The sequence below is a fragment of the Rhizobium sp. Nf11,1 genome, assembly GCF_050587665.1.
In the GTDB taxonomy this organism is placed as follows: domain Bacteria; phylum Pseudomonadota; class Alphaproteobacteria; order Rhizobiales; family Rhizobiaceae; genus Rhizobium.
This window is the reverse complement of record NZ_JBOBHU010000002.1, coordinates 395706-453376: the sequence shown is the minus strand read 5'-3', so window position 1 is coordinate 453376 and position 57671 is coordinate 395706. Positions and strand designations below refer to the sequence as shown.

Annotated in this window: 53 protein-coding genes, 4 pseudogenes and 1 riboswitch (2 of these 58 cut by a window edge); of the genes and pseudogenes, 27 read left to right on the top strand and 30 right to left on the bottom strand. The window is 59.8% G+C overall.

The features are described from left to right. From ACQ7C1_RS05020 to ACQ7C1_RS04980, 9 genes are all read left to right on the top strand, one after another. Positions 1-1098, top strand: partial view of a CgeB family protein gene (locus ACQ7C1_RS05020; protein WP_430957539.1) — the 3' portion only. The gene continues 33 nt to the left of window position 1, outside the view; only the last 1098 of its 1131 coding nucleotides appear in the window; its start codon lies off the left edge, out of view; its stop codon occupies positions 1096-1098. Beyond that, the gene (locus tag ACQ7C1_RS05015) at positions 1095-2183 is read left to right on the top strand and encodes a CgeB family protein (RefSeq protein WP_430957538.1); all 1089 of its coding nucleotides are present in this window, start codon (positions 1095-1097) and stop codon (positions 2181-2183) included. The genes ACQ7C1_RS05020 and ACQ7C1_RS05015 overlap by 4 nt, the downstream gene beginning before the upstream one ends. Beyond that, positions 2180-3280, top strand: a complete 1101-nt coding sequence (locus tag ACQ7C1_RS05010; RefSeq protein ID WP_430957537.1) for a CgeB family protein — start codon at positions 2180-2182, stop codon at positions 3278-3280. Before ACQ7C1_RS05015 ends, ACQ7C1_RS05010 begins: the two co-directional genes overlap by 4 nt. Positions 3281-3292: 12 nt before the next feature. Next, the gene (locus tag ACQ7C1_RS05005) at positions 3293-4339 is read left to right on the top strand and encodes a UDP-glucuronic acid decarboxylase family protein (protein ID WP_430957536.1); all 1047 of its coding nucleotides are present in this window, start codon (positions 3293-3295) and stop codon (positions 4337-4339) included. Positions 4340-4359: 20 nt separating this feature from the next. After that, positions 4360-5094, top strand: coding sequence for a TIGR04290 family methyltransferase (locus tag ACQ7C1_RS05000; protein WP_430957535.1), 735 nt, complete (start codon positions 4360-4362; stop codon positions 5092-5094). A 121-nt stretch (positions 5095-5215) separates the two neighbouring features. After that, positions 5216-6130, top strand: coding sequence for a c-type cytochrome (locus ACQ7C1_RS04995; RefSeq protein ID WP_430957534.1), 915 nt, complete (start codon positions 5216-5218; stop codon positions 6128-6130). A 148-nt stretch (positions 6131-6278) separates the two neighbouring features. Next, a complete protein-coding gene (locus tag ACQ7C1_RS04990) occupies positions 6279-7451 on the top strand; it encodes a helix-turn-helix domain-containing protein (protein WP_430957533.1) in 1173 nt (390 codons plus the stop codon). Between the two features lie 294 nt (positions 7452-7745). Then, positions 7746-8768 carry a chemotaxis protein CheB gene (locus ACQ7C1_RS04985; RefSeq protein WP_430957609.1) on the top strand — a complete coding sequence of 341 codons (1023 nt, stop codon included), beginning with the start codon at positions 7746-7748 and terminating at the stop codon, positions 8766-8768. A gap of 65 nt (positions 8769-8833) precedes the next feature. Next, positions 8834-12805 (top strand): CheR family methyltransferase, encoded by a 3972-nt coding sequence (locus ACQ7C1_RS04980; protein ID WP_430957532.1) that lies wholly within the window; start codon positions 8834-8836, stop codon positions 12803-12805. 199 nt (positions 12806-13004) lie between these two features. Here ACQ7C1_RS04980 and ACQ7C1_RS04975 read toward each other — a convergent pair whose 3' ends face one another. The 17 genes and pseudogenes from ACQ7C1_RS04975 to ACQ7C1_RS04895 form a co-directional block, all read right to left on the bottom strand. Next, on the bottom strand, positions 13005-13256 hold the full coding sequence (locus ACQ7C1_RS04975) for a hypothetical protein (protein WP_430957531.1): 252 nt from the start codon (positions 13254-13256) through the stop codon (positions 13005-13007). A 203-nt stretch (positions 13257-13459) separates the two neighbouring features. Beyond that, positions 13460-13882 (bottom strand): c-type cytochrome, encoded by a 423-nt coding sequence (locus tag ACQ7C1_RS04970; RefSeq protein WP_430957530.1) that lies wholly within the window; start codon positions 13880-13882, stop codon positions 13460-13462. After that, the gene (locus ACQ7C1_RS04965; RefSeq protein ID WP_430957529.1) at positions 13857-14750 is read right to left on the bottom strand and encodes a cytochrome c oxidase assembly protein; all 894 of its coding nucleotides are present in this window, start codon (positions 14748-14750) and stop codon (positions 13857-13859) included. The genes ACQ7C1_RS04970 and ACQ7C1_RS04965 overlap by 26 nt, the downstream gene beginning before the upstream one ends. Continuing rightward, complete coding sequence (locus ACQ7C1_RS04960) at positions 14747-15349, bottom strand: cytochrome c oxidase subunit 3 (RefSeq protein ID WP_097599697.1); 603 nt, start codon at positions 15347-15349, stop codon at positions 14747-14749. The genes ACQ7C1_RS04965 and ACQ7C1_RS04960 overlap by 4 nt, the downstream gene beginning before the upstream one ends. Beyond that, positions 15346-17259: a cytochrome c oxidase subunit I gene (gene ctaD, locus ACQ7C1_RS04955; protein WP_221114000.1), complete on the bottom strand. Its 1914-nt coding sequence runs from the start codon at positions 17257-17259 to the stop codon at positions 15346-15348. Before ctaD ends, ACQ7C1_RS04960 begins: the two co-directional genes overlap by 4 nt. Further along, positions 17256-18239 carry a cytochrome c oxidase subunit II gene (gene coxB, locus ACQ7C1_RS04950; protein ID WP_430957528.1) on the bottom strand — a complete coding sequence of 328 codons (984 nt, stop codon included), beginning with the start codon at positions 18237-18239 and terminating at the stop codon, positions 17256-17258. Before coxB ends, ctaD begins: the two co-directional genes overlap by 4 nt. Next, positions 18236-18985, bottom strand: coding sequence for a c-type cytochrome (locus ACQ7C1_RS04945; protein WP_430957527.1), 750 nt, complete (start codon positions 18983-18985; stop codon positions 18236-18238). The genes coxB and ACQ7C1_RS04945 overlap by 4 nt, the downstream gene beginning before the upstream one ends. Positions 18986-18999: 14 nt before the next feature. Continuing rightward, positions 19000-21402, bottom strand: coding sequence for an FdhF/YdeP family oxidoreductase (locus ACQ7C1_RS04940; RefSeq protein ID WP_183704248.1), 2403 nt, complete (start codon positions 21400-21402; stop codon positions 19000-19002). A gap of 159 nt (positions 21403-21561) precedes the next feature. Further along, on the bottom strand, positions 21562-21813 hold the full coding sequence (locus ACQ7C1_RS04935; RefSeq protein ID WP_221157404.1) for a hypothetical protein: 252 nt from the start codon (positions 21811-21813) through the stop codon (positions 21562-21564). 590 nt (positions 21814-22403) lie between these two features. Beyond that, positions 22404-25424, bottom strand: coding sequence for a D-2-hydroxyglutarate dehydrogenase YdiJ (ydiJ, locus tag ACQ7C1_RS04930; RefSeq protein WP_430957526.1), 3021 nt, complete (start codon positions 25422-25424; stop codon positions 22404-22406). 67 nt (positions 25425-25491) lie between these two features. After that, positions 25492-26112 (bottom strand): thiamine phosphate synthase, encoded by a 621-nt coding sequence (locus ACQ7C1_RS04925; RefSeq protein ID WP_430957525.1) that lies wholly within the window; start codon positions 26110-26112, stop codon positions 25492-25494. A 91-nt stretch (positions 26113-26203) separates the two neighbouring features. Continuing rightward, positions 26204-26456: pseudogene (locus ACQ7C1_RS04920) on the bottom strand (GSU2403 family nucleotidyltransferase fold protein); the annotation flags it as partial. 30 nt (positions 26457-26486) lie between these two features. Further along, positions 26487-26774 (bottom strand): hypothetical protein, encoded by a 288-nt coding sequence (locus ACQ7C1_RS04915; protein WP_430957608.1) that lies wholly within the window; start codon positions 26772-26774, stop codon positions 26487-26489. A gap of 62 nt (positions 26775-26836) precedes the next feature. Further along, positions 26837-27901 carry a fatty acid desaturase gene (locus ACQ7C1_RS04910; protein WP_183706733.1) on the bottom strand — a complete coding sequence of 355 codons (1065 nt, stop codon included), beginning with the start codon at positions 27899-27901 and terminating at the stop codon, positions 26837-26839. A 65-nt stretch (positions 27902-27966) separates the two neighbouring features. After that, positions 27967-28338: a DUF6481 family protein gene (locus ACQ7C1_RS04905; RefSeq protein ID WP_430957524.1), complete on the bottom strand. Its 372-nt coding sequence runs from the start codon at positions 28336-28338 to the stop codon at positions 27967-27969. A gap of 168 nt (positions 28339-28506) precedes the next feature. Beyond that, positions 28507-28716 (bottom strand): cold-shock protein, encoded by a 210-nt coding sequence (locus tag ACQ7C1_RS04900; protein WP_430957523.1) that lies wholly within the window; start codon positions 28714-28716, stop codon positions 28507-28509. Between the two features lie 226 nt (positions 28717-28942). Next, on the bottom strand, positions 28943-29185 hold the full coding sequence (locus ACQ7C1_RS04895) for a hypothetical protein (protein WP_097599675.1): 243 nt from the start codon (positions 29183-29185) through the stop codon (positions 28943-28945). 45 nt (positions 29186-29230) lie between these two features. On the opposite strand from ACQ7C1_RS04895, the gene ACQ7C1_RS04890 reads away from it, so the two are divergent. The 5 genes from ACQ7C1_RS04890 (at position 29231) to ACQ7C1_RS04870 (ending at position 33808) form a co-directional block, all read left to right on the top strand. After that, positions 29231-29611: a hypothetical protein gene (locus ACQ7C1_RS04890; RefSeq protein ID WP_183706731.1), complete on the top strand. Its 381-nt coding sequence runs from the start codon at positions 29231-29233 to the stop codon at positions 29609-29611. Positions 29612-30099: 488 nt separating this feature from the next. Continuing rightward, on the top strand, positions 30100-30873 hold the full coding sequence (locus ACQ7C1_RS04885; RefSeq protein ID WP_221114870.1) for a hypothetical protein: 774 nt from the start codon (positions 30100-30102) through the stop codon (positions 30871-30873). 627 nt (positions 30874-31500) lie between these two features. Continuing rightward, complete coding sequence (locus ACQ7C1_RS04880) at positions 31501-31767, top strand: DUF1488 domain-containing protein (RefSeq protein ID WP_097599671.1); 267 nt, start codon at positions 31501-31503, stop codon at positions 31765-31767. A 39-nt stretch (positions 31768-31806) separates the two neighbouring features. Continuing rightward, positions 31807-32073, top strand: coding sequence for a BON domain-containing protein (locus ACQ7C1_RS04875; protein WP_430957522.1), 267 nt, complete (start codon positions 31807-31809; stop codon positions 32071-32073). Positions 32074-33565: 1492 nt separating this feature from the next. Further along, positions 33566-33808, top strand: a complete 243-nt coding sequence (locus ACQ7C1_RS04870) for a DUF982 domain-containing protein (RefSeq protein WP_430957521.1) — start codon at positions 33566-33568, stop codon at positions 33806-33808. A 215-nt stretch (positions 33809-34023) separates the two neighbouring features. On the opposite strand, the gene ACQ7C1_RS04865 is transcribed toward ACQ7C1_RS04870, so the two are convergent. Further along, complete coding sequence (locus ACQ7C1_RS04865) at positions 34024-34239, bottom strand: hypothetical protein (protein WP_097599683.1); 216 nt, start codon at positions 34237-34239, stop codon at positions 34024-34026. Positions 34240-34497: 258 nt separating this feature from the next. Between ACQ7C1_RS04865 and ACQ7C1_RS04860 the strand changes: the two genes are divergently transcribed. The 3 genes from ACQ7C1_RS04860 to ACQ7C1_RS04850 all read left to right on the top strand — a co-directional run bounded on the left by ACQ7C1_RS04860 (position 34498) and on the right by ACQ7C1_RS04850 (position 36337). Further along, positions 34498-34941 (top strand): hypothetical protein, encoded by a 444-nt coding sequence (locus ACQ7C1_RS04860; protein WP_246721663.1) that lies wholly within the window; start codon positions 34498-34500, stop codon positions 34939-34941. A 462-nt stretch (positions 34942-35403) separates the two neighbouring features. Next, positions 35404-35712 (top strand): hypothetical protein, encoded by a 309-nt coding sequence (locus ACQ7C1_RS04855; protein ID WP_430957520.1) that lies wholly within the window; start codon positions 35404-35406, stop codon positions 35710-35712. Positions 35713-36025: 313 nt separating this feature from the next. Then, positions 36026-36337, top strand: coding sequence for a hypothetical protein (locus tag ACQ7C1_RS04850; protein ID WP_183698236.1), 312 nt, complete (start codon positions 36026-36028; stop codon positions 36335-36337). Between the two features lie 161 nt (positions 36338-36498). Here ACQ7C1_RS04850 and ACQ7C1_RS04845 read toward each other — a convergent pair. The 6 genes and pseudogenes from ACQ7C1_RS04845 to thiC form a co-directional block, all read right to left on the bottom strand. Next, positions 36499-36687, bottom strand: a pseudogene (locus ACQ7C1_RS04845) (cold-shock protein); the annotation flags it as partial. 99 nt (positions 36688-36786) lie between these two features. Further along, positions 36787-37413: a thiamine phosphate synthase gene (locus ACQ7C1_RS04840; protein ID WP_221138209.1), complete on the bottom strand. Its 627-nt coding sequence runs from the start codon at positions 37411-37413 to the stop codon at positions 36787-36789. After that, a complete protein-coding gene (locus tag ACQ7C1_RS04835; protein ID WP_221112691.1) occupies positions 37410-38183 on the bottom strand; it encodes a thiazole synthase in 774 nt (257 codons plus the stop codon). The genes ACQ7C1_RS04840 and ACQ7C1_RS04835 overlap by 4 nt, the downstream gene beginning before the upstream one ends. Before the next feature lies 1 nt (position 38184). Further along, positions 38185-38382, bottom strand: a complete 198-nt coding sequence (gene thiS, locus ACQ7C1_RS04830; protein WP_430957519.1) for a sulfur carrier protein ThiS — start codon at positions 38380-38382, stop codon at positions 38185-38187. After that, a complete protein-coding gene (thiO, locus tag ACQ7C1_RS04825) occupies positions 38379-39365 on the bottom strand; it encodes a glycine oxidase ThiO (protein WP_430957518.1) in 987 nt (328 codons plus the stop codon). Before thiO ends, thiS begins: the two co-directional genes overlap by 4 nt. A gap of 2 nt (positions 39366-39367) precedes the next feature. After that, positions 39368-41200: a phosphomethylpyrimidine synthase ThiC gene (gene thiC, locus ACQ7C1_RS04820; protein WP_430957517.1), complete on the bottom strand. Its 1833-nt coding sequence runs from the start codon at positions 41198-41200 to the stop codon at positions 39368-39370. Between the two features lie 94 nt (positions 41201-41294). After that, a riboswitch (TPP riboswitch) is annotated at positions 41295-41426 on the bottom strand. Positions 41427-41691: 265 nt separating this feature from the next. Here thiC and ACQ7C1_RS04815 point away from each other — a divergent pair. Then, positions 41692-42960, top strand: a complete 1269-nt coding sequence (locus tag ACQ7C1_RS04815) for a metallophosphoesterase family protein (protein ID WP_430957516.1) — start codon at positions 41692-41694, stop codon at positions 42958-42960. Continuing rightward, a complete protein-coding gene (locus tag ACQ7C1_RS04810; RefSeq protein ID WP_430957515.1) occupies positions 42960-46433 on the top strand; it encodes an AAA family ATPase in 3474 nt (1157 codons plus the stop codon). The genes ACQ7C1_RS04815 and ACQ7C1_RS04810 overlap by 1 nt, the downstream gene beginning before the upstream one ends. Positions 46434-46479: 46 nt before the next feature. Here ACQ7C1_RS04810 and ACQ7C1_RS04805 read toward each other — a convergent pair whose 3' ends face one another. After that, positions 46480-46902: a type II toxin-antitoxin system VapC family toxin gene (locus tag ACQ7C1_RS04805; RefSeq protein WP_430957514.1), complete on the bottom strand. Its 423-nt coding sequence runs from the start codon at positions 46900-46902 to the stop codon at positions 46480-46482. Continuing rightward, a complete protein-coding gene (locus tag ACQ7C1_RS04800) occupies positions 46899-47153 on the bottom strand; it encodes a type II toxin-antitoxin system Phd/YefM family antitoxin (RefSeq protein WP_285192417.1) in 255 nt (84 codons plus the stop codon). Before ACQ7C1_RS04800 ends, ACQ7C1_RS04805 begins: the two co-directional genes overlap by 4 nt. A 234-nt stretch (positions 47154-47387) precedes the next feature. On the opposite strand from ACQ7C1_RS04800, the gene ACQ7C1_RS04795 reads away from it, so the two are divergent. Continuing rightward, positions 47388-48299 carry an acetamidase/formamidase family protein gene (locus ACQ7C1_RS04795; RefSeq protein WP_430957607.1) on the top strand — a complete coding sequence of 304 codons (912 nt, stop codon included), beginning with the start codon at positions 47388-47390 and terminating at the stop codon, positions 48297-48299. Between the two features lie 21 nt (positions 48300-48320). On the opposite strand, the pseudogene ACQ7C1_RS04790 reads toward ACQ7C1_RS04795, so the two are convergent. Then, a pseudogene (locus tag ACQ7C1_RS04790) lies at positions 48321-48459 on the bottom strand (proline iminopeptidase-family hydrolase); the annotation flags it as partial. A 123-nt stretch (positions 48460-48582) separates the two neighbouring features. Here ACQ7C1_RS04790 and ACQ7C1_RS04785 point away from each other — a divergent pair. The 6 genes and pseudogenes from ACQ7C1_RS04785 to ACQ7C1_RS04760 all read left to right on the top strand — a co-directional run bounded on the left by ACQ7C1_RS04785 (position 48583) and on the right by ACQ7C1_RS04760 (position 52835). Next, positions 48583-49260 (top strand): class I SAM-dependent methyltransferase, encoded by a 678-nt coding sequence (locus tag ACQ7C1_RS04785; protein ID WP_430957513.1) that lies wholly within the window; start codon positions 48583-48585, stop codon positions 49258-49260. A 448-nt stretch (positions 49261-49708) separates the two neighbouring features. After that, positions 49709-50155 (top strand): 3-hydroxyacyl-ACP dehydratase FabZ, encoded by a 447-nt coding sequence (gene fabZ / locus ACQ7C1_RS04780; RefSeq protein ID WP_430957606.1) that lies wholly within the window; start codon positions 49709-49711, stop codon positions 50153-50155. After that, positions 50155-50283 (top strand): annotated as a pseudogene (locus ACQ7C1_RS04775) (FAD-dependent oxidoreductase); the annotation flags it as partial. The gene fabZ and the pseudogene ACQ7C1_RS04775, both read left to right, overlap by 1 nt. 195 nt (positions 50284-50478) lie before the next feature. Then, the gene (locus tag ACQ7C1_RS04770) at positions 50479-51747 is read left to right on the top strand and encodes a GMC oxidoreductase (protein ID WP_430957605.1); all 1269 of its coding nucleotides are present in this window, start codon (positions 50479-50481) and stop codon (positions 51745-51747) included. Beyond that, positions 51719-52126: a hypothetical protein gene (locus ACQ7C1_RS04765; RefSeq protein WP_430957512.1), complete on the top strand. Its 408-nt coding sequence runs from the start codon at positions 51719-51721 to the stop codon at positions 52124-52126. The genes ACQ7C1_RS04770 and ACQ7C1_RS04765 overlap by 29 nt, the downstream gene beginning before the upstream one ends. Next, a complete protein-coding gene (locus tag ACQ7C1_RS04760) occupies positions 52110-52835 on the top strand; it encodes an SDR family NAD(P)-dependent oxidoreductase (protein WP_430957604.1) in 726 nt (241 codons plus the stop codon). Before ACQ7C1_RS04765 ends, ACQ7C1_RS04760 begins: the two co-directional genes overlap by 17 nt. A gap of 10 nt (positions 52836-52845) precedes the next feature. Here ACQ7C1_RS04760 and ACQ7C1_RS04755 read toward each other — a convergent pair whose 3' ends face one another. Next, positions 52846-54099, bottom strand: coding sequence for an acyl-CoA reductase (locus ACQ7C1_RS04755; RefSeq protein WP_430957511.1), 1254 nt, complete (start codon positions 54097-54099; stop codon positions 52846-52848). Next, positions 54083-55123, bottom strand: a complete 1041-nt coding sequence (locus tag ACQ7C1_RS04750; protein WP_430957510.1) for a long-chain fatty acid--CoA ligase — start codon at positions 55121-55123, stop codon at positions 54083-54085. Before ACQ7C1_RS04750 ends, ACQ7C1_RS04755 begins: the two co-directional genes overlap by 17 nt. 515 nt (positions 55124-55638) lie before the next feature. Here ACQ7C1_RS04750 and ACQ7C1_RS04745 point away from each other — a divergent pair. Further along, on the top strand, positions 55639-56523 hold the full coding sequence (locus ACQ7C1_RS04745; protein WP_430957509.1) for a glycosyltransferase family 2 protein: 885 nt from the start codon (positions 55639-55641) through the stop codon (positions 56521-56523). Between the two features lie 111 nt (positions 56524-56634). On the opposite strand, the gene ACQ7C1_RS04740 is transcribed toward ACQ7C1_RS04745, so the two are convergent. Next, on the bottom strand, positions 56635-57671 hold the 3' portion of the coding sequence (locus ACQ7C1_RS04740) for an AMP-binding protein (protein ID WP_430957508.1). 346 nt of this gene lie beyond the right edge of the window; the window shows 1037 of its 1383 coding nt (coding positions 347-1383); the start codon falls outside the window, past its right edge; its stop codon occupies positions 56635-56637.

The window sequence follows — 57671 nt, the reverse complement described above, 5'->3', positions numbered from 1 at the left end:
TCCGACTGGAATCACGGCAATGCTCATTTTCTTCGCGGCGTCATGCGCGATCTCCAGCGGCGCGGTCATGAGACGCTGGCGCTGGAGCCGCAGGATGCCTGGAGCCGGGCCAATCTGGTGCGAGACCAGGGGGCGGCTGCGGTCGAGGCATTTCACCGGGCATTTCCGCAGCACCGTTCGCAGACTTATGGTGTCGCGTTCGACCACGAAGCAGCGCTTGCCGACGCCGACGTCGTCATCGTTCACGAGTGGACGGAACCGCAATTGGTCGAGAGGCTCGGCCGCATCCGGCGCGATGGCGCGACCTTCACCCTGCTTTTTCACGATACGCATCACCGGGCTGTCTCCGCCGAAGGCGATATCGCGGGGCTGGCGCTTGACGACTATGATGGTGTGCTGGCCTTCGGGCAGACGCTGCGCGACCGTTATGTCAGAGCCGGCTGGGGAAAGTCGGTCTTTACCTGGCACGAGGCGGCCGACGACGCCCTGTTTCGGCCGCTGCCGGAGATCGAGAAAACGGGAGACCTCATCTGGATCGGCAACTGGGGCGACGATGAACGGTCGGCCGAAATCGGCGAATTCCTGATCCGTCCCGCGAGAGATCTCGGCTTGAACACGGTCGTTCGCGGCGTGCGCTATCCCGGCCATGCATTGGACGAGCTGCGCAAGGCCGGCATCGCCTATGGCGGCTGGATCGCCAATGCCGACGTTCCCGCGGCCTTCGCCCGCCATAGGGTCACCGTACACATTCCGCGCCGACCCTATGTCGAACATCTGCCGGGTATTCCGACCATCCGTGTCTTCGAGGCGCTCGCCTGCGGAATACCCCTGCTCTCGGCGCCCTGGAACGACGTCGAACATCTGTTCGAGACCGGCAGCGACTATCTTGTCGTTAGCAATGGTGAAGAGATGAAGAAACGCCTTCGCGATATTCTCTCCGACGCCGATTTGGCTACGAGCCTTGCCGCTGCCGGCCTCGAAACGATCAAGGCCCGTCACACCTGCCGCCACCGCGTCGACGAGCTTTTCGCCATCCTGGCGCGCTGCGGCACGCATAGGGTCACCGCAAACCTGCAATCCAGGGAGGCCGCCGAATGAAGATCGCCTTTTACGGATCGAGCCTCGTTTCCGCCTATTGGAACGGCGCCGCCACCTATTATCGCGGCTTGCTGCGAGCGCTGGCGGAGAAGGGTTACGACATCACCTTCTACGAGCCCGATGTCTATGATCGGCAGAAGAACCGCGACATGGATCCGCCGGACTGGTGCAGGGTCGTCGTCTACGAAGGGACGATCGATGCCCTCAAGGCCGTGACAAGCGAGGCGGCCGACGCTGATATTGTCATCAAGGCGAGCGGTGTCGGTTTCGAGGACGACCGATTGCTGGAAGAGGTGCTGGGCAACGCCCGACCCCATGCATTGAAGATCTTCTGGGACGTGGACGCGCCCGCGACGCTTGCCGAACTCAGGGCCGACCCAGATCATCCTTTGCGCCGGGCGCTCGCCGGGCTTGATCTCGTGCTGACCTATGGCGGCGGCGATCCTGTCGTGAGCGCATATCGTTCCGTCGGAGCCGCCGAATGCGTGCCTATCTACAATGCGCTGGACCCGCAAACGCATCATCCGGTGCCGCAGGACTACCGCTTCGCCGCCGACCTCGGTTTCCTTGGCAACCGCCTGCCGGATCGCGAGGCCAGGGTCGAGCATTTCTTCCTGGAACCGGCGTCGCGTCTGCCGAACCGGACATTCCTGCTTGGCGGATCCGGCTGGCAGGACAAGCCGATCCCTTCAAACGTCCGCTATATCGGCCATGTCCCGACGTGTGATCACAACGCTTTCAATGTGACGCCGATGGCGGTCCTCAACATATCGCGCGCCAGTATGGCGGAGAATGGTTTTTCCCCTGCGACGCGGGTCTTCGAGGCGGCTGGCGCCGGGGCTTGCCTTATTACCGACTACTGGGAAGGCATCGATGTCTTTCTGAAGTCCGGCGAGGAGGTCCTGGTCGCGCGCGACGGACAGGACGTGGCTGCCTTGCTCGGCGGCTTGTCCCGCGAAGCCGCACGGGAAATCGGAGAAAGGGCACGCCGGCGCGTTCTGGCCGAACATACCTATATCAATCGCGCCGAAACGGCGGACGAGATTTTTCGCGCCCGTCTTGGCGCGCGGGAGGCGGCCGAATGACGAGATCGCTCGACATCGTCTTCCTCGGCCTCTCTCTTTCCTCTTCCTGGGGAAATGGCCATGCCACGACCTATCGCGCCTTGATCAAAGGCCTTAGGCAGGCGGGCCATAGGGTCCTGTTCCTGGAGCGGGACGTGCCGTGGTATGCCAGCCACCGGGACCTGCCTTCGCCTGATTTCTGCGAGCTCGCCTATTATTCCGATATAGGAGCAATGGTCGAGCGTCATGGCAAAAGGCTCGGCAAGGCCGATGCCGTCATCGTCGGATCCTACGTTCCCGATGGTGTGCCGCTCATCGACGGGCTCGGGGCGCTGGAGCTGAAACGGCTCTGCTTCTATGACATTGACACGCCGGTCACCCTCGCCAAGCTCGATCGCGGTGATGAGGAGTATCTTGCGCTGCGCCAGATTCCTTTATTTGACACCTACTTCTCCTTCTCCGGGGGAAGGGTGTTGACGCGGCTCCAACAGAGATATGGCGCGCGCAGAGCCATCGCGCTCTATTGTTCGGTCGACGAGGACCGCTATGCCAATACCGGCGAGGCCGATTGCTGGGATCTCGGCTATCTCGGAACCTATAGCCCCGAGCGCCAACCGACACTGGAGCGGCTTCTGCTGGAGCCGGCGAGCCGGCTGCCGTCGATGCGCTTCGTTGTCGCCGGGCCGCAATATCCCGCCGAGATCAAATGGCCGGCCAACGTCGAGCGCATCGAGCATCTGCCGCCTGCCGATCACGCAAGCTTTTACAGCCGGCAGCGGTTCACGCTGAACGTGACCCGCGGCGATATGATTGCCGCCGGCTGGTCTCCCAGCGTGCGGCTGTTCGAGGCTGCCGCCTGCGGGGCGCCTATCATCAGCGACTTCTGGCAGGGTCTCGATGAGCTACTGCCGGACGGTAAGGCCTTGTTCATTGCCCGCGCGCCGGAGGATGTCGTGGCGCTGCTGACGGAGCTTCCCAACACCGACCGTCTGGCGGTCGCCGCCGCAGCGAGAAACCTGGTGATGAGCAGTCATACCGGTGCCGCACGCGCCGGTGAGCTCGTCCGGGCTCTTTCCGACCTGCCCGCCAATCCAGCTTTCGACCGTATCTCAGCGTGAAGGAGAGTATCGATGCTTCAAGTCAATCGTCGCGGAAAAGGCAAGACTGTTCTGGTGGCAGGAGGCGCCGGTTTTGTCGGCTCGCATCTCTGTGATGCTCTTCTCGGCCGTGGCGACAGCGTGATCTGCGTCGACAGCTATCTCACCGGCTCGCCCGACAATGTCCGACCGTTGATGAATCACCCGGGTTTCCGGCTGATTGAACAGGACATCTGCAAATTCCTCGAAATCGACGAACCGCTCGACCAGATCTATAATCTGGCCTGCGCCGCCTCGCCACCGCAGTACCAGGCGGATCCCGTTCACACGATGATGACGTGTGTCGCCGGCACGGGTAATCTGCTGGCGCTCGCCGAGCGGCACCGGGCCGCCTTTCTTCAGGCATCGACGAGCGAAGTCTATGGCGATCCGGCCGAGCATCCTCAGAAAGAGGACTATCGCGGCAATGTCAGCTGCACGGGACCGCGCGCCTGTTATGACGAGGGAAAGCGCGCCGCTGAGGCCCTTTGCTTCGACATGCTGCGTGGCGGCCGCGTCGACGTGCGGGTCGCCCGCATTTTCAACACCTATGGGCCGCGAATGCAGGCGAATGACGGGCGGATCGTCTCCAACCTGATCGTGCAGGCTCTCTCGGGCAAACCGCTGACCATTTATGGAAGCGGCCTGCAGACGCGGTCCTTCTGCTACGTCAGCGATCTTGTCGGTGGCCTCATGGCGCTGATGGACGTGCGGCCGAACCCTGGCGTGCCCGTCAATCTCGGCAACCCGGGCGAGTTCACCATCAACGACCTCGCGCAGATGATCCGCTCGATGGTGCCGGTGCGGACGGTGGTTGCCTATCGGCCTTTGCCGAAGGATGATCCTCAGCGCCGCCGCCCCGACATTTCCCGCGCCACGGAACTTCTCGACTGGCAGCCGACGGTGCGCCTCGCCGAGGGGCTAAGATATACGATCGATTGGTTTGCCGCCAATTTGGATGATCGCCCCCGAAAACGCGTCGCGGCGGCTCGTCGTCATCGGGGCGCGGTGGCCCCGCAGGCTGCTCCCTTGGACAACTAAGCGAGAAGCGGATTCAAGCGATGACGAACCTGGCTTTGAAGCAGCGTATCAACGAACTCGGCCCATGGTTTCAGAATATGCGGCTCGGGGAGTTCGAAACCGCACCGGATCACTTTCTCGGTGACTATCCGGCATTCAAGTGGGAAGGCTTCAAACATGTCGTGCCCAAGGACCTGGAAGGGCGGAGCGTTCTCGATATCGGCTGCAATGCAGGCTTTTATGCGCTCGAAATGAAGCGCCGCAACGCCGGTCGGGTGTTGGGCATCGACAGCGATCCACGTTATCTCGAGCAGGCCCGTTTCGCCGCCGATCATTTCGGCCTCGACGTCGAGTTCAGACAGATGTCGGTGTATGAGGTGTCGAAACTCGGTGAGAGGTTCGATCTTGTGATCTTCATGGGCGTGCTTTACCACCTGCGCCATCCGTTGCTGGCGCTGGATCTGCTCCACGAACATGTGGTTGCAGACCTCATGCTGTTCCAATGCCTGCAGCGTGGTGAAGAGCGTATTGCCACGCTGGAAGAGGATTACGACTTTTCGGAATGGAAGGTTTTTAACCGGCCGGATTTTCCGAAGCTGTTCTTTGTCGAAGAGCGCTATGCTGCCGATCCCACCAATTGGTTCATTCCCAACAAGGCGGCGGTCGAAGCGATGCTGCGCAGCTCGGGTTTTGTCATAGAGGCCAATCCCGAGCGAGAAGTTTATCTCTGCCGCCTGGGGCGGCGGCCATATATGGTCGAGCCGCCGCCTGGTTGAGGTGTTCATGCAGAGCGATTGAGCTTTCCATGAAAACGCGAAACCGCTCTGAGTTGTCGTTCGCAACTCCGGACGGAAAACTGTTTCACGGTTTTCCCGGGATTGCTCTAGCGGGTCCAGGATGGTGAAAGGTGCCCGATTGTTTTCGACCGCTGTCGCCGCGGTCCTCCTTGTCTGCCTCGCAACCTGGCTGCTGACGAGGCCGCATCCACGCTTCGCTGCCGGCGATCCCACGCTGACGCCGGGGGACGTCGAGCGCGGCAGAGTGGTCTTTGCTGCAGGCGGCTGCTCCTCCTGTCATGCTTCCCCCGGTCAGCCGGACCGCTTAAGGCTCGGAGGAGATCTTGCGCTGGCCTCGCCCTATGGGACCTTCAGAGTTCCCAATATCTCGCCCGACCCGGTTGCCGGTATCGGATCGTGGTCGGTTGCCGACCTTGCCAATGCGCTGATTTCAGGGGTCTCTCCCTCAGGGCAGCATTATTACCCGGTATTCCCCTATCCCAGCTACACGGGGATGACTCTCGGCGACGTCAGAGATCTCTACGCCTTTCTGCACTCGCTTTCGCCCGTGCCGGAGCGCCCGCAGCCACACGATATTTCCCCCTTGTTTCGCATTCGGCGGTTTGTCGGCTTCTGGAAACTCCTGTTCTTCCGCGAAGGCAGATCGGCAGCAACGCCGAGCGGCGATCCCGTGCATGATCGCGGTGCCTATCTCGTGGAGATCCTCGGTCATTGCGCCGAGTGCCACTCGTCCCGCAACATTTTCGGCGCCGTAAAACCCAAGACGCGGTTCGCCGGCGGAGTGAGTTCTGAAGGTGTCGGTTTGAACCCTAACATCACGCCGACAGGTATCGGCTCGTGGTCGGAGCAGGATGTCGCCGAAATGCTTCACAGCGGCAGGACGCCGGGTCACGGCTATGTCGGCTGGTCCATGGCGGATGTGGTCGAGAATACGGCGGAGCTCCCGGAGGCCGACCGGATGGCTATCGCCCGATACCTGAAGTCGCTGCCGCCGCGCCCGACGCCCCATCCTTGATGCGTATCGCCGATCGAGCGATATTGAAGAAGGCGAGAACGGGGGTGATTAAGCTATTATTGATGCAACGTCATCAGGTTGGGCGACGGAACAGTGCAATGGCGGCAACGTTTTGAGTGAACAGGTATAATGTGAGAGGCAGATCGTCATGAATACGGCTTTTGACGAACTCGCGCAAAAGGCTGTCTTGGTCGTTGAGGACGATTACGCTCTCGCCAGCCAACTCGCATCGAAGCTGACCGCAACTGGAATCAAGATAGTCGGGCCTGCACCGAGCGTCGAACGAGCGTTGCAATATATTGCAGATTCCCAAATTGAAGTGGCCATTTTGGACATCAATCTCGGTGGAACGATGGTGTTCCCTGTCGCCGATGCGCTGGCTAAGCGCAATATCCCGTTCTTCTTCGCAACCGGCTACAGCCGTGATGTCGTGCCTCCCCGCTTTGCGGATCGGATTTTCGTCGAAAAACCGCTGGACACGAGCGCGATTTATACTGCCCTTTCCGAGTGCCGAGGTTCGACGGCGAAGTCATCAGGCGGTCAGAAGAATCTCGTTCTTTCCGCTCTTTCTCCGCGAGAAAGTGATCTTATCCGGCCGCTTCTCAAGCAGGTTCAGCTGATTCAAGGCGAGGTTCTTGAAAAGCAGTTTGGAGAGATCACGACGGTTTCCTTCATTGAAAGCGGGACGGTCTCGCTGATCGCCTCGTCCCTGGATGGCTCACAGGTAGAGGTTGGCCTTATCGGGCGTGAAGGGGTAACCGGCACGGGGCTGTTGGAGGGCGATTGGCGCACTCCCTACAATCTTGTGGTGCAGACCGAAGGAACCGCGCAGCGCACCGACATCGACAGCTTCCTTCGTCTGACGCAGAGGGCACCGCAGTTGCGATCGCTTTCATCAACGTTTTCAAGGACGCTCGCAATTCAATTGGGTTATACGGCCCTCGCCAACAGCCGATATTCCATCGAACAGAGACTGGCCCGTTTGCTGCTTATGCTCGATGATCGATCGGAAAGCCAGGTGCTGCTTCTGACCCACGAGCACATGTCTTCCATGCTCGGCGTCCGGCGTTCCGGAGTTACGGGCGTGCTTCCTATTCTAGAGGGCGAAAAACTCATCAGGTCGGTACGAGGAAAGGTAATCGTCGTCGATCGCGAGGGCCTCATTCTCAAGGCCAGTGGCTCTTATGGCATTCCGGAGGCGGAATACGAGCGGTTGATGGGGTTTTCGTTGCGGGGCAGCGAGAATGTTAGAAGGGCGAATAACCAATCACGTCCTTACTTCTACAGCCCCCAAATGCCGGGCAGAGATAGCCGCTCATAAATCTCAGTGGCGAAAATTGCTGAATTTCGTCACAGACGAGGATCCCATCGAAGGGGCAACTTTTGCATGCCGCAATCCTTCGACCCCCACCCGCGTTTTTGGGACGCGCAAAGACTTTTGTAACAGTTTGAAGCGAGGCCGTGCTCGTTGGAAAGGCGCACTTGGCTCGCCGGCATCCTTTGTCGCAATCCGTCGCTTCGAGCCGGTACCCCCGTCGGAATGATTCCGTTTGCGCTCACGCACAAGGGAACCATATGGAGCATCGGCTGTTGGGATGACATGAAAGGCGAGATGATGTCTTCCAACGCCACCAAGGATATTATTGCCATCGGAGGGTCGGCGGGGAGCAGAGCTGTCCTCAAGACCCTTTTTGCCGATTTGCCCGCCGATCTTCCGGCAAGCATTTTCGTCAGCACTCATATTCCTGCAAACTCTCCCAGCCTGCTGCCAGCGATTCTTGCCGACAGTTCCAGCCTGCCCGTGAGGCAGGCGGTCGACGGGCAGCCGATCGAGCGAGGCCACATCTATGTGGCTGCACCCGACCGTCACCTTCTCCTCATGGGTGAAACGATCAAGTTGGGAGCGGGTCCTCGCGAGAACATGGTCCGTCCGTCGATCGACCCGATGTTTCGATCTGCCGCCTTGTCGTTCGGTCCACGGGCAGTAGGGATCGTCCTGACGGGGATGCTCAATGACGGAGCGGCGGGGCTGCATGCGATCAAGTCCCATGGCGGGACGACCGTGGTGCAACATCCACTTGATGCCGAGGCGGATCAAATGCCCTTAGCGGCGCTGGAAGCAGTGGAGATCGATCATGTGGCCTCGGCAGCCGAACTCGGTGGGCTTCTTGTCAAAATCGCCGGAAGCGAGGCAGGGCCGGTTCCTGATGTGCCCTCCGACGATCTGCGGCTGGAGGTCGAAATTGCGGCTGGCGACCGGCTTGGCAGTGCGGCACTTGGCAAGATTGCGTCTCCCAGCGTCCTGACTTGCCCCGATTGCCATGGCGTGCTTTCCGAGGTTCGCGGTTCGCGGCCGTTGCGATTTCGGTGCCAGATCGGCCACGCCTATACCGCCGACGTCCTTGCCGGGCACACTGACGAGCTTGATGAGGCGATCAGAATCGCCATGCGCATCATGGAGGAGCGGCTGACGCTCGTGGAGCGGATGGCACGCGACGCTCGCGCCACTGGCCGCAAGGCCGTTGCCGAACTCTACGAGGCAAGGGCGGCGGAGTATCGGCAATATTCCGCGACCCTGCGTGACGCCGCTCTAAGTTCACTGCGCCACGGTCGCGCGTCGCCGTTCCAGGACATCTGATAAAGTTGTATCTTTCTGCCGTGCGGAAGGTTTAGAATCGTCCGCGGCAGAGGCATGAATCGACGATGGCGTACGACGAACGGGAAGACATGGAGCAACAGGCAGGCGCGGCTGAGCGGGATCAGCACGAACAGCCTCTCGTGATCGTCGGCATAGCGGTGTGCGCTCGCTCACTTCATTCGCTCGAGCAGATATTCTCCGACATCGGCGTCGACCTCGGCGCATCCTATCTCGTGGCGGTACGCCAGGAGGAGGGGCTCACCGCAGCTGCCGTCCTTGAAATTCTGGGACAGCAACAACGACTGGCGGTGACGGTCGCGATGGACGGAGAGCGGATCCTTCCGAACCATATCTACGTCGGCGGCTCCGACGATATGATGACCGTCGAGGACGGTCATATCCGCATTAGGCCTGCCTCGGAACCCGTCGGCCATCGTGGCACGGTCGACACGATGTTGATCTCGCTGGCAGAACATGCCCATGAGCGCGCGATCGCTGTGGTTCTGGCGGGTCTCGACAATGACGGCATTGCCGGGGTGGCGGCAACCAAGAAATTCGGCGGTCTGTCGATCACGGAGATAGACGACGGCGACGCTCAATCTGCTGAGGAGGGAGGGGCGTTGGCAATCGCTGACTTGCGACTGCCGGCGAAGGGCATCGCAGCCCACATCGCGCTTTATGCCGGCAATGTCCTCGAGGAGGAAGACGCGGGCCTGGATGAGGAGCCTCCGAGCGCTATCGAGGCACAGATCACGCAGATTGCCACGGTTCTTCGTAATGTCACCAGCCATGACTTCCACGGATACAAGCGCGGCACCTTCACGCGGCGCGTTCAGCGCCGTATGCAGGTGCTGCAAATCGGCGATATCGATACCTACATCGAGCGGCTGCGCGCCAGCCGCGACGAAGTTCAAAACCTCTTTCAGGACCTGCTGATCGGCGTTACCCAGTTTTTCAGAGATCCCGCCGAATTCGAAGCGCTGGAGCGTGAAATTCCTAGGCTGTTCGAGGGCAAGGAACCTGGTGATCAGCTGCGCGTCTGGGTGCTGGGCTGCGCGACCGGGGAGGAAGCCTATTCGATCGCGATGCTGCTGCGCGAGCATATGGCGACAATGGATTACCCTCCCGACGTGCAGATCTTCGCGACAGATCTCGATGCACGCGCGCTGGGGATTGCGCGTGCCGGACGTTATTCCGCAGCGATAACCTCCCAGCTCCAGCCGGACCGGCTTGCCCGATGGTTCGTGCGTGAGGGTGACACCTATTGCGTCGTCAAGGAACTGCGGGAAATGTGCATCTTCTCCCCGCACAACATCGTCAAGGATGCGCCATTCTCTCGAATCGACATCCTCTCCTGCAGGAACCTGCTGATCTATCTCGACAGCGAGCTGCAGAACCGGGTCATCCCGATCTTTCACTTCGCCCTCAGGCCGAGTGGTATCCTCTTTCTGGGTTCTTCGGAAAACGTTACCCGCCACACCAAGCTTTTCGCGCCTGTGGACCGAAGGAACCGGCTGTTTCGGAGGGTGGAGACGGCAACGCGGATCATTCCGGACTTCCCGCTCACCCCACGCCCTCGAAGCCCCGACCATGCGCTTTCGGCGCCGGCGCCGATGCTGCAGACCGGCCGGCTGTCGGCCACGATCAGCCGCCAGGCAGAGGTCGTCGCAGAGCGATTCGCACCGGCCTATGTCGTCGTCGATTCACATTATGACGTGCTGCACTTTTCGGGACGCACGGGCCGCTACCTCGAACCGGCTTCGGGGACTGCGACCCTCAATCTCCTGAGCCTTGCCCACCGAGATCTGCGGCTCGACATGCGATCGGCCTTGCAGCGTGCCACGACCGAGGCGGTCAAGGTCGAAGTTCCAAGGGTCCTGCTGCGCCAGGATGATCGCACCTACGCCGTCAACATCATTGTCGAACCCCTCGGAAGCGGCGATGTCACCTCGCTGATCGTGCTTTTTCAGGATGCCGGGCAGGTAGCCGAAGGGACGGCTCCTGACGGAGGAAGGCTGACGAACGAAGAGCATGTCCAGCGTCTGGAGACCGATCTGCGCGTCACCCGTGACCGTCTTCAGGCAACGATCGAGGAGCTCGAATCGACCAATGAGGAGCTCAAATCTTCCAACGAAGAATATCAGTCGATCAATGAAGAACTGCAGTCAGCCAACGAGGAGATGGAAACCTCTAAGGAAGAATTGCAGTCGGTGAACGAGGAGCTGCAGACCGTCAATGGTGAGCTTGCCCATCGCGTTACCGAACTCGATCGCACGAATTCCGATCTGAAGAACCTTCTCGAAGCGACGCAGATCGCCACCGTGTTCCTCGACAACGATCTGCGCGTCAGGAGCTTCACGCCGGCGGCGACGGAAATATTCCATCTGCTTGAAACCGATGTCGGGCGGCCTTTGGACCACGTCGTCTCGCGCGTCGCATATCCGGAGCTCCTGGACGATGTTCGTCTCGTTCTTAGAACGCTGGTGCCTGTCGACCGAAAGGTCAGCGACCCGACGAACAACCGGCATTACGCCGCGCGCGTCCTGCCTTATCGTAGTGTCGACAACTATATCAGCGGAGCTGTTGTTACGTTTACCGATTTGACCGCCACTTACGAGGCGGAGGTGGCGCTTCGACGGAGCGAGGAGCGCCTGCAGCGCGTCCTGGAGACGGACGCGGTCGGCGTGATTTTTCTTCATCGGGATGGCGTCATATTCGACGCCAACGAGGTTTTCCTGAAGATGTCCGGCTACAGCCGCTCGCAGATGGAACGCGGCGAGCTGCACTGGCGTCGGCTGACTCCGGAGGAGCATCTCGCCGAGACCGAAGCCCAGATGGAGGCTCTGAAGGAGACCGGCAAGATCGGGCCGTATGAAAAGGAGTTTTTCCTCGCCGACGGCACGCGCCGCTGGATGTTGTTCGCCGGGCGTGATCTTGGCGATGGTACGATCGCCGAGTTCTGCATCGACATCTCGGCGCGAAAACAGGCGCAAGCAGCTGTGCGGCAGGGCGAAGAGCAGTTCCGCCTGTTCGGCGAAGCCTCTTCCGACGTTTTGTGGATCCGAGACGCGGAGACGCTGCAATGGGTCTATCTGACGCCGGCTTTCGAGACCATCTACGGTGTCGACCGGGAGCAGGCCATGACCGGCAACAATTTCCGCAGCTGGGCCGAACTGATCATTCCCGAAGATCGCGAACAGGCGCTTTCCGAAATCCGCCGAGTGCGAGAGGGGGAACGCGTGGAATTCGAGTACCGCATCAGGCGGGCATCGGACCATGAAATTCGCTGGTTGCGCAACGCCGATTTCCCACTTTTCGGAGAGGAGGGGAACGTCAAACAGATCGGCGGTATCGGCCGCGACATCACCGACGAAAAAGCCTCTGCCGACCGCATGAAGGTACTCGTCGCAGAGCTTCAGCACCGCACGCGCAACCTCATGGCCGTTGTCCGCTCGATGGCTGATAAGACCATGCGAAACAGCGTTGATCTTGCCGATTTCAACGAAAAATTTTGCAGCCGTCTGGATGTGCTGGCGCGTGTGCAAAGCCTACTCTCGCGGCTGCAGGAGGGTGAGCGCATCACGTTCGATCAGCTTGTCCGCTCCGAACTGGCGGCTCACGGCGCACTGGACGGCCAGATGGACCGGATCACCCTGGATGGCGCGGAAGGCGTCAGGCTTCGCTCGACCAGCGTCCAGACTATGGCTTTGGCAATGCATGAGTTGGCCACCAATGCCGTCAAATATGGGGCGCTTAGCCAGCCTCGAGCGCAACTGTCGATCATGTGGCGCGTGGAACAAGACGGTGAAGGTGGCAAGCCGTGGCTGCATGTGGACTGGCGGGAGAACGGGGTGACGATGCCGCCCGAAGATTCCAGACCGCAAGGGGGCGGCCAAGGCCGTGAACTGATCGAGCGCGCGCTGCCCTACCAGCTCGATGCAAAAACCTCCTACACATTTGGAGAGGATGGAATCAGTTGCTCGATCGCAATTCCCATTTCCGTCAGCAATCTGCTCGAGGACGAGGCGAACGGCTGAAGGATAAGGCGTCGATGCTTAGTCGTGCGAGAGGACAGATTTTGGCTGATGGAGGAGTTCTCTCCGGGAGAGCTGAGACAAAGCCCCTGAACCGTGTCAAGCTATAGGCTGATGGCCGTGCGTCTACCGCAGCTGTTTTCGGGGTCAGCGGGCATAGCTAAAAGAACAGCGTAAAACTCTCGCCCGTCACGGGGCCGAACTATCTTCGGATCTGCCGGCCTGTTTGCTTCTCGTCACATTCTAGCAACTCTGCCTTAAGCCTCTCAAGGTGCGCCACATGCATGTCCTGCGACTCCTCAAAATTGGTCAAAAGCCGAATTGCTTCCGTCACGTCGGCGCCGCGGTGGATCAGCTCAGCAACGATCTCGCGCTGCCGAGCGACGTGCAGTCCTCCCAGGGCGACATGTTCTCGCGCCTGTTCCAAATGCTTCTTCACAATCGCGCGGTCCACGTCGACCTCCTTCTAAAGCGCGTCGCGCAGATTGATTCATGCCACGCGCTTTAGTTTTTGTTTTGATGCATGTCATGACTTCAGACTTCCGGACGGCACGCACCTAAAGGTGATCATGCGCTTATTATCAACGTTTGGATACTGGCGCCGTTGCTATGGTCCGAGTAACTGTTGAAGGCGGTCTGAACGGACACCCGTTTTTCTTAGCGAGCATAGAGATAGGCTGCGACATCGCGGGCCTCCTGTTCGGATATTCCGGTGGCCGGCATCGCCGTTCTTGGCGAATGGGCCTGCGGCGCGACAATCCAGCCGATGAGGTTGTCGGAGGAATTGTTGAGCACGCCGGCAATGTAGACCCGCTCGCGCAGACCGGAGAGATCGCCGCCGACCTTGCCGTCGGCGCCCTCGATGCCTGGAATGGTGTGACATCCGGCGCAGCCATATCGGCGAAAAATCGCCGGCGCCCGCGCCGGGTCTCCTTTTGTCATGGCGACGGCAACAGCTTGCCTTTCGGATCGCTGCCGGTAGATGTCGGTCAAGGTCAATGCCGCCGTCAGGCTCACCAAGCAGGCGGCAATCAGCAAAGCGGGGCGAAGGGAATTATGGGGCGACGATACGTGTTCCATCTGCGCCTCCCTTTCCGGAATCCCTGATCCACAAAGCCGTCAGCGCCAGCGCAATCGCGGCATAGATGACGCCGGCGGGAACCCACATTACCAGGCCTGCCATCTGCTGGTCTTCGAGCGGCGACAGCCCCCAAGCCCCAGACGATCGGGTCTGCACGGCGTAGAGCACGTTCGGTGACAGGGCGAGGAGGGCCCCGAGAATGCTCATATGGAGCATGGTCAGGAAGAGATGCCAGACCGCCAGCCCCCTGTTCGTCTTCCAGATGACGGACCACCAGAACAGGACGGCACTTAAGAAAAAGGAAAGATGCTGCAGACGATGGAGCGGCGTGCTTTCGATCGCGGCGTCGAACAGAACAGGCGCGTGCCATGCCCAGATTGCCGCCCCGTGCAGCAGCGTCGCGACAGTGCCGTTGCTCAGCAACGTCCAGCTCCTGCGGACGATGCTCGAGGCGAGCATCTGTCCTGCCCGGCGCCTGACGATCCTAGGCAACCCCCAGAGCAACACCGCCGACGGGCGTGCCGATACGATGAGCGGCGCGGCAACCGCCATGACCAGCTCATGTTCGATCATATGGACGGTGAAAAGCTGCTCTCCCAGCCAATGCAGGGGAGAGACAAGCGCTCCGGCAAGCACCAGCCAGCCCGCCCAATAGGCCAAAAGCCGCTGCGCGACGACGCGGCGGCCCGTGGATGATCGCGACATCAAGCAAACGCTTCCGCTTGCAGAGAGGGCTGCGCAGACTGCGAGCGGCGCGATTATCCAGGGATCGGCCGTCCATGGGAAGGAACTCGAATGGGCATGGCCGTCATGTGCCAATCCCGGTGTCGCCATAAGAAAAAAAGCGATTGTGGTTGCTGTTCTCATAGCCGCGGCACCCAATAGATGCATCCGTAGAGAGGAAGCCAGGCGAGGACGACAAAGTTCCAGTAGAGCGCGTTGTCTTCGACATCGCCGTAGCGCCGCGCATTGTCGCCATGCTTCGAAAACATCAGGCAGGCGAGAACGACGGTATCGACGAGGTCGGTGATGATGTGGGTTGCGTGCAGGCCGAGCATGGTCCAGACGATCGATCCATAGGCATCATCGTCCCAGCCGATGTGAAGGGCAGGGAATTCGTAGGCGCGGGGTATGAGGGGTGCCGCTCCGAGAAGCGCCATGACGATCAGTCCCGCGCGCACCTTGGGGAGATCCCTGTGCTTTGCCCACCGCGCGACGAGCATATTCGGCACGATGCTGACGAGAAGCAGCAGGGTGAGAATTGTGCCGGGAAGAAGATCCGGGGCAGGGGCTTCGATCGGCCAACGCGGCGCCAGGCTCATGAGATAGAAGTAGACGACAATCGCCAAGGCGAATCCCATGCCTTCGATCAGCATGAAGGCACTGGTGCCCCAGAACGTCAGGCTCGCACTGCCCAGGCCGTGCAGGGGAAGCTTCGACAGATCGGTGACCACGCGCTCCTTCATGACTCGTCCTCCGGCGTTTGCTTGGGCCAGAACCATCCCGTCAGAGTGATTGCCACCGGCACGGCTCCCCAGACGACGGCCCACGGGCTGAAGATCGAGCCGATCAGCATAATGCTCGTGGCAATGGCGGCCAGAAATGGCCAGATGGAATCGGCTGGCGAGGACTCCCGCGCTTCCGGCTCGCCTGATGTGACGCTGCTGACGATCAGTTCCCGCCGATCGATCCGAAGTCCGGTCGCCACCGGCAACGTCTCGCCGGATGTCCAGAGCGGTTCGCGCGATTCGACTACGGGAATATGCCGAAAATTGTAGGGGGGAGGGGGCGAAGCTACGGCCCATTCCAATGTCGAGGCGTTCCAGGGATTGGGGCCGGCCGGCCGGCCGTGGCGGAAACTGCGCAGGGCATCGATGAAGAAGACGAGGAAGCCGGCGGCCAGGATGAAGGCGCTGAGGCTGACGAACAGGTTCAGGCCAGCCCAGGGCAGCTCGGGCGGATAGGTGTAGACCCGCCTCGGCATGCCTTGGAGGCCCAGGATGTGCATGGGGAAGAAAGTCAGGTGGAAGCCGGTGAAGATCAGGCCGAAGGCCCAACGGCCGAGCCTTTCGCTCATCATCCGGCCGGTCATCTTCGGGAACCAGTAATAGATCGCGCCGATCAGCGGGAAGACGGAGCCGCCGATCAGCACATAATGGAAATGGGCGACGACAAAATAGGTGTCGTGGACCTGGGTATCGAGCGGCACCGACGCCACCATGACGCCGGTCAGGCCGCCGATGACGAAGGTGATGAGAAAGCCGATGATGAAAAGCAGCGGTGTCTTGAACACCGGACGGCCATCCCACAGCGTTGCCAGCCAGCAAAAGATCTGGGTTCCGGCGGGAATGGCGATTGCCATGCTCGAGGCGGTGAAAAAGCTGCTCCCCAGCCGCGGCAGGCCGGCCACGAACATGTGGTGCACCCACAGGCCGAAGGAGAGAATTCCGGTGGCGATCATTGCCAGCACCAGCGGCATATAGCCGAAGACAGGACGCCGCGTGAAGGTGGAGATCATGGCGGAGACGATGCCGACTGCCGGAAGAAAGATGATGTAGACCTCGGGATGACCGAAGAACCAGAACAGGTGCTGCCAGAGAAGCACATCGCCCCCTTCCGCGGGATTATAGAACTGGGTGCCGACCAGCCGGTCGAGAATGAGCGACGAACTGGCGAACATGATTGCCGGCATGGCCAGGATGACGAGAAAGGCGGTGACCAGCATCGACCAGACGAAGACGGGGATTCGATCAAGCGACATGCCGGGTGCCCGCAGCTTGAAAACGGTCACGACTATTTCGACGGCAACGGCGAGGGCGGAGACCTCGGTGAAGGTGATCATCTGTGCCCAGAGGTCTGCCCGTTTCCCAGCGCCATATTGCGGGCCGGCCAGAGGCACGTAGGAGAACCAGCCGACATCGGGGGCAGTATCGAGGGCGAGGGAGATCCACAGCAGCAGCCCTCCGGCGAGATAGATCCAGTAGGAGAAGGCGTTCAGCCTGGGAAAGGCGATGTTGCGGGTTCCGACCATCAGAGGAACGAGATAGACCGCCATCGCCTCCATGACCGGCACCGCAAACAGGAACATCATGTTGGTCCCGTGCACGGTGAAGATCTGATTGTACCGGTCCGCGCTGATGAAGCGGGCCTCGGGGAAAGCAAGCTGGAGGCGCATCGCCAGTGCAAGCACGCCGCCGAGGATGAGAAAGACAAAGGCTGTCGCGATATAGCGTCTGCCGATGATCTTGTGATCGACCGTGGAGAGCGCTGCTAATAATCCAGGCGGCGTCGACCATGTGCGCCTGAGGAAGGCTTCCGCCTCGGGACAGCCGGCAGCCAGGTCGGCGGGGGAAGGGGTTCTGCCGCCGACCGTCATCGCAGACCACTCATATAGGCGCTCACCTGTCGCAGCTCTTCGCCGGTGAGGGGGACCAACGGCATGTTGTTGCCCGGCTTCAGCGTTTGCGGGTCGGCAATCCATGCCGCAACCGATCCTCGGGTATTCTCCAACAGCCCCGCCGCAATCATGCTGCGGCTGCCGACATGGGTGAGGTCAGGCCCGGAGGTGCCCGATGCCTCGGTGCCGCGGATGGTGTGGCAGGCGGCGCAAGGCTTGCTCATGAACACGAGCTTTCCCGTAGCGGCGTCACCGTCGGCCGGCGCGGCTGCCGTCTTTCTCTGCAGCTCCAGCCATCTGGCATAGTCCTCGGGCTCCTCGGCGATCACCAACAGCGCCATGTGGCTGTGCTGCAGGCCGCAGAATTCGGCGCATTGGCCGCGATAGATGCCGGCTTTGCTGGCATGCAGCGTCAGCCGGTTGTCGCGGCCGGGGACCAGATCCTGCTTTCCCGTCAGGTTCGGCACCCAGAAGGAATGAATGACATCAGTCGAGTCCAGGCGCAGCCGGACATCGGTTCCCACGGGGATATGCAGCTCGTTGGCGGTCTGGAACGTCCTGGCGGGATCCGCATGGAGATAGGTGAACTGCCACCACCACTGCTGCCCGCGAACGGCGATGGTCGGCGAATTGTCCCGGCCGCGGTCGACGCCATTGGTTGCGTAGAAGCTGGTGATCGTCAGGAAGCTTACGACCAGGACGGTCATAACGATTGCGCCGGCAACGACCCTTGCCATGGAACGCTCGGCTTGCGGTTCGCCGGGGATCTGGTTTTTCCTGCGAACCAGCGCCCATACCACGCCGCTCATGACAAGCACGAAGACGACGCCGCAGACGGCGACAAACAGCAATATCAGGCTTCTTAGTTCCGAAGCGGCGGGTCCGTCCGCATTCAGTGCCGATTGCGTGCCCGCAGCGCAGCCGGACAGAAACAGGGTGCATGCCGGGGCGGTCTTCAAGGCCGGACACCTCGATCGGAGCGGACGCCCACCGGCCCTTCCTCGAAAAGAGTTGCGGCCGGCGCACGGTTCTCGGCCGGTCTTGTATGCTTGTCGTCGTTGCGGCTTGGCGCGGTATAGAGGGCCGAATAGGCGCCGATCGTCCTGACATAGCCGGCGAGCTGCCAGATCTCGTCGCTCGTCATTTTGTTCGCGAAGGCAGGCATGCCGTGAGGCCGTCCGTCGCGAATGGATGCCACGACCGATACCATTTCCGAGCCATAAAACCACCAGCCGTCAAGAAACGAAGGGCCGGTCCCGCCTCGTCCGTCTCCATGGCAAGTAGGGCAGCCGAACCAGGAATAAAGGCGCTTGCCCTGGCTCAGATCATAGGCGGTGCTCTCATAGGGCTTACCAAGCGCGAAATAGACGTCGGGTGGTGTGCCGCCGATCCTGTCCGGCATCAGCCGGAACTCATCGAGAGACGATGTGACCGGTGGATCGGCACGATATTGCCTTGGATGTCTTGCCCAGCCGATCGTGGCTCCGATCACGAACATACAGAGCAGCACTATCGAGACCAACCAGGTGCCGTCCTTCTTGACGGCGCTATCGGCAAGCAAAGGGAAGCGAGTGGGACCGGACGTCTCGGCGGGATGGGCGCGACGCAAGCGCGGTTGGCTTGCCCAGGCGATGGCGGCCCAGACGGCTGCCATCGTGAGAAGCGATACTGCCGCCGACCAGGGGACCTGCTTGCTTTCGCGCATTGCCGGGACCCGGGTCAGGACCGCGACGACAGGGCCGAGAGACTGAGCCGCACCGGCAACATCTTGTAAGACGGGGTCTTGGCCTTGGCGTCGTGATGCGCCAGCGGAAAGAGCGGGTTCGCCTCAGGGTAATAAGCCGCACAGCACCCGGCCGGAATTGCGTGCCGAGCAACCTTGAAGCCGGTGACGCGGCGCGTTGTGGCGACATCGATGGCGGTCGTCAGATCGACGAAATCGCCTTCCTTGAAGCCCAGTCTGCCAATATCCTCTTCGTTCATGAATACCACCTTTCGCGATCCCTTCACGCCGCGATAGCGATCGCCGTAACCGTAGATGGTCGTGTTGAACTGGTCGTTGGAGCGTAACGTGGCGAGGTTGAGAACCTCTGTGGCGCCCGGACCGATGTCAAGTTCGGGGAAGAGCCGCGGCGGCGTGATGAAATTGGCTTTCTGGTTGGGCGTCGTCCATTTGCGTTCCCTGGCCGGCACGGGTCTCGGAATGCCGCCAGGTTGAAACATGCGTTTGTTGAAATCCCTGAACGTCTCGGGATAGGTCGCTTCGATCGCATCGCGGATCTTCGAATAATCGCCGACCCATTCGTCCCACGGGACTCGACCCTTCGCCAGCGTCGCCTTGGCGATGCCGGCGATGATGGCGGGCTCCGACAGAAGCTCCTCGCTTGCGGGCTTCGCCTTGCCGCGCGAGCCATGGAAATGCGCCACGGAACTTTCTATGGAGACGGCTTGCGGACCGCTCGCTTGTTCATCGACTTCGATACGGCCGAGACAGGGAAGGAGATAGGCGATTTCGCCATGGATGACGTGGCTGCGATTGAGCTTCGTCGCGATCTGTACGGTCAGGCGGAGTTTGCGCCAGGCCTCCTCCATCGCTTCCGTTTCCGGGACGGCGCGCAGGAAGTTGCCGCCGAGGCTGACGAAGGCTTTGGCCTCGCCCTCCATGATCGCCTTGCAGGTGTCGACGGTTGAGCGTCCTTCCCATTGTGGCGGTTCGAACTGGTAGAGTTGCGCCAGTTTGTCGAGCGGCACGAGGTCCGGCTTTTCCGTTATCCCGACCGTGCGCTGGCCCTGCACGTTCGAGTGGCCGCGCACGGCGCAGATATTGGCGCCCGGCTTGCCGATATTGCCGCGCAGCAGCGCGAGATTGGCGACCATATGAACGTTCTGGACACCCATCACATGCTGCGTCAGACCCATGCCATAGACCATCAGCACCGCCTCCGAATGGGCATAGGTGCGGGCTGCCTGGATCATCTGCTCGCGGGTCAAGCCGGAAACACGTTCCAGTTCGGCCCAGTCATATCGGCGGGCGGCTTCGGCAAACTCCTCGAAACCCGATGTATGCGTGTTGATGAAATCGTGGTCGAGAACATGCTTTTTATCGGCCGCCGCAATGGAAGCGGCGAACGCCACCGACGCGGCATTATCCGGTTTATGGGGCACGGCATCGGAGCCGGAAACCTTGCTCATCCCCATTTCCTTCATTGCATCGTCGGCTTCGATCAAGGCTTTGCAGACGCCGAAGAGGGCCGCAATGTCGCCTCCGTTCTTCACCTGATAATATTCCGACGAAATCGGCGTCGACCGGCCGGTCAGCATCTGGCTCGGCATTTGCGGGTTGGTGAAACGTTCGAGGCCCGGTTCGCGCAACAGATTGAAGGTGACGATTTTCACGCCCCGGTCGACGGCATCCTGCAAGTCATGCAGCATCCGCGGGGAAGAGGTGGCGACGTTCTGCGCCATGTAGAAAATGCAATCGCAGTTCTGGAAATCGGACAGGATTGCCGTGCCGACGGAGGCTCCGATGCTTTCCGGCAGGCCGACCGAGGAGCTTTCGTGACACATGTTGGAAGAATCGGGCAGGTTATTGCTGCCGAAGATGCGGGCAAAAAGCTGATACATGTAAGAGGTTTCGAGGGAGGCGCGCCCGGACGTATAGAAATCAACCTCACGCGGAGGAATTGACCGCAGCTCCCCGCCGATTTCTGCGAATGCATCGTTCCAGTCCACCGGCTCGTATTTGTCGGTCGAGCGGTTCCACCGCATCGGATGGGTCAGGCGACCTTGTTCTTCGAGATCGTGATCGCTCCATTGCTCCAGCTCATGCAATGTATGGGCGGCGAAGAAGGCGCGGTCGGCGCGGCGGGAAGTGACCTCCCAGGCGGTCGCCTTTGCGCCGTTTTCGCAAAATTCCATCGCATGCGGTTTTGCAGGCTTGGCCCAGGCGCAACTGACACACATGTAGCCGTCTGGTTTGTTGTGATGGGAAAGCAGTGACGGCCCCGATCGGGGGACGTGTTCGCGGAGAAGAATTTCTCCAAGCGATCGCGCCGCCGCCCATCCGCCAGCCGCATGCGTGCTCTCGCCGATAGTTGGCGGATGTTTCGATCGCGCTGACATTTTTGCCTCCCGATATTGTCGAAGGAGAATCCCCGACAGATATTTTGCGATCCAAACTCTTCGAGAAACAAACTGTTCCAGCCGAGTCGGCAAAGTGACGAGCGGCGCTGTCGACAGCCGATGACGGGAGACGATTGGCAATAGCCGCGTCGCATATGCTCAGAGCGGCGTCGGGGCGTCGGCCTCCACCTCGGCATAGAGCTGACCGCACATCGTCAGCGATCGCCGCATCGCAGCCACGCGATCTTCGGCGTCTTTGGATGAATAGGCCCAGATGTCGGTCGCCCAGCTCTTGCCATCCATTTCGTACTGCAGGGCAAATTTATAGAGCCGTCGCTCATCTGCATCGGTGCTGACGAAAGCGCGATCGGGATCATCGCGGCGCTGGCGCGGAAAACTTACAACATTCACAACCTGCTCCTCGGGTTCACCTCGTCGCCAGGGCTCGAAAGGCCGCTTTTCCTTGGACTAACCTGATTGCCCGGATTCCGTTCCCTGCGCACCTCGTCAGAGCAGGCCCATGGCGGTCTGGCCCTGATATGACGACTCCGAACGCTCATGGTCTCGGCCAGGCTGGAGGTCATCGTCCTTGCTCCTGACGTTGGCATTGACCAGAACATCGAGAGGCGAGCCTGTCGCATCTCTAAATGGCTGAAGACGCGCCCAAAGTGACATTTCTACTTTGCGCAACAGCGGACATTTCAACCTGGCCGCCACAGGCGAATCTGGCATAAGCTGAATTATGGAACTTGATTCATGTGGTGAGCTGTTCAACATTGCCATGCGTCGTGCTCGGCCTGGTGTCGAGCATCTGACGGCCCGCGCAGATCCTCGGCACAAATCCTGGGATGAGGCGCGGGTTTTGCAGTGGTTTGTCAGCAGGCCGGCACTGGCGTGCGGGCTCTTTCCCTGCGAGACGCCGCAGCTTCGTTTCGGATAGCCGCGAAACCGACCGCGATCCTACTCCACGGTCTCGCTGCTTGCCTGCGGCACCCGGGTTTTCAACCTAACAGATCCCGGATGACTTCCAGAGGATGGGGGATCGTCCTGCGGTCTATTTCCTTGACCTGCGACCGGCAGGAATAGCCGCTCGCCATGACCACGGTCCCTTCCTCGCCGGCGGTGATCTGTGCCCAGCTCATCGTATAGAGCTTTTCGGAAATCTCTCTGTTGCGGACTTCGTGGCCGAACGTTCCCGCCATTCCGCAGCAGCCGGCATCGGCCACCTGCAGCTCGATGCCGAGGCTGCGGAAGACTGCTTTCCATTGCGCGACCGCCGAGGGCATGTTGGTGCGTTCGGTGCAGTGCGGCAGAAGCCGGACCGTCGCCCCGGCCTGCCGCCGGATCGCCTCCGCCAGGTTCCTGCCGTTTGCGGCGAGCCATTCCTGCGGTAGCAGCACGGATGCGTGGGATGGCCCTTTCGGCAGGGTCTTGTACTCGCTGCGATAAGCAAGGGTCATGGACGGGTCCAGCCCGACAAGCGGCACGCCGGTTTTCGCCAAACGATCCAGAGAGCGCGAGGTCGCGACGGCCGCCTTTTCGAAGCGGTCGAGATAACCGTGCACATGCAGCGCCTTTCCGTTGGTGAGCGGCGGCGCGATCAACGGCTCAAGGCCGAGCTTGCGGGCGACCTCGACGGCGGCGACGACCACTTTGGGGTCGAAATGCGCGGTGAAGGCATCGGGAACGAAGACGACGGTGCGAGCGCGCGCCTCGGAAGACATCGCCACAATCTGCTCCGCGTCGGCGACGGGGACGCCGAGGCCGGCCAGCGATGCCGGCGGCATCTTCGGCAGCGCGGTCAGGCCGACAAGCTTCATCGCCGCGCGGCCGGCAGCCGTTCCGGAAAGGAGATTGTAGAGAGGACGAATCCGCGCCATCAGCGGCAACGTCGTCTCGATGCCGGCCACAAGCGGATCTTTCAGCGGCCTGAGGTAGCGGCCGTAATAGAGGTTCAGGAACTTCGACCGGAACGCCGGGACGCTGACCTTGACGGGACATTGACCGGCGCAGGCCTTGCAGGCAAGGCAGGTATCCAAGGCGGCCCGCACTTCGTGCGAAAAATCGGAGCGGTTGGCCGGGTTCAGCGAATTGAACGCCCGTCTGATGAACCCGATCGCCTTGTTGGAATTGCGGAGCCGAACCGCTTCTTTACGGGGATCGATGCCCTGCTCGACGAGGAGCCGCAGCCATTCCCGCATCAAGGCGGCGCGTCCTTTCGGCGAGTAGAGCCGGTTGCGGGTTGCCTTGTAGGACGGGCACATCGGGCTGGTCTCGTCGAAATCGAAACAGGCGCCGTTTCCGTTGCAATAGGCCGCATTGTCGAAGGCTGCGCGGATCTCGTTGCCAATGATGCGGTCGACGCTTCCACGCAAGGGAACCTCGTCGATCTTCATCAGTGCGCCATCGCCGGGTGTGGCGATCTTGCCCGGATTGAGGCGGTTCTCCGGATCGAACGCCTTTTTGATCTGCTGAAGGCTAGGATAGAGATCCTCGAAGAATTCCGGCACATATTCTGACCGCACACCCTTGCCGTGCTCTCCCCAGAGAACGCCGCCATGCTTGCGGGTAAGCGCCACCACCGCGTCGGTGATTTCCCGGATGAGCGGGACATGGTCGTCCCGCGTCAGGTCGAGGGCCGGCCGCACGTGAAGCACGCCCGCATCCACATGCCCGAACATGCCATAGGAGACGCCCGCGGCATCGAGGAGCGCGCGGAATTCGCGGATATAGGCGGCGAGATTGTCGGGAGGGACGGCAGTATCCTCGACGAAAGCCACCGGGCGCACCGGGCCTTCGACACTGCCGAGAAGGCCGACTGCGCGCTTGCGCATGGCCCATATCGCCTCGACGTCCGCTTTCTCCCGGGCGATCGTAAGGCCGATGTTGCGGACGACATCGGCGCCGGCCAGTGCCGACGTCACCGCCATGAGCTTCTGTTCCAACTCCATCGGTTCGTCGGCCGACACCTCAGCGATATTGATGCCGTTGGCCGCGCCGCGCGGATCGTCCGGAAAAAACCGGGCGATGCCGCTCCACACGATGTCGTCCTTGGCAAGGCCAAGCACCTTCTCGTCGATCGTCTCCACTGAGGCGACATTCAGCGCGGTCAGCGACCTTGCGTCTTCGAGGGCTGTGTTGAAGTCGTCATAGCGGATATTGACCAGCGCCGCATATTTCGGGATCGGCAACAGATTGAGCTCGATCTCGGCGATCATCGCCAGCGTGCCTTCCGAGCCGCACATAATCGCATTGAGATCGAAGCGTCCGTCCTCGCGGCGGATATGCGCGAGGTCATAACCCGTCATGTAGCGGTTCAGGCGCGGAAAAATTTCCTCGATGCGCTCGCGCTTATCGCGCGCAATGCCGTCGATCGTCCGATGGATCTCCCCGACGCGGTCGCCGCGTGACTTGATTTCGGCGAGAGACACGTCGTCGAGAGGACGCGACCACCACTCCGTTGCGTCGGTCAGGACGATCCTGAGGCCGAGCACATGGTTGCTCGTTTTGCCGTAGAGACAGGAGCCCTGGCCGCAGGCATCGGTCGAGACCATGCCGCCGATCGTCGCCCGATTGGAGGTCGAAAGTTCCGGTGCGAAGAACAGGCCATGATCCTCAAGGACGCGATTGAGCTGGTCCTTGACGACGCCGGCTTCGACGCGAGCGACACGCCGCACCGGATCGATCTCCAGGATCCGGTTCATATGCCGTGAGCAGTCGACGACGAGGCCGTCCGTCAGCGATTGGCCATTGGTGCCGGTGCCGCCGCCGCGCGCGACGACGCGCAGACCGCGGAACGGGTCTTCGGAGAGGACCCGCATCACGGTCTTCATGTCCTCGATATCCTTGGGAAAGAGGATCCCCGCCGGCTCTACCTGATAGATCGAGTTGTCCGTCGAAAGAACGGTGCGCGAGGCGGCGCTGGTTTCGATATCACCCGCAAAGCCCGCCTCGAGCAGCCGCTCGAAGACGCCGGCTCCGGGAAGAAGTGACGATTCTCTAGTCTTGATACGAGGGATCATTTTTTATCGCTGCCGAAACGCCAGAGCAGCATTAAAGGTTTCCGCGCTGTCGGCAAGATCAACCCTTTCATACCTCTTTCGCGCGCCGCCATGGCGCGGTCGCGGCCAGCCACTGTCGCGTGCGGGCCTCGGGATCCGCGTTGCGGGTGATATCGGTGACCACGGCAGCACTATCGGCGCCGTTTTCCAATACCAGCGGCGCGCGTTCGGCGGTGATCCCGCCGATGGCGACGAGCGGTATCGCGCCGACACGCCGGCGCCAGTCCGCAACACGTTCAATGCCTTGCGGCGCCCATTTCATCTGTTTGAGAATCGTCGGCCAGACCGGTCCGAGCGCAACGTAATCCGGCTCTGCCGCCAGCGCCGTCTCCAGCTCCGCTATGTCGTGGGTGGATAGGCCGAGCTTCAGGCCGGCGCGACGAATGGCATTCCTGTCGGCGGCCATCAGGTCCTCCTGGCCGAGATGAACGAAATCGCATCCTTCATCGATCGCAAGTTTCCAGTAGTCGTTGACGACCAATTGGCAAGCCGCTGCCGCGCAGGCAGCCTTCGATCGCCGGATCTGCTCGCGAAGCACGGAGTCGGGGCAATCCTTGATGCGCAGCTGGACGAGTTTGACGCCGAGTGGCACGAGACGCTCGATCCATTCGGCGCTGTCGACGATCAGATAGAAGGGGTCGAGCTTCACGAGAACACTGCCTTGCCGATAACGGGAGTGGATGGGACGGCGATATCGCGTGGCTCCAGCGGTACGGCCCCAGCATTCGTACCCGGGCTCAAATATTTTGTTGCCACGCAAGCCCGCGCTCCGATGCGTCGTTGTAGACGAGCGCCAAGTCGGCAGATCGCCTTGTCTGCTGCAGGGCTTCAAAGAGCAGCGCAGGTTGACCAACGTCCTTCTCGCGCTCGCCACCCCTGCCCGTCAGTGTGTCGGCGGCTGGCGACTATGAGCTTACGGACCGCATGCCGGAGTGGATCAGGGACGACGACTGGGACACCGCTCCGGTGGAGCAGCATTGTCCTGACGGTTTCTGCTGTCGCGGGCGCTGCAACTGACCGGATTTATTTATTCTTCAGCAGCCACATCTTTCCGGCCATCGTGATGCCGTGCGGCGAGATGGCTGGGTCGGCGTCGGGATCGAGGGTCTTGAGAAGACCGCTGATTCTCAATTCGCCTACCGTCGCCGTTGTTGCGAACTTGATTGCGATCGGCCGCTCCTGAAAGCGATCGGCTTTGGCGAAGGTAATCGTCGCATTGAGATGCGTCCACTTCTTGCTCTCCTGAAGGTACAGGTCCCCATCCCTTGCAAGTTTCAAGCCTCTGATCTGGGGAGGCGTCAAAGTGACCATCAAAGCGGCCGTATTGGGACTTGTTTTGGCGGTCGTACTCATCTTGGATCCTAACATGCTATTCAAACGATCCGCATAAAGCGGTCAGATATCGATGGGCCGAGGCTCTCGGCCTCTCGGAAGGAGATGAGCCTGCCGCTCTGTTCATCCCACAAAGCAAGCCGGACACATTCGAGGCTTTGCCGAAGGGTGACGCGGCCAATAGCCACTAACTCGGGGTGATTGCGCAGGACTTCCGGAAGCCGGTAATACGGAATGCGGCTTGAAAGGTGGTGGATGTGGTGGATACCGATATTCCCGGTCAGCCATCGAAGCACGAGCGGAAGATCATAATGTGACGCGCCGTGAAGAGCGGCCCGCGGAAATTTCCATTCTCCGGTCTTCGACCAGTGCGTTTCCTCGAACTGATGTTGGACATAAAATAGCCAGACGCCGGCTGCCCCTGCCAGCAAAACGATCGGCAGATGCACCAGCAGGAGGGGGATAGGCCCAATCGTCCACATTAACAGGCCAACTACGATCGCGATCGCTACATTCGTGGCCATCGTGGAAACCCAAGGCAAGGCTCCCGCCCGCATCATCTCGATCGGCAGGCGTTGCTTGAAGATAAAGAGCCAGGCGGGTCCAATGCCGAACATGACGATCGGATGCCTGTAAAGTCGGTAGGCGAGTCGCCCGGTTCGAGAACGGGCGCGATATTCCTCGAGCGTCAAGGTCGTGATGTCGCCGATGCCACGTTTATCAAGATTGCCCGCAGATGCATGATGTTCCGCATGTGTTTGCCGCCAATAATCGTACGGCGTTAGGGTCAAAACGCCGAGTGCCCGTCCTGTCCACGTATCCAGCTTTCGCCGGGCGAAGAATGAACCGTGCCCGCAATCGTGCTGGATCATGAATAACCGGAGCAGGAAGGCGGCGGCTGGCAGGATCAGTATGTAGCCGGGCCAAAAGTCTTGCAGCAAAGAGGCATATGCGCCGACCCATAGCAGCGCGAAGGGGACAGCTGTCACAGACAACTCGAACGCGCTGCGCCAAAAGCTCGGTTGCCGGTATTTCGCGAGGATCTTCAGCCACGCACCGGCGGAGTCTTCAAACGGCTCGTGCAACTGGCCGGCTTGGCTTCTCATAGGTTTTCTGATTCCGTTGGGACGACGATGCAAATTGGCAGGAGCCACGGTCGGATGTTCATCCGTCAAGCGCGACGAGCCTTACGTGCGGCATAGCGCCGGTCGCGCTCGGCCTTGCGTGCCGCTTCATCGGCGACGACACGTGCGATTCGGTTATTGGCTTCCAACTGGCGAGCCTCCGCCTCTGCTCTTTGATGAGCCTGGGCAACATCGGCTAATGCGGCAGCTTCCTGAAGGAGGCGGTCATTTTCCGCCGCCTTCATCGCATCGCGCTCGGCGCGACGAGCAGTCCTGGCCGAAGCAATTGCCGCCAACCGTTCTTGCATTACAGGGTCGGTCGGCTTCGGAGCCGACTGAAATTTTGCAATCAGCTGACGTCTGGCGCTTTCGGCGGACTTACGACGTTCTGAAAAGGGGTTGTCGCCTGAGTGTTTCAATCGATGTCCTTGCCCAACAGGATAGTCCAGGCCGCTACGCTTCAAGACATAGGAGCGGTCGGGCGCTGTTCACTTCTTGAATGAAAAAGGCCAGACATCTGCCTGGCCTTCAACTGCCCTTGCCAGCCACGCCAGTACATCCGTGGTCGCAGCGGCTATAAGAGCCTTTTAGGCCGCTTGGAGCTGGCCTGCAGACATTTTGCCGGACTTGCGGTCATGCTCCAATTGAAAGCCGACCTTCTGGCCTTCAGCGATTGAACTCATTCCCGCGCGTTCAACGGCAGAGATGTGAACGAAGACGTCAGCGCTCCCGTCGTCAGGCTGTATGAAGCCAAAGCCTTTGGTGGCGTTGAACCATTTTACTGTGCCAGTGGTCATGATAAACCCTTTCATCGGCATACATTTAATCGCCCGCCGAGCGGCGCGCGGCGGTGTTTCGACTTTTGAAGGGAGAGTTGATCAAGAGGCGCAGAGCGCAGCCAAACAAATATCGGCAAACAAAGTATCGATGTCTGCAGGGATAGACTGGAGATCCTTCCCCGTCAACCTCTTGTTTTCACCTTCTCGCACTTTCCACTTCTGCGAGCAATCCCGTGTGATGCGTTTAAGGTCGGCGCGTCAGCGGATAAGCGTCGGCTTCATAGAGTTTGCGCATCTGCAAACCATCGAAGCGCGCCTCCTCGACTTCGAGCACGGATCCACGGAGGAGAGAAGCCGGCATGTCCTCGATCGCAAAGCGAAGAGCTTCGGCGACGGAATCGAACCTCTTGTAGACGAGGCTGCCTCTTCTGTTGATTGTCTTGCACGGGTAAAGCCCCGCGCCAGCATTATAATCGAAAACGGTCATAACTTAATCCTTGCGGCGTGAGCGATCGTCGAGGACAGTCGATCTTTGCCGTTCCATCTTGCGGTATCAACGGAAAAAAGAAGCCAGTCCAACCGTTCCGCCAGTCCGTTTTTCGAGACGCTGCTGCATCTCGGCAAGCTTCGTCGCGCGCCTCCGGAGAGCTTGCCTGCTGAGGAAATCCTGCAGCTTTGCTGCATCCGATCCTTGTTCTGGCTTGGAGCGCTTGAACATGCTTTCGGCGGCATGGCGGGTGGTGTTGGTCATTATGGCATCCTCAGTGTGGCTGCGGGACGAATACATCCGGAACAAACCGCTCCAGCCAGTATGGCGGAGTTCGCAACGTTCGCAAAATCAGGGTTTGCCAAGCAACCGACGCAGCCGGGAGGATCAGGTAGCCGAAAGGCTGAAAACGTGCCCTCTATGTAAGGTTTCAATCAGCCTCATTCAAGGCACCACATGAATAGCGAAAGCTTGCTTGCCAAAGGCGGAAATGAAGTCCAGGGTGCGATGTCGGCTGCAACTGGTCAGGGCGCTGCCGCCTGAGGGACAAGAGCGCGCCCTAGCCCCGACAAGAGGAGGACGCGATGACGTCCCGATCCTCGCATGCCTGCTTCCTGCTCTACTTCCAGAAAATGCTCCTGAACGCCAACGGCGAAAGCAAGCGCAAACCAGGCAATCGGAAAGCGCATAGGACCTTTCCCATGGTCCGCAACAGAGGACAGCTTCATGGCTCGTCACCTGTCGGTCGCGGGATGTGGGCCGGCGCGCCCATTTTTCCTGAGAAAGCTCCCGAGAAAAAGCCAAGGCTCTGGTAGCGTCGCACGGTATCTGTCCTTCCCTCTTTACTGCCCTTCAGCGTTATATCTTGGAATTAGGACCAGGAGATCGCAGATGCAGGCCTTTGGAGACAACTTATGCGCCAATCATATTACAGGGCGCTGGCCCTGATGATGACCATCCCCCTGCATTCTGCATCGGGACTCAGCTCCTCGGCGCTCGGCCAGACCTCAAGGTCGGTGCCTGAAAATGCCCAGGCAAGCCGCTATGGCCTCGGCTGGGAATGCAATCGTGGTTTTCGAAGGCAGGATGACGCCTGCTTTAAGGTGAAGCTTCCCGACAACGCGTTTCTGACGAACTCCTCCTTTGGCAAGGGCTGGGATTGCCATTACGGCTTTCTGGAGAAGGGGAACCAGTGCCTCACCGTCCAAATTCCGGACAATGCATATCTCGACCCATATTTCGGCGATCGCTGGAGATGCCTGCGTGGATACCGTCAAACCAAAGTGGGTTGCGACCCTATTAAAGTCCCGGAGAAAGCATTCCTGTCCGATAATACCACAGGATCCGGCTGGGAATGCGAAAGAGGTTATCGCGCGCTACAACAAGCATGTCTCAAGCTCGAACTCCCCGCCCACTCATATCTGACATCCGCCGGAAATGAGTGGAGGTGTGATAGAGGCTTTGAAAACAAGGATCAGACGTGTGTCGCTGTCGAGGTTCCGGAGAATGCCATCTTCGTCGACGCGCCCCACGGACTGAAATGGAAGTGCGACCGCGGCTTCGAGCCGAGGGGCAATCAATGCCTGCAGCTCAAGCTTCCCGAAAACGCACATCTTAACTCGACGGGCAACGGATGGGACTGTAATCGTCCGTACCAGCTTCGCGGTGGTGCCTGCATGATCGAATGACAATCAGCTGAAGTCTACCTCGGTGCCTCCCTCGCCGTCTAAATAGCTGATGATTTTTCACTCTGCTTGTTTTTTCTATCGGAAAGCAAACGGCTGGGCGCCTAAGACGGAAACTCCAGAAGAGCGACGAGATTACTGTCAGCGCGTAAATGAAAACTTCCAATTCCGACACTATATCGTCATCATAACAGCGGGTATCACGATGAACCGTCTGCAGGAGTTTTCGATCAGACCAAATGGGGATCGATGGTGCGAAACGCGGACGCCGTAGAAAGGTTTCATAACCTGCCCCCGTTCGGCCCGAACGCGATGCTCTCGTCGCAGCCCTCCTCAAGCGCAGACGACAGATTCCAGCCAGCCACGAACTCTCCTCTGACCCTACATTGCAATTCGAGGGCCGCGCCCCATATTTCTTAGGACCGGAGCTGCGAAGGAGCAGCCGTCGTTCCGGGATTCCGGCACCCCGACAGCAGGAAGCCGGACAGGAGGAAGGTCTCCTGCATCTGTAGCACAGCGGCAACCTGACCAGCCCTGCCGCGCCTCAGCGAGCCCGGCGGAAGTTCAATGGCATACTTTGCGACAGTCCAGTTTGACTTGGCACGACCAACCCCTCCGGGAGAGAAATGCGTGACACTGACCTTTCCCAATAGAAGCCGCAGTTTCGACGAGAGCCGCAATGCCGTTCGCTTCTCCGGATATGACGGCATGTTCGAGGTGCGGTTTTTGATTGAAGCCAATGCCTTGCGGACCGCAAGCCAGGCCGCCCGCTCCGAAGACGAGTGCTTGAGAGCCTTTGATATGGCGCGCGAGGCCATTCTGGATGCGGCAACCCATGCCTACGGCCGCGGCTGCAAGGACCGACATACCCTGACGGCGCGGGATATCCGCCGATAGCCTATTACACCCGAAAAGGGCCGCGCAGGAGGCGAAACGATGTCAGTCGACAGAAAACATCTCAGCGTCGCGAGCCGCGTAGCAACCCGCCATCCCGACCAGGACGATCTTGAATCGGCGGTCGACACCGCGCTTGCCGATTCCAGCGATCTCGACTCCAGCTATATCTTCGTCACCGCACGCGGCAGCGATATCACGCTGGCCGGGTGGGTGCATGTGCAAGCGGAGGTGTTGTTGGCGGAGGAGATTACGCTGAGAACGAAGAGTGTGCACAAGGTTCATAATGAGCTGTCGCCGGGTTTGTGAGGCGAACCCATGGCACTATTTCCATCGGCGCGCATCCGCGCCGTCTTCCCGCCCTGACTGGGAGCAAGCCCGGCACGCTGCCGGGTTTCCGTTAACCGCAGATGGATCTCCCGATCACAGAGGCGGTTGGCGGACGAGGTCCTGCATGGCGGCGACGCTCAAAGCCTCCATGCGTTCCCGCAAGGCTCGCTCATCGAGATTCTTGCCCGCCGAGCGTAAATCTGCCATGATCTTGCCGCGGCGAACGCGATGCCGCAGGAATTACAGTTGGCTGCTTCGAAAAGTGGGCTCGCTTCAGTTTCTCAAAGCGAGCCTTCCGAGTTGCTACTATCAGACGTCTATTTGCGTCCACCACCAGGACGGGATTTGGCACCTGTTCCGCCTGCGGTCTTGGCGTCGGGAGCTTGCCCGAAGTTTGTTCCCCCCAGGTGCCCGCCACCGCTCGTGTTTGCGACCTGGCGTTCGGTTCTGCGCCGGATCTCAGCTGCATTGGTTTTGCTCATTTTCAATTCCTTTTCGTCGCATGAGTGATCGCTGCCGGACGGCGCCCGGAAGACAGAAGTTCGATTTTGAGAGAAAAGGTTTGCTTGACGCCAATCGGCGCGAAACGAAGCTCTACTAGCAAACTCGATGTGGCAACCTGAGCCGCCATTGTGTTTAAACGAAGTTCTGGGACAGCGAGCCGGCCAACAAAAAAGGCCGGGGCGAAACCGCACCGACCTTCCTCACATCGCTACTCGTACCAATGCCAGTACATCCGTGGTCAAAAGCAGAAAGCGATTGCGGCAATTGCGAGCGACAGATGCTTTCCAGCGCTCATCAGCAATGCCGATGAGAGGCATATACGCACCCGCTGCATGAAACGCAACCGCAATTATCGGTTTTGTTAAAGATATCTTATAAAAATTCAAATTGCGTGATTCACATTGCATCCGGAGCTGCGCTCAGGCATGGTCGCCTCGTCAGCAGCCAATGTTACGGGCGCTGCTGCATCAGGGCTTTCAGCCCTCGCCCCAAATTGAAGGAGGACCGGAAATGTCTTCCGAACACGTCCATATCTTAAATTCCAGAGACCTCACAATGCTGCGAGGCGTCTTGGATGCGGCTGGATACAATTCAGCCAGAAGCGTCGCCCATCCTGAGCGATACAGCGCGGCAGCGAAGTTGCTTATCCAACGTTTCCAATATGGGATGACCTCTGCCGACGACCTTTCCAGGGAGCTGGAAAGGTGTTTTGGCGAGCCAATATCGTCGAAGTCTCCGCCAAGCTTTGAGCGGACACGCGCCTCCATTCAGGGACGGCCTGCCCTATAAACCTCCGACAACCGTAGGACTCCCCGGCCCTCCCAATGTATAGGGCGATAGCATGGAACAATGCGTCAAGGCGGGGGTTGGGGGTGTGGATTGCACGGGTGAGGAACTTTTCTCCCTCATGCCGTACTCCGGCTAACTGTGAGATCCACTATTTCTCAAATGTGGAATCGGAGACTGTGTGTCGACGTCGGCGTGGCTGCTCTTAGTGGTTGAACGCAATCAGGTGCGGCATATTATTGCGTCCGCAGATGAAGCCCTTGACATGCTTTTTAAGAATTGGCCGGTGACGAGCGGTAGCGCTTTCTTTATGGCAATGGAGGCCTGTGCGGACACGGTAGAGGGCATAGTAACCGAAGGGGAAGCCCAGTCCGCATTCCTTGCAGCAGCTTTTGACGCGCGAGTCGTGGTTCGGATCGCCTAGCTCTTGACTTAAAAGGACTGCCAAATTCCTCGTCTTCGGGTCAGAACCACCTGGAGGCGGCGTCCGAGGCAGGTCAGGAAGGCCGCAATGGGAAGCGCAAAGCCCGGCCACTGCCCGGCTTGGGCGTCGTCGAAAAGAGGCGTGCCGGGGAGCCTGACGAGAAGGCTGCGGAGTGAACAAGCGGGAAGCCCGTCAACCGCCCCGAGTGCGCAGGCTCAGCGTTCCAATCGGATCGACGCCTGAATCAGATCCTGATGGAAGCAATGCTTGCGCAGATCCTCTGTCAATTTGACCAGCCTTTCGTTGGCCAGTCCAGCGGGCTCGCCTCGCGTCAGCATTCCGTCGATCAGGCTCTGCTGAGCGCAGATCATCTGCCGGTCGATAGTCACCTGCCGGCGCGCGAGTTCCAGGTCCTTCGGGGAATAGGTCATGAGAGACTATATCATACAGGCAGATGAAAGTAGGATTCAATTCGGAGCCGCCTCGGTACTATAGCGGCCGCCAGGTGAGTTGATATCGCTGAACGAGCCGAGGAGAGCCCGCGCCTCTCGCCCGTGACCTAGTAGCTCCGCAACGAGAATTATATGGTTGCCTGGCACTGCGTTAGCCGCTTTCGCCTTGGATAAGGCGCAATAGAGGCGCATGTTGGCATATCGGCAGCCAATGAAACGGGCGCTGCCGATCAAGGGGTGGCTCCCTTCGCCCCAATCAAGGGAGGACAAGATGTCTTCCACCTTCAAGCACTCTTCCCATATCGCGGCATATGGCGACTTCTTATTCAGGGCTTCCATCCTGGCGAGCTTCGCCGTCATCATCAGTTTAATTTTGAGAGGCTGGTTATGGTAGTAATCATCACAACCGGAATTCCGACGAAACGCGACGAGAATTGGCGGCTCCGGTCCATCCTCAAGCGCGCGGACTACGCGACGACAGATCTCGTTGCTTCAGAACATGGCGACCATCACGAAGAGGTGATGGTGATAAGGCGCATCAAGGCGGCGACGATTCCCGCGCCCGCCTACCCCTCTTCGAGACGGCGGAAGCTGCATGCCGATCCTGAGGCTTTGGCATCATGGGAAAACGAAGGGGGCGCCACGCGAGATGTGGACGCGCCTGCGGACAAGAAGAATTGATGACCCGCGAGGCAATTGAGCAAGGAATGCCGGATTGGCGATCAGGCTCGGTGGTCGAAAGCCCAGCCCCTCTTAGTCTTTGGTGATGCTGAAATTCTGCCCAGTGGTATGTTGCAAAGACCTGCAGCGATCATGCCGTCGCAGGCGTGATGTCGCATTGCTCCAGCTCGGAAAGAGGTGATCGAGCGATTTCCGGTTCACCGACTTCATTCGGAGTTCGGACGGCATGTGCGTAGGTCCTTCTACGTCCTTCTGGCCCTGATGATTGAACCTGGAAAGAGATGATTGCGAAAAATCACCACATTGGGACGCACAGGTCTGACCGCTTTCTCCTCATCCCACAATATTCAGTTTGCCAGCCGTATCGATTAGGCGCATGGTAGGTCTTCAGTAGCTGTTTCTCAGGGCGCTACTGCGTGGAGGTCGGTTTTCTGCCTTCGCCCCAAATTGAAGGAGGACAGCATGTCTTCCAATCTCAACATGTCTGTGCGGACCTCTGACCTGGCTGTATTGCAGGGCGTCCTTGACGACGCAGGATACGATTGCACAAGTAGCCTTGCAGACCCGAAATATTACAACGTTGCCGTCAGACTGCTGTTCAAGCTTTATCACGACGGAATGACCTCGCCCGCCGCCCTCTCTATCGAACTCAGCCGGCACTTCGGAAAAACACCACTGTCCTCGAAATCATCCGCGGAGTTCGAAAAAAATCGCAAGCGGATTCAGGGTATCCGTTCAGCCGTTAAAGTTAGGTCGCCTACCGGCGCCTGAACAGACCTTGTTGGGTAACTTCTCGCAAAGCTCATTCGACGAAGGCCTTACCAACGCGATGGAGGGTTGCATGCCGGCGCCGTTCGAACGGCTAGACGACCTTCTCATCGCCCCCGGCGCAAGCGTCGGAGGCGCAGGAAGTCGTTGACTCTCCGTGCCATGAACTACCTGCAGCGAAAGTGCACACGGCGCCGGATTGCGCCGGCGGTCCAAGCCGTTCACTCAAGACCTTGCTGCTGCGCTTGCGAAACCATAATGCGCAACAGCCCGCCGGGAAGCGGCACAATAATGGGCACCGTCAGAGGAGGCTAGAATGCCAGAAGCACCAAACGAATTTGCGGCCAGTCCAAACGGAGACAAATGGTATCTCGAACATAACGAAACAGCGGACCAGCATACTGTCATCCATCGCGCCAACGATGCCTCCGGCGGCACTGTGACGAGATGGCCGATTTCGAGCTTTCTGGAGCACTTCGGCGATCATCCGCAAGGTCAGGCTCTTCGCGAGGCATTGCACGATGCTGGATCAGCTGAGCAGGAAGTACCGAGTGAACATACGCCCGTTGTGCAGAAACTGGTGACTTCTTTCCCTTGGTCCCGCAAAACGCAACACGTTGAGGATTGAGTACGCTCTCACTTACCTGAAAGGGTAGCCCCACGGGCGGTCTCAGGCTCGGCATATGCAAACGATGTCAGCTGGGTCGTCGAAAAAATTCCTGGCGCGGTCCTTGACGGACCTCCGTCCACTCGTCTGTACCCCTTCAAGCAGACTGAAGATTGCCAGACCGACATCTTGCCGGACTTGTCGTCATGCTCCAAGTCGTAGCCGTTCTTCTGGCCTTTGACGATTTCGCGCATGCCAGCGCGTTCCACGGCAGAAATATGGACGAACGCGTCGGGGACGCCGTTGTCAGGCTGAATGAAACCGAGCTCATTAGTGGAATTGAACAGATCCGGCGTCCGCCGCGCAAGCAAACGGAGCAACCGAAAAGTCGAATTTCGTGACGTAGTTGAGTATATGGATAATACCAGCGCCGGCAGGATCGAAGGCTTCCCCGTTTCCGGCGGGATGTATCAACCTTCATCCTCATTCGCGCGCCGCCACGGCGCGGTTGCGGCCATCCATTGCCGCGTGCGGGCCTCGGGATCCGCGTTGCGGGTGATATCGGTGACCACGGCAGCACCATCGGCGCCTTTTTCCAGCACCAGCGGCGCGCGTTCGGCAGTGATCCCGCCGATGGCGACGAGCGGTATCGCGCCGACGCGCCGGCGCCAGTCCGCAACACGTTCAATGCCTTGCGGCGCCCATTTCATCTGTTTGAGAATCGTCGGCCAGACCGGTCCGAGCGCAACGTAATCCGGCTCTGCCGCCAGCGCCGTCTCCAGCTCCGCTATGTCGTGGGTGGATAGGCCGAGCTTCAGGCCGGCGCGACGAATGGCATTCCTGTCGGCGGCCATCAGGTCCTCCTGGCCGAGATGAACGAAATCGCATCCTTCATCGATCGCAAGTTTCCAGTAGTCGTTGACGACCAATTGGCAAGCCGCTGCCGCGCAGGCAGCCTTCGATCGCCGGATCTGCTCGCGAAGCACGGAGTCGGGGCAATCCTTGATGCGCAGCTGGACGAGTTTGACGCCGAGCGGCACGAGACGCTCGATCCATTCGGCGCTGTCGACGATCAGATAGAAGGGGTCGAGCTTCACGAGAACACTGCCTTTCCGATAACGGGAGTGGATGGGACGGCGATATCACGTGGCTCCAGCGGTATGGCCCCATGCGCCAGGCGGCCGGCATCGATCGCAAGCGCGAAGGCCTCGGCAATGCTGGCGGGATCTCCGGCGCCGGCAACGGCGGTGTTGAGGAGAACGGCATCATAACCGTACTCCATGACGGTGGCGGCGTGAGACGGGCGGCCGATGCCGGCATCGATGATCAGCGGCACATCCGGAAAGTGCGCCCGGAACGATCGCAGCGCCATCGGGTTCAGCGGCCCTTGAGCGGAACCGATCGGCGCGCACCAGGGCATCAGGACGCGGCAGCCGGCATCCAGCAGCCTTTCGGCGACGACAAGGTCGTCGGTCGTATAGGGGAAGACCTGAAAGCCCTCGCCGGTCAGGATGCGGGCCGCTTCGACAAGGCCGAAGACGTCAGGCTGCAACGTATCGTGATGTCCGATGACTTCGAGCTTGATCCAGTCGGTGCGGAAGACGTCGCGCGCCATCTTCGCCGTCAACACGGCCTCCTGCACGCTGTGACATCCGGCCGTATTCGGCAGCACTTGCACGCCAAGCTCGCGGATCAGGTCGAAGAAGGCGCCGCCTGCTTTGCCGCCGGCGGCTTCGCGGCGAAGCGAAACGGTGACGATCTCGGTCTTCGAGCGCTTGACCGCCTCTGCAAGCACAGCTGGAGACGGATAGCGGGCGGTGCCGAGCAGCAGTCGGGAGCGGAATTCAACATCATAAAGTTTCAGCATCTCAGCCTCCTTGCATGGGTGCGAGAATTTCGATGCGGTCGCCTTCGCCGAGCCTGAAATCGGCACGGTCCTCGCGGTGCACCAGCTCGCCGTTGACAGCGGTTGCCAGCCATCCGCCTTCGTATTCCAGAGCGAGAAGAAGATCTGCGAGCGTCGTGGCCGCGACCTCCTGTTCCTCGCCGTTGATGATGAAGGTCATGATGCCCTCCTTTCCGGTTGCTTGTCTTCGCCAAGAAGAAGTCGCGCCACCTCGCCTGCCATGGCCGGCGCCAGTAGAAAGCCATGACGGTAGAGGCCATTGACATGGAGGGTGCGCCCCTCCTGCGTCATACGCGGCAGATTGTCGGGGTAAGCTGGCCGCACGCCTGCGCCGGTTTCCATAACCCGTGCCTCGCCGAAGGCAGGGTTGAGGGTATAGGCGGCATTCAGCAACTCCATCAGCGATCGCGCTGTAATCGGGCCGGTATCGTCACTTTCGATCATCGTCGCCCCGATCATGAAGCGATTTCCTTGCCGCGGCACGATATAGATCGGGTGGCGCGGATGCAGCAGGCGAACGGGACGGGAGAGAGAGACCTCGTTCGTTTCGACGCAAAGCATCTCTCCGCGAACGCCGCGCAATCCGGGCAGACGGCCGATCTGGGCAGCCCCGGTGCAGTCGATCACGCGATCGTAAGGGGTAAGGTCGGCATCGCCCCTGACGCCGAATGTGAGGCGCATACGGGCTTCCTCAAGTCCGGCGGCGAGCCCGGAGAGCGCCTGCCGCGGATCGAGATGCGCTTCCTGTCGGAAGAACAATGCCCTGCGGAAGCGGCCGGCGAGATCCGGTTCAAGGGCGGCGATCGCCGGCTCGTCCAGCCATTCCCATCCGCTTGTCCGGCGGCAAAAGCGGTCGAGTTCGCCGGCATCTCGCCCGGCCGCCACGACAAGCGTTCCCCCGCGATTGACATGGCCGGGCAGCGCTGCCTCCCACCAATCGGCGGCAAGACGGCCGAGCGCCAGGACCGGCTCCTCTGCGCTTTCCCGTTCGCACCATGGGGCCAGCATGCCGCCGGCAAAGCCGGATGCGCCGGTGCCGACCCGGTCGGCTTGCTCAGCGACGCTGACCCGGAAACCGTGCCGATAGAGCTGCCAGGCAACGGTGAGGCCGGCAACGCCGGCCCCCTTGACGAGAATGTGCATCGTCATTCTCCGGAAGGCGTTTTTGCGGCTTCGGCGACCGGCATGTAGAGATCGCCGCCGTCGCGATACCTGGCGGCCATGGCTTCCAGTCCTTCTTTCTGGGCTTCGGCGCGTATATCGTGGGAGATGCGCATGGAACAGAATTTCGGGCCGCACATCGAACAGAAATGCGCCACCTTGTGTGCCTCCTTCGGCAGGGTTTCGTCATGGAAGGAGCGCGCCGTATCCGGGTCGAGGGAGAGGTTGAACTGGTCTTCCCAGCGGAATTCGAACCGCGCCCGTGACAGCGCATCGTCGCGGATGCGGGCGGCCGGATGTCCCTTGGCAAGGTCGGCGGCATGAGCGGCGATCTTGTAGGTGATGACGCCGGTCTTGACGTCGCTGCGGTCAGGCAGCCCCAGATGCTCCTTCGGCGTGACGTAGCAGAGCATGGCCGTGCCGAACCATCCGATCATGGCGGCTCCGATGCCGGAGGTTATGTGATCGTAGCCTGGCGCAATGTCGGTGGTCAGCGGTCCGAGCGTATAGAAGGGAGCCTCGCCGCAGACCTTGAGCTGCTTGTCCATATTCTCCTTGATCTTGTGCATCGGCACGTGGCCCGGGCCTTCGATCATCACTTGGCAATCCCTGGCCCAGGCAATCCGGGTCAGTTCGCCGAGGGTTTCGAGCTCGGCAAATTGCGCAGCGTCATTGGCATCGGCGATCGAGCCGGGGCGAAGGCCGTCTCCAAGCGAGAAGGACACGTCGTAGGCACGGCAGATGTCGCAGATTTCCTCGAAATGCTCGTAGAGGAAACTTTCCTTGTGGTGATGCAGACACCACTTGGCCATGATCGAGCCGCCGCGTGAGACGATGCCGGTGACACGATTGACGGTGAGCGGGATATAGGCAAGCCGCACGCCCGCATGGATGGTGAAATAATCGACGCCCTGCTCGGCCTGTTCGATCAGCGTATCGCGATAGACTTCCCAGGTGAGATCTTCTGCAATGCCGTTCACTTTTTCGAGTGCCTGGTAGAGCGGCACCGTTCCAATCGGAACAGGCGAATTGCGAATGATCCATTCGCGGATGTTGTGAATGTTGCGGCCGGTGGAAAGGTCCATCACCGTGTCGGCGCCCCAGCGGATCGCCCAGACCATCTTTTCCACCTCTTCCGCCATCGACGAGGTAACCGCCGAGTTGCCGATATTGGCGTTGATCTTCACCAGGAAATTCCGGCCGATGATCATCGGTTCGGTTTCCGGGTGGTTGATGTTGGCCGGAATGATTGCCCGGCCGGCTGCGATTTCCTGGCGCACGAATTCGGACGTCACGAAATCGGGAATATCAGCGCCAAAGCTTTCGCCGTCGCGCGCGAGCGCCTCCTTCGCAGCCTGCCGGCCGAGGTTTTCGCGGATGGCGATGAATTCCATTTCCGGCGTGACGATGCCGGCGCGCGCATAGGCGAGTTGCGTGACGGCGCGGCCCGCTTTTGCCTTCAGCGGCGTGTTGCGAATAGGGAATTCCGGCGTCAGCCGCTCGCCGGTGACAAAACCATTGTCTTCAGGCTTCACCACCCGGCCTTCATAGGCCTCGACATCGCCACGCGCCCTGATCCAGCTCTCGCGCAAACGCGGCAGTCCGGCGTCGATCGAGACCGTATAGGCCGGATCAGTATAGGGACCGGACGAATCATAGACCGTTACAGGCGGTTCGCCCGAGGTCGGGTGAAGGCTGATTTCGCGCATCGGCACGCGCAGATCAGGATAGAGCGTTCCGGGCTTGGCGATCTTGGTCGAGGCCGGAAGCGGGCCGGTGGTGACGACCGGAGTAAGCTTGGGTGCGACGATATTCATGGGTGAGGCTCCAAGGTTTGACGTTTGGAGACCCAGTTCCAGTGTTGGAATGATGGAAAGACGCCTCATGCGACAAAGCGAAATCCGCCCGATAGCCGCAGCGCCCGCACCGTCCCTACGCCAGTATGAACTGGATCAGGTTCAACGGGTCACTGCGCCACAACAGGCAAAGCCGTATTGTTCAGCAGAATCTCAGCCCCTTGCCGGGACACCCCTGGTGAATGCCCTGCATCAAAGACCGCTGCGGCCCTGATGTCAAGCCGGCCCTCACGCGTTCCCATCCGGACCTTTTGAGTCGGCGGCCAGTCCGATAGAGCAGCATTGATTGTGGATGGGCCGGCTCCGCCGGCCCATTTTACTCGCCAGGACGCTGCCGCCATGCTCTGAATATTCGTGGCATGATCTGATGTTTTGCTGACGGGCGATAACGTCCGTTTATTTGTCAGACGGCGCCTGCTGGATCACCCTATCGCAACACCATTCTTGCATTCATGCCCTATCGTTTCGTTCACACTGCCGATCTCCATCTCGACTCTCCCCTGCGCTCTCTCGCGCTTCGCAACGCCGAGCTGGCCGATCTCGTCAGCGACGCCAGCCGGCAGGCGCTGGTCGCGATCGTTGATCTTTGCCTTGAGGAGCAGGTCGATGCGCTTGTTATCGCCGGTGATCTCTATGACGGCGAGCAGACGTCGATGAAGACGGCGCGCTTCCTGGCAGGCGAGCTCGAACGGCTGCACCGAGCGGGGATCTTCGTCTTCAAGATCCGGGGCAATCATGATGCGATGTCGAAGATCGCCAGGGAACTGGTGATGCCCGATACGGTGAAGATCTTCGGCGGCCATGCCGAGACTGTCGAGACCACCAAGGGCAGCTTGTCGGTCGCAATCCACGGTCTGAGCTTCGCCAAGCCGCAAGCCCCGGACCCGCTGCTGCCGAAATTCAAGCCGCCGGTAGCGGATGCCGTCAATATCGGCATCATGCATACGAGCCTGGCCGGATCGGCTGGACATGATGTCTATGCGCCCTGCAACGTGCTCGACCTGCATGCCTCGGGTTTCGACTACTGGGCGCTCGGGCATCTCCACCAGCGCAGCCATTATCCCGGCACGGCGACGGTCATCATGCCCGGCATGCCGCAGGGCCGCGACATCAATGAAGCGGGCGTCAAGACCGTGTCGCTGGTGACCGTGGCGGACGACCGGACCGTGACGGTGGAGGAGCGGCGCACAAGCATCGCGCAGTTCGAGCGCGTCAATGTCGACCTCACGGGTGTCGATGATTGGCGTGAGGCGGCCACGGTGGTCGAGACAGCGCTGATGGCGCAGCGCGACCGCACGGCTTCGCCGCATCTTGTCGCACGCCTCAGGCTTTCCGGCCGCACGCCGCTCTCCTGGCAGTTGCGGCGCGATGTCGACCTCATGCAGGCGGAAGCCGAGCGGCGCAGCGACGTGATCGGCCGCACCTGGATCGAGAAGCTGGAACTCGCCTTCGAAGCGCCCTCGATCCCCGCGGACGCGTCCGCCGCCGATCCCGTCATCGAACTCGGGGCGCTGATGCGGGACGAGGTCATCACCCGCAGCGGATTTCGCGACGAGGTCAGGGAGATGGTCCGGGACCTGCTTGCCGACCTGCCGCCCGAGAGCCGGGCATTTGCCGGCCAGAACGAGGCGGGTTTTGAACGCTTCATCGACAACCTTCTCGCCGATGGCGCCGAGGACATCGCCGCCCGGATGAAGGCGGTGGATCGGGGAGACAGCTGATGCGTCTGCGCCGCCTCGACCTCACCCGCTATGGCAAGTTCACCGATCACTCCATCGATTTCGGCGCGGCCCGTCAAGGTTCGCCGGACTTGCACATCGTTTATGGCCTGAACGAAGCGGGCAAATCGACCACCTTCGCCGCCTATCTTGATCTGCTCTACGGCATTGGTGAGCGCAGCACCTATAATTTCCTGCATCCCTACAATACGATGAAGGTCGGTGCGCGGCTGGAATTTGGTGGCTGGGAATACGAGCTGGCGCGGCTCAAGCTGCGGACCGGCAGCCTCGTCGATGATCGGGGACAAGCTGTGAATGAGGCGCTTCTGGCCGGCGCGCTTGGCGGCGTCGGTCGCGAGGCCTATCGCACCATGTTCTCGCTCGACGATCAGTCGCTCAAGGAAGGCGGCAACGCCATCATACAAAGCAAGGGCGAACTCGGCGAATTGCTGTTCTCGGCCAGCTCAGGCCTGGCAGGCCTGAGCCGTTCGCTGGTGACGGCAGCCGACGAAGCCAACGCGATCTACAAGAAGCGGTCGTCGAGCACCAAGCTCGCGGAACTCAAGCGTTCGCTCGAAGCGCTCAAGGCCGAGCGCAATGCCATCGACACGCTTGCTTCGGCCTATGCGGCCCTGAAATCGACTTATGAGCAGGCCGACGCTGCCTATGGAAAAACCACGCGGGAACTGGCCGAGGCCAAGACCCGGCATCAGGAGCTGACGCGCCTTCTCGGCGCCCTACCCCCGGCCCTAGAGCTCCGGCGGCTGGATGCAGATGCAGCCGCCATGAGCGATCTGCCGCGGCCGCCGTCCGAATGGTTCGCGCTCCTGCCCCAGCTTTCGCGCGACGAGACGCGGCTGCAGGCGCTTGTCGAGACCGCCGACCGCACGCTGCGCCAGCTTGCGGATGAGATCGAGGCGATCGCGATCGACGACAAGGCGCTGGCAGTCACCGCGCATATGGACCTGCTGGATCAGGGTCGGGCGCGCTATCTTGCGGCTGAGAGCGATCTGCCGAAGCGCCGGCTGGCGCTGGCCGAACAGGAGGGTGAGTTGGCCCGACTGCTGGCCGATCTCGAACAGCCGGGCCATGCGAAACCCGAGGCGCTGCTGCTGCCCGCTTCGCTGATCGGCATCATCCGCGATCTTATCGAACGGCGTTCCGGCGTCGAGGCGAAACTGGCAGCCGCTGATCGGGAACTGTTGCGAGTGCGGGAGAATCTCGAAAGGCTGAACAGGGAAGGCGGCTCGCGAGATGGATCTGGGCTCCTGGATCCTGCGCGTTTCGGCCGCATCGAAATCGCCCTGAGCCGGCTGGCGGGATCTGATCTCCCCGTGCGGCTTACCATGGAAGAACGGACACTTGTCCAGGCGAAGCGAACGCAGGAGAACCAGTTTGAACAGCTCGCACCCTGGAGCGGCAACGCCGTCGCTCTGCAGCGGACGGCCGCGGCAGAGCCTCGACAGATCGAAACCTGGCGTGGCCAAGCGACTGCTATCGACAAGCGGATTGGCGATCACGAGGGAAGGCTGCGCGATCTCGGCACCGAACAGGCGCTGACCAAAGCCCGGATCGCGGCCTTCGTCGCCGGCGGTTCGATCGACGATACCGAGGCCACGCGGCTGCGCGATGAACGCGATGCCGCCTGGCAGGCGCATCTCACCAGTCTGAATGCCGCCACGGCTCGGATTTTCGAGGAGCGGATGCGGCAGGACGACGTGGTATCCGCCGGCCGGCTGTCGCGGGCGCAGGAACTGGCCGAGCTGCGCCAACTCCGCCAAGCGGAAGCGGCAACGGCAGCAATGATCGAGCGGCAAAGGGAACTGCTTGGCGAAGCGCGCGCCGAACATGATGCGCTTGCCGAGCGCATCGGTGATCTGCTGCCTGAAAACATCGAATATGACGCCGAAGCCGCGGCGCGCGTGGCCGCACTCGACACTTGGAGCACCAAGCGAGCCGCAGCGCTGGCCGCCTGGGACGATCTGCAGCACGCAGAAGACACGGTGCACGCGCTTCGCATCGAACTGGATAGGCATGCCGCAACGCTTGCGGAGAGCCTTGCAGAAGCCGGTCTTGATGACGCAGACCAGCGACGGGTCGCCGAGCTGATGCAGGCTGCAAATGATATACTCGCCGCCAGCACAGCCGAGCGGGCGGCGCGGCAGGCGCATGAAAAGGCGGTCGGTGACCTCAGCCACGATCTCAGGGAACGCCAGCGCGACCAGCAGGAGGCGGAAGCCGCCATGGCGGCCTGGGAGCGGGAATGGGCGGAGGCGCTGTCGCGAACCTGGTTTGCCGACAAAGCCGGTTCGATGGCGGCCGTCCGAGCAATGCTGAATGCGCTCGCTGCACTGCCCTCCATCCTGAAGGAAAGAGATGACCTCGCAACTCGTGTTGCCGCGATGGAGCGCGACCAGCAGCAATTTCGCGAGCATATCGCCGGTCTTCTCAGAGACTGCGGTCTCAGCCAGCCGGCCGTAGATACGCTCGCCTCCGCAAACGCGCTTGTGGAACGTCATGAGGCGGCACGGCATGCGGCTCAGCTTCGGGCAGACCGGCAGGCGGATCTCGAAAGACAATTGGAAAAACGGCGTGCGCTGGAGGAGGAACTGGCCGTTCACAATGCCCGCAAGGACGAATTGACCGGCTATTTCGCCGCAGACTCGCTTGCTTCGGTGGAAGTATTGCTGAACCAGTCCCGAGAGCGGGACCGGCTGGAAGAGCGGGTCGCCACCTTACGCCGCCAGATCACCGAGGCATTGCGCGCTGCGAGTTTTTCCGAAGCCGAACGGCGCCTTGACGGTGTCGACGCCGCTGCGGTCGAGCGCGACGCCATGGAGCTTGGCGCTCGGATCGAGGATCTCACCGAGCGTGCGAAGCTTCTCTATTCCGACGTGTCGCTGGCGCGGCAGAAGCTCGAGGCCGTCGGAGGAGACGACGCCGTGGCCCGGATCGAGGCCAAGCGCCGAACCATTTTCCTTGAAATCGAGGAACTGGCCGTGCGGCATCTGGCGCTGCGCGCCGGCATGCTCGCGGCCGAACAGGCACTGCATATCTATCGCGAAAAACATCGCAGCTCGATGATGAACCGCGCATCGGAGGCCTTTCGCCTGATCACCGGCGGCAATTATTCCGGCCTGACGACCCAGCCCGATCGGGATAAGGAGATATTGATCGGCGTGTCGCGCGACGGTGGTTCGAAGCTTGCGGACGCGATGTCGACCGGCACTCAGTTTCAGCTCTACCTCGCGCTGCGGCTGGCGGGTTACGAGGAATTCGCAGCGTTTCGCCGGCCGGTACCCTTCGTCGCTGACGACATCATGGAGAGCTTCGACAATCCCCGCTCCGAAGAGGTTTTCCGCCTGCTCGGCGAAATGGCAAAGGTCGGACAGGTTATCTACCTTACCCACCATTGGCATCTCTGCGAAATCGCGCGAGACGTCGTTCCGAACGTGACCATACATCAACTGCCGTGACAGGGCGCAAAGAAACGGGCGCCACTTCTGCGTTTCGGCGGGGAGATCAATCTTGCCACGGATCCAGCACGATAATGCCCATGCCTTCGAAACCCCGGACATTGCGGGTAACGACGGTCAGGCCGTGAACCAGGGCGGTCGCGGCAACCAAGGCATCGGCTTCATTGCGCCGGTCTGGAACATGCAGATGCGCGCAGCGGGTCGCGACCGCATCGTCGATCGATAGGATACGGTCGGCGAATGCTGGTCGAACCAGATTTTCCAGCCACGCACGCAGACGAGCGCCTTGCGCCGCATCGCGGCGCTGTACGCCGAGTATTCCACGTTCCAATTCCAGGATCGTCATGGAGGAGATGCATAGGCCTGTTGCATCTTGCGCTCCAGCCCATGCGACCACATTGGCATCGGCCATGCCGTCTCCGACCTTGCGAAGTTCGGAAACAACATTGGTGTCCAGCAGATATTTCAAGATAGATCGATTCCTCGGGGGGCGATCTCAACACGAGGCAGGTCGAAATCGATATTCGAGAGGCCTGGCATGGAGAGAGCATCGACGAGACTGCGAGGCTTGCCGGTTAGCCGCTCGAATTCGTCATAGGTCATCAACACGTGGGATGGCTTCCCGCGATCCGTGATGATGACCGGACCATTTTGCGCCGCCTTCTTTGCCCTGCTCACGTCGTGATTTAGTTCGCGGCTGGAAAGACGTGTCACGCTCATAATCCACCTCTGATGTAGGCACTTACCTACATATAGCATTCGGAGAATGAAAGGCAAGATCAGCCGACCGTTTCGCGGCAGGAGACGTCGGGTCACGATCGCGAATCGATGCGGGGTTACGCGAGCGATGTCGGGATATTGGCTTCCACATCATCTCTGATCTAGTCTCGCTTCTCAGCCCGGCAGCCCAGCCGCGAGCTGATGGTATTCGAAACAAGCGAGAGCCGTATTCTCATGACCACTCACCGCTTCATTCCGACGATTTTTCACAATGTCATCGGCTCTCTTCCGCCCGCCTTGCGTGTCGCTGACGGCGATACCGTGGTCACTGAGACGCTCGACGCCATCGGCTATGACAAGGACGGCATCCGGCGGACATCCGGTCCCAACCCGATGAACGGCCCGATCTTCGTGGAAGGCGCGGAGCCCGGAGATGCGCTGAAGGTCGAGATCATCAGCATGATCCCGACAAGGGACACTGGTTTTACCCGCAGCATCGTCGCGGCCAATGTCATCGATCCGGAGACGGTTCGCGACCTGCCGCCGCGCGATATGGCGATCTGGGCGATCGACCGCGAAGCATTGACGGTCCGATTGTCCGAGCCGGTCTCCGGCCTCGATAATTTCGTTCTGCCTCTTGCGCCGATGATCGGCTGTTTCGGCGTTGCGCCCAGCCTCGGCCAGGCGATCTCGACGGCGACCAGTGGTGAATATGGCGGCAACATGGATTATCGCCTGTTGGGTCCGGGCACGACCGTTCGATTGCCGGTATCGGCGCCGGGTGCCCTTTTCTTTCTGGGCGACTGCCATGCCGCGCAAGGAGATGGCGAGATCGTCGGCACCGGCGTCGAGACCACTTTCGAGGTTACGGTGCGGCTGACGGTGGAAAAGAAGGCCGGCCTGGTCTGGCCACGCGGAGAAACCGCTGAAGACATTTTCACCATCGGCAATGCCCGGCCTCTCGATCAGGCGCTTCAGCATGCGACGAGCGAGATGTTGAACTGGCTGGCGTCGGATTACGGGCTGGACAGGACGGCGGCCAGCCATCTGCTCGGCCAGGTGGTGCGTTACGACGTCGGCAACGTCTTTGACCCGGCCTATACGATGGCTTGTCGGGTCGCCAAGAAATGGCTGGTTCGCCGATAGGCGATCGTTATGGTGCAGTTCTCAGTCGTGCCGTGACTGGAACTGGAAACGGTCGCCAGGCAAAGCTGCTTTTCCTCGACATGCGGCATGTGGCTGGAATTCTCGAACGGCACCCATCGCAGCCGGGACTGACCACCAGCGGTGTACCGGCTATCAACAGCCGACCTGTCCGGCGAAATGGGGGGACTCCATATTAACAGAATCAGAGCAATAACACATCGAGGAATGGTGGGTTGGGTCCCTCGGTTGATAGGGAAAGACAACAAAATCTGGCAGGCCAATCATGGACGGGGCAATGGATAGTCTAAAAACGCTGATGACGAATCCTGCAATACGGGCACGTATCGACAATGAATGGGATCAGCTGGGGACAGATTTTGCCGCAGCTTATGCCGCGATGCCGGTCAAGTACATGTCGCGTACAGAATTGTCCTTTCATTCTTACGTCAAGCTTTTGGGATTTCTCTGTATCGATGTGGCCTCGACCGAGGGAGATATCGTCGAGATCGGCGTCTGGAAAGGCAAGTCTCTCGCCTTTATGCAAAGGCTTTCGTCACCCTCGACAAAACTCGTTGGAATCGATCCATTCGAATTGCCGGGGCAGCTTCAAGAAGTCGATTATTTTCGCAACGCTCTCTATAGAACCTGCATTTTGGTAAGAGGCTACTCGCAGAATGCCATCGAGCGCACGCTTCAGGCTTCCAAACGGTTCAAGATTTTGCATATCGATGGCGGTCATACGAGCGAGAACGTATGGGCAGATTTCCTCCTTTATGAGCGATTTGTTGTACCCGGCGGGTATGTCGTCTTCGACGATTACGGCGATTTTGCCCATTCACCGGAAGTAGGACCCGCCGTAGATAGGTTAAATGCAGCGGGCCTATTCGAAGCTTATGATGTTTTGGGTCAATTGCCGGAGTACGAGAGCAGCTATGTCCTGCGAAAGCGAAAGGGCGCGTGAAATTCCGCGCTTCTCGAGCGCTGGCGAGCATTCTGTCTTGACCCTCAGCCAGCTTTCGTGAGTTGCCTTGGCAAGGGACGCTTAGCCTTTCGGACGCACGAAGGATGCTCCTAACACCTTGAATTTACACATCCGCCCGAAAATCGATTCCGATTTTCGGGCGGATGTGTTAGGAGGTGCGATCATTCCACCATGATCATTTGCCGGCGCCGTCCGGGTCATGAAGCTATCGAGCTGATAGCGGGGGCCTAATGCGGGTCGCTCTCCAGGCGCTTTCGCCGCGCGAGTTGGCGGGGTTTCTGCGCAAGCCTGCGGCAGGGTTGGCTTGTTAAGTCGCAGTACGCCTCAATTTCGCGAGTGCGATCCATGGACATTGCGTTTCCAGGATCGTGCTGCCGAATTTGCTTTAGCTGTCCGACAAAAAGCAGGAGTAAGAACATTGGGATTCATGTTGAACGGGGAGGCGCTGAAGGATTATCAGCCAAATCGATATCCTTTCCTGATGATCGACTGCGTCACCGACGTCGAGCCAGGTAAGCATGCAAAGGGCTACAAGAACCTCTCCAACAACGAGTGGTATTTTCCTATTCACTTTCCCGGTCGTCCGAACATGCCCGGCGCGCTGCAGCTCGAGGCGATGGCGCAGATGCTCACGGTCGCGATCACCACGCAGGAAGGGCTGAAGGGAATGATCACACATGCGCTTCAGCATACAGTGCGGTTTCGCAAGGAAGTTCTGCCGGGAGAGTGCCTGCAGATCGAGGCTTACGTCGACAGCTGGCGACGCGGCATATGTAAGGGTCACGCGACGGGTTATACCAACGGCACTATCGCCTGCGAGGCCGATATGTTGATTACGATACCGGACATCCTAGAACAGTTTCTTCCGAAGTAATGGACCGTTTCCACTTCATCATCGTCGGAGCCGGGGCAGCGGGAGCGGCAGCGGCCTGGCGGTTGACGTCGAAGGGATATCGGGTGTTGTGCCTTGATCGCGGCCCGCGAATGGAGGCCTCCAGCTACCCATCCACGGGCCCGGACTGGGAGATCCGAAAGAAGGCGGAGTTTAATCCAGCAATTGCAGAACGGCAAAACCGTTTCGATTACCCGGTTGATGACGCAGATTCCCCGATTGCGGTATGCAACTTCAACGCGGTTGGTGGTTCAACGGTGTTGTATTCAGGTCATTTTCCACGGTTTCTTGCACCCGATTTCGCGTTGAAGACCAATGAAGGCGTCGGGCAGGACTGGCCGCTGAGCTATGCCGAGCTGATGCCGTATTTCACATTGAACGAACGGCAGATGGGCATGTCCGGTCTCGTCGGCGATCCCTATTATCCGGATATCGAGGAGGCGCTTCCTCCTGTGCCGCTTGGCGTGGCGGGCGCCCGGCTCGGCCGGGCGTTTAATGAAAAAGGCTGGCACTGGTGGCCAAGCTTTGCCGCAATCGCCACGCGGGACAAAGGCGGGCGCGGCGCCTGTCTCAATCTTGGCCCTTGCAACACGGGCTGCCCGCAAGGGGCCAAGGCGAGTGCCGACAATACCTATCTGACGGATGCCTTGAGGGAAGGACTGACGATTGTTCCCGAATTCGCTGTGTCGCGCGTCCTCGTCAAGGACGGTGTGGCTTACGGCGTCGAGGGTTTTGATGCAAGCGGCGAGCGCCATGCGTTTCTCGCTGAGAACGTCATCCTTGCTTCGAGTGCTATCGGTACGCCGCGCATTCTCCTCAATTCGAGGAATGCCGAGCGCCCGACAGGGATCGGCAATATGATGGGTCTCGTTGGCCGAAATCTGATGATCCATCCGCTTGGTTACGTGGAAGGCATCTTCGCCGAGCGGATGGACACGGACGCCGGCCCGCAGGGGTGCATGCTTTACAGCCTGCAGTTTTACCGTTCGCAAGAAGCGGGATACAAGCTTGGTTATATGATGCACGCATTGCGGGGCACCGGGCCTGTCGAGACGGCGATGTCAGCGCTCGGCAAACGCAAGCTGCGTTTCGGGAGCGACATCTATGGCGATTTCGATGCGCTTTATGGCAAGCAGCTCGTTGTGGCGATCATCTGCGAAGATCTGCCGGAGGTGGAGAATAGGATCGAGCTGGACGAAACACGACAGGATCGTTTCGGAGATCCGGGCATCAAGGTTCACTACAAGCTGCACGAAAATACGAAAAAGATGATGGTGCGCGGCATGACCCGCGGGCGCGAACTCATGGCGGCGGCGGGAGCCGCGAGAAGCTCAGCCTACGGCCCGGTCCGCAACACCGGCTGGCATTTGCTCGGAACCGCGCGGATGGGCGACGATCCGCGGCACTCCGTCGTCGATCCATCGGGAAAAGTTCACGATACCGACAACCTCTACGTCATCGACTCCAGCGTCTTCGTTACCGGTTCCTGCGTTAATCCTGCCAATACCATCCAGGCAGTTGCCCTTCTCCTTTCGGATCGCATCGATGAACGTGTCAGACAGACCATCCTATAAACTGCTGGCAAGAATGTTTCCCGGTGAGCCCGAAAGATCGGTCCCGGCATTCGATGCAATCGCGGACGCGCGCCTGGGAGAGCGGCTTGCCGGTCTCGACGAGATTGATGCCTTAATTCTGAAGGAGACGGAGGCCCCATGGCCTGAGGACGTCAATGCCTTGCTCAAGGCGCTGCGAAGTGGTGCACCAGATCTGGTTGACCATTTCACAGAGCAAGCGGTGGCCCTCTATTTTTCGACGCCGGCCGTCGCGAGGGCACTCACCGGCAAACCGGTTCCGCTTTTCCCGAACCGGACCGTAATGGACGATATCGACTATGATCTCCTGGAACCGGTGATCGCCAATTGCGGAGGGCTTGCAGATGCCGAACGATCCTGAACGCGTTGCGGTCGTAACAGGCGGCAGCAGAGGTATAGGTCTCGGCGTTGTTCGGAAGCTGGTCGGCGACGGTTTTTCAGTCGCCGCCTGCAGTCGCCATCCGTCTCCCGCGCTTCCGACCGGGAATGAAGGCGATGTCCACTTCTTCCACCTCGATCTTGCCGACCCGGATTCGGTGAAGGAATGTGCACAGGCACTTCACCGGCAATACCAGCGCATCGATGCGCTGGTGAATTGCGCCGGTGTCGCTGCCGGCGGACTGTTTTCGATGGCTCGGATTGAGGATTTGAAACGGGTATTCGACGTCAATTACTTCAACCAGATTCTGTTTTCTCAATATGTGGCGAAGAGAATGGTGCGGGCAAAGGCGGGCTCCATTGTCAATATCGCATCGACCGCCGGACTGCTTTCAGACGCGGGAACGCTCGCTTATGGTGGCAGCAAAGCGGCGCTGATCCACGCCACAAAGGTAATGGCGACCGAGCTGGGGCCATTCGGAATTCGCGTCAATGCCATTGCGCCCGCGGTGGTTGAGACCGAGATGGCTGTCCAAATGGACGAAAAAGCAAGAACAGCGTTGGACGAGCGTTCGCGATTGCAGGGAGTGGTCGAAGTGGCCGACGTCGCCGAACTTGTCGCCTATCTGGTGTCCGACGCGTCATCGAAGATGACGGGACAGATCCTGCGGCTGGACAGAGGACTGCATTGAGCTGAACCGCTCAGTTCTTGGAACTCGCTGAGGCCGTTGCGGATATTGCTACGTTCTCGCGCCCTTCAACTATTTCGACACGCCGGGATAAAAGCGACAGAATATCCTTGCCGTCCCAGAAGGGATTGATATCGAGCGCCTTGCCGATAGGGACGATGCGGTCGATTGCGTGATTGGCAGAACCCGACCGTAGAGCGAGGAAGAGCGCCTGCGGTTGCAGTCCGAAATAGGTCAGGGTCTGTTCCTGCGGACGAAGAAACGCGGCGATATCGGAAGGCGCCCCTACTTCAATTTCCGCAAACTGGCCGAAGCGCAGCCGTGTTTCCTTCGGCAAGGGTTGGCCGATACACCAGATATCAGGCGAATAGCGGCTGAGAGGCAGGGTTCCCCCGGTCGTGCGGATTGCATCCATCAGGTCGAGAAACTTGTCCAGTCGTGCGACGGTATCCAGATGAAAATCCTGACGATGGAGCTCTTCGTCGAGATGATGCCAGAAATCGACCTTGGCTTTTGCGATCGTGGCCGGCTCGCCGAGCCAGAAGATCAGACTTGGCGAGGAGCAGGCATTCTGGGCGACCAGATAGGTGTCGTTGAAGAAATCTCGCGCCAGTTTCGTCTTCTCTTCCGCCTGAAGCGCGCAATAGGCATTGGCGTCGATCGCGGCCGACGATGTACGGTCCGGAAAATAAAGCTCGACCGATCTGGGCTTCTTCGGCAGCGAGCGGAATTCGGCGACGGTCGCGTCGCCTCCCCAAACCGTCAGGCCATCAATCGCTGCGACGATCTCCTTGAGCCTGGCACTTCCCCGCACCGTCTGGATGAATACATTGCCAACTGCGACCGATCGGAATATTTCCGACGCTGCAACGCCGTCGAATGCCCGCAAGAAGATATCGGTCTGTGGAAACGCTTTGCTCGGCACGCGCACGATGTTCGAATTGCCGGACAGCATGCCGAAGACCAACGAGAAGGCGAAATTGACGGGAATATTTGATGGCGCGATATGGGCCACGGTACCCCATCCACTGCGATATCCTGCATCTCGATATTGCTGCGAGAGTGTCCGCAGATTTGCCTTGCGGCAGAAATAGGCGAAGGTAACTAGGTCCGGATAATGCCGGGCATCGTTGTCCTTCATCAGACGGCGGGAAAGCTCATGCAGAAAATTGACAACCAGCTCATCGAAGAATGGGTAGCGTGACGAAAGATCGAATTGCTTCAGCCAGTCGCCCGCTTCGAACCTGTCGTCACGAATTATAGGCATCGCTGCATCCTCGAATTTCCGCCTTCTGCAGCCGGCCCTTGATTTTTACAATCGTGTTTCGATTGCCACAGGAACAGGATGCGCCGTCGAGCGTGAAGCCGACATCTTCGGTCAGCAACGAGTGACCCGGATAGCTCTTCTGAATGGAAGAAAAGACCTGGATCAGGCCTTCCCGCCCGTGTGGGAGCGCATCGAGCGACGAAGTATCGCGAATGATAGCGTCCGAGCCGGGTGCGGCATGCATATTGCCGTGTTCGCACTCCATGAAGATCGTACCCGTTTGCTCGACCATGCCGTAATAATTCCGTATGTCGGTACAGCCCGTCCATTCGCGGACCTCGTCTTTGAACATCGCATCCGAGATTTTCTGATCGGCGAGTTTCTTCCATCCGCCGCCATGCAGCAGGAAACCGTTTGACAGATCGAGCCGCACGTTCTGGCGGCGCAGCATCTGAACAAAGTTCAGCCAGACGATAGAGGTGAAACCGAAGATGAAGATGCGGTTGTCGCGATTGCTTTCGACGAAGGCCTGCACGCGATCGATGTCGACGGAAAGTTCGTCGTCGAGCGCGAAGTCGCGCCCTCTTGAGAACATGCTGAAGCCGTTGATCGCTGCCGTGCGCGCGGAAAATTTCCGACGGTCGGCAACAGTGTTCTCCGCATCGATGACAAGCATCGGGAAGCGGCTTTTCGAGAAGGCGATCGAAAAAACCTCGACGAGCTTACGCGATTGCGCGTGTGACGTTTCCTTGTCGAGATAGATCCTGGAAACCTGTCCGGTCGTGCCGGAGGAGGTCATGATTTTGACGACCTGACTATCGGGTACGCTTTTCAGGATGAAATTCTTGAAAGCACGGACTGGCAGATAGGGCGTTTCGGCGAGCGAAGTCGCCGTGCGGTCGCCGAACATGGTGCGCACATATTGGCTGTAAAGATCGCAATAAGCCTTGTGGTGCTCGGTCAACAAATTGATTTCGTTCAGGAACACAACAGGATTATTGGCGCGTTGGTCGTCCGTGGTCATCGTGTTTCAGCCTCTTTGTCCCATGCTGCCGTGGCCATGCCACAAGGCGGAAACCGGGCCTTGATTGTCTCCGCAGACTAGATGGTTTAGCTTTCTCGTGGCTTGCGCGCGGGGTGCGCGGCCGTGAGGAAGAGGGCAAAAGACTCGCACAAGGTTGAGTTGGAAAAATCGGCGGCGAGATGGTTTGAGATGGGCCGTTTCCGCACAGAAACCGCTTCCGAAAGATGCAGCCCGCCGATGATCTCACGCGCTTCGAGTGGTCGCCGTATCGTCCTCAATGAGGCGCCCGTGGAAAATGCCGCAGCTAGCCGCTCTTCGACAACAAGCGCGTTAAGCCGGCGACGATTGCAGGAAATCAGGGCATTTGAACCTGCTGGTCCTCCCGCCCATCGACAGTCGCCAAATATCGATTTGAATCTCTTGCTGTGGAATTGCGAGCGCCGAAACCTGCAGCCGCGCCGGCATCCTGCCGCTTCTACGCTCACGGGCAAGACAACTGCAAAAAGGACGTAGCAATGCCCCGTGTATCGATCTGCATCCCCGCCTACAAGCCGGATTTCTTCGAGCAAGCCTTGAAGAGTGCCATCGGGCAAAGCTATGGCGATAGGGAGATTATCGTTTCAGACGATTGTCCAACGGATGCAATCGCAAATATCTGCGAGCGATACCAGCAACATCTCTCTTATAGTCGCAATCCTAAGCCGAGCGAGTTTTCCAATGTCATCCGGCTGGCCAATCTTGCGAACGGCGAATACATCAAGTTTCTGTTCGACGATGACATTCTCAACCCATTCTGCGTTCAGTTCCTGTTGGAGACACTGGAGGGGAGCCGTCATCTCGGAACGAGGCTCGCCTTCTCGCCGCGTTATCTGATCAATGAGGCAAACCGCATCACGTCGCTGGTCAATCACTTCGGCATTGCCGACGAGACAAAGGTCATCGACGGCGGCGCCTTCATCCGTGTGACGGCTGTCAATCACATGAACCTGATCGGCGAGTTCTCCAGCGTGATGTTCCGAAAGGAAGATTGCTTCGACGAGAACGGTGAATTCCGCCTGTTTCGGGTCGATGAGGACGGGATCTTCCGCGGCATCCTTGATCTATCGGCATGGATCGATCTCGCCAAACGCGGCCCGATCATCGGACATCCGCATCCGCTTTCCTATTTCCGCCAGCATGCCAATTCGACTTCCAATCACGAGATAAATCCCCTCTTCATAAACGGTATTCTTTACTATGAGGAAGTGATGAAAATGGCCTTCGAAAAGGGCTATATGTCGAGAGAGGACCTGCCGATCTCAATGCGCCGGCTGCTCGACCATTACGGCTACTGGCAGAACGCTTATCCGCAGTTGAGGGCTCGGATCGTCGAAGTGCAGGCCATGCTGGCGAGGCTCTGATCATTGCCGACAGGCTAATACATATTCGCCTGGAAGTGTGCAGCGGTATCCGGGATACCGGCATGCATAAAATAAGCAGCTAAAGCGGAGGCGGCTCTGCTGCCTTTGATTCTACAGGAAACGCTCGGATAGCGTAACGTAGTCCGGCTTTCCGGCGGAGGTGAGCGGCAAGTTTTCGGAGACAACAACCCTTGCAACAGACGGGTGGAAGTTGAAGTTGTCTTTCAACGCCGTCTGCGCACGCTCGGCGTCCGGCTCTCTGGTGCAGACAATCAGCCGGTTTTCGGCACCGATGACGAGGCAATCGAGCCCGCTGGACTTCAGCACTGACTCCGCATGATCGAGATTGACTGAAATTCCATGCAGTTTGATGAAGCGTTTCTTGCGGCCGACGATCGTGATGAACCCGTCCTCATCGATTTTGGCATAGTCTCCGGTATAAAGTTTGCCCTGGAATTCGTCGCCCTTTTCAAGGTCTTGAGCGGAGCTCGCATACCCCATCGACACGTTGGGGCCAACATACAGAAGCTCACCTTCGCCGATCGGCTCGCCAGTTTCCGCGATCAAAGCTCGGCCGGCGGGCAGTGGAATTCCGACGCTTCCAAGCTTCTCCATCGCCTGGTCAGGAGGAACGTAGGAAATGCGCGGGGCAGCCTCGGTCTGGCCATACATGGTGAAATAACGCACGTCATGGTCGGCGAAATACTGCCAGAAATGGCGGGTCAGTTCCGGTGCCAGGCGCCCGCCGGCCTGGGTCACGCAGACGAGATTGCCAAGACAGGCCTCGCTCAGGCGAATGCGCCGCAATGTTTCGAACGTGAAGGGCACCCCAGCAAGATCGGTAACCCTCTCCTCTTCGATCATTTGCCAAATGCTCCTGTCGAGGATGGACTTATCAGTCAACACCATGCAGGCGCGCGCGAATATCGTGTTGTGGAGAACGGAAAGCCCGTAGGAGTAATGAAATGGCAGAAGGCTGACCGTAATGCGTTCTCCGGTCATGCCGAGATATTCGACGATCGAACGCGTGCAGGCATCGATATTGTTGGAAGTTAGCCGCACGCATTTGGGGTCGCCTGTCGAACCCGAGGTGGGAATGAGCAAGGCAAGATCTTGATGCAGCGGTGTGTTGACGACCGACGATCGCT

Bases quoted from the DNA above. Each gene is read 5' to 3' on its own strand.
- ACQ7C1_RS04990 (WP_430957533.1), top strand. From the start codon at position 6,279: ATGAATACGGCTTTTGACGAACTCGCGCAAAAGGCTGTCTTGGTCGTT.
- ACQ7C1_RS04810 (WP_430957515.1), top strand. From the start codon at position 42,960: ATGCGTCTGCGCCGCCTCGACCTCACCCGCTATGGCAAGTTCACCGAT.
- ACQ7C1_RS04980 (WP_430957532.1), top strand. From the start codon at position 8,834: ATGGCGTACGACGAACGGGAAGACATGGAGCAACAGGCAGGCGCGGCT.
- ACQ7C1_RS04800 (WP_285192417.1), bottom strand. From the start codon at position 47,153: ATGAGCGTGACACGTCTTTCCAGCCGCGAACTAAATCACGACGTGAGC.
- ACQ7C1_RS04850 (WP_183698236.1), top strand. From the start codon at position 36,026: ATGCCAGAAGCACCAAACGAATTTGCGGCCAGTCCAAACGGAGACAAA.
- ACQ7C1_RS04765 (WP_430957512.1), top strand. From the start codon at position 51,719: ATGAACGTGTCAGACAGACCATCCTATAAACTGCTGGCAAGAATGTTT.
- ACQ7C1_RS05005 (WP_430957536.1), top strand. From the start codon at position 3,293: ATGCTTCAAGTCAATCGTCGCGGAAAAGGCAAGACTGTTCTGGTGGCA.
- ctaD (WP_221114000.1), bottom strand. From the start codon at position 17,259: ATGACGGTCGGCGGCAGAACCCCTTCCCCCGCCGACCTGGCTGCCGGC.
- ACQ7C1_RS04795 (WP_430957607.1), top strand. From the start codon at position 47,388: ATGACCACTCACCGCTTCATTCCGACGATTTTTCACAATGTCATCGGC.
- ACQ7C1_RS04885 (WP_221114870.1), top strand. From the start codon at position 30,100: ATGCGCCAATCATATTACAGGGCGCTGGCCCTGATGATGACCATCCCC.
- thiC (WP_430957517.1), bottom strand. From the start codon at position 41,200: ATGAATATCGTCGCACCCAAGCTTACTCCGGTCGTCACCACCGGCCCG.
- ACQ7C1_RS04855 (WP_430957520.1), top strand. From the start codon at position 35,404: ATGTCTTCCAATCTCAACATGTCTGTGCGGACCTCTGACCTGGCTGTA.
- ACQ7C1_RS04750 (WP_430957510.1), bottom strand. From the start codon at position 55,123: ATGACCACGGACGACCAACGCGCCAATAATCCTGTTGTGTTCCTGAAC.
- ACQ7C1_RS04910 (WP_183706733.1), bottom strand. From the start codon at position 27,901: ATGAGAAGCCAAGCCGGCCAGTTGCACGAGCCGTTTGAAGACTCCGCC.
- ACQ7C1_RS04755 (WP_430957511.1), bottom strand. From the start codon at position 54,099: ATGCCTATAATTCGTGACGACAGGTTCGAAGCGGGCGACTGGCTGAAG.
- ACQ7C1_RS04875 (WP_430957522.1), top strand. From the start codon at position 31,807: ATGTCAGTCGACAGAAAACATCTCAGCGTCGCGAGCCGCGTAGCAACC.
- ACQ7C1_RS04785 (WP_430957513.1), top strand. From the start codon at position 48,583: ATGGACGGGGCAATGGATAGTCTAAAAACGCTGATGACGAATCCTGCA.
- thiS (WP_430957519.1), bottom strand. From the start codon at position 38,382: ATGACCTTCATCATCAACGGCGAGGAACAGGAGGTCGCGGCCACGACG.
- ACQ7C1_RS04865 (WP_097599683.1), bottom strand. From the start codon at position 34,239: ATGACCTATTCCCCGAAGGACCTGGAACTCGCGCGCCGGCAGGTGACT.
- ACQ7C1_RS04985 (WP_430957609.1), top strand. From the start codon at position 7,746: ATGTCTTCCAACGCCACCAAGGATATTATTGCCATCGGAGGGTCGGCG.
- fabZ (WP_430957606.1), top strand. From the start codon at position 49,709: ATGTTGAACGGGGAGGCGCTGAAGGATTATCAGCCAAATCGATATCCT.
- ACQ7C1_RS04995 (WP_430957534.1), top strand. From the start codon at position 5,216: ATGGTGAAAGGTGCCCGATTGTTTTCGACCGCTGTCGCCGCGGTCCTC.
- ACQ7C1_RS04960 (WP_097599697.1), bottom strand. From the start codon at position 15,349: ATGAAGGAGCGCGTGGTCACCGATCTGTCGAAGCTTCCCCTGCACGGC.
- ACQ7C1_RS04970 (WP_430957530.1), bottom strand. From the start codon at position 13,882: ATGGAACACGTATCGTCGCCCCATAATTCCCTTCGCCCCGCTTTGCTG.
- ACQ7C1_RS04965 (WP_430957529.1), bottom strand. From the start codon at position 14,750: ATGAGAACAGCAACCACAATCGCTTTTTTTCTTATGGCGACACCGGGA.
- ACQ7C1_RS05010 (WP_430957537.1), top strand. From the start codon at position 2,180: ATGACGAGATCGCTCGACATCGTCTTCCTCGGCCTCTCTCTTTCCTCT.
- ACQ7C1_RS04915 (WP_430957608.1), bottom strand. From the start codon at position 26,774: ATGGTCACTTTGACGCCTCCCCAGATCAGAGGCTTGAAACTTGCAAGG.
- ACQ7C1_RS05000 (WP_430957535.1), top strand. From the start codon at position 4,360: ATGACGAACCTGGCTTTGAAGCAGCGTATCAACGAACTCGGCCCATGG.
- ACQ7C1_RS05015 (WP_430957538.1), top strand. From the start codon at position 1,095: ATGAAGATCGCCTTTTACGGATCGAGCCTCGTTTCCGCCTATTGGAAC.
- ACQ7C1_RS04945 (WP_430957527.1), bottom strand. From the start codon at position 18,985: ATGCGCGAAAGCAAGCAGGTCCCCTGGTCGGCGGCAGTATCGCTTCTC.
- ACQ7C1_RS04760 (WP_430957604.1), top strand. From the start codon at position 52,110: ATGCCGAACGATCCTGAACGCGTTGCGGTCGTAACAGGCGGCAGCAGA.
- ACQ7C1_RS04815 (WP_430957516.1), top strand. From the start codon at position 41,692: ATGCCCTATCGTTTCGTTCACACTGCCGATCTCCATCTCGACTCTCCC.
- ACQ7C1_RS04900 (WP_430957523.1), bottom strand. From the start codon at position 28,716: ATGACCACTGGCACAGTAAAATGGTTCAACGCCACCAAAGGCTTTGGC.
- ACQ7C1_RS04895 (WP_097599675.1), bottom strand. From the start codon at position 29,185: ATGACCGTTTTCGATTATAATGCTGGCGCGGGGCTTTACCCGTGCAAG.
- ACQ7C1_RS04940 (WP_183704248.1), bottom strand. From the start codon at position 21,402: ATGTCAGCGCGATCGAAACATCCGCCAACTATCGGCGAGAGCACGCAT.
- ACQ7C1_RS04835 (WP_221112691.1), bottom strand. From the start codon at position 38,183: ATGCTGAAACTTTATGATGTTGAATTCCGCTCCCGACTGCTGCTCGGC.
- thiO (WP_430957518.1), bottom strand. From the start codon at position 39,365: ATGCACATTCTCGTCAAGGGGGCCGGCGTTGCCGGCCTCACCGTTGCC.
- ydiJ (WP_430957526.1), bottom strand. From the start codon at position 25,424: ATGATCCCTCGTATCAAGACTAGAGAATCGTCACTTCTTCCCGGAGCC.
- ACQ7C1_RS04745 (WP_430957509.1), top strand. From the start codon at position 55,639: ATGCCCCGTGTATCGATCTGCATCCCCGCCTACAAGCCGGATTTCTTC.